This window comes from Pseudomonas sp. FP2254 (genome assembly GCF_030687695.1).
Lineage (GTDB): Bacteria > Pseudomonadota > Gammaproteobacteria > Pseudomonadales > Pseudomonadaceae > Aquipseudomonas > Aquipseudomonas quebecensis.
In genome coordinates, this window is the sequence record NZ_CP117444.1 from 4717672 (window position 1) to 4775342 (window position 57671).

General features: G+C 58.1%; 48 protein-coding genes, 1 other RNA gene and 1 pseudogene (2 of these 50 only partly in view). 25 read left to right on the top strand and 25 right to left on the bottom strand.

From position 1 onward, the window contains the following. The 6 genes from carB to grpE form a co-directional block, all read right to left on the bottom strand. On the bottom strand, window positions 1-2074 hold the 5' portion of the coding sequence (carB, locus tag PSH94_RS21705) for a carbamoyl-phosphate synthase large subunit (protein ID WP_010206612.1). Its footprint begins 1148 nt before the window's first position; 2074 of the gene's 3222 nt are visible here — the first part of the coding sequence; it begins with the start codon at window positions 2072-2074; its stop codon lies beyond the left edge, outside the window. A gap of 105 nt (window positions 2075-2179) precedes the next feature. After that, complete coding sequence (gene carA / locus PSH94_RS21710; protein ID WP_253509420.1) at window positions 2180-3316, bottom strand: glutamine-hydrolyzing carbamoyl-phosphate synthase small subunit; 1137 nt, start codon at window positions 3314-3316, stop codon at window positions 2180-2182. A gap of 259 nt (window positions 3317-3575) precedes the next feature. Further along, the gene (gene dapB, locus PSH94_RS21715) at window positions 3576-4382 is read right to left on the bottom strand and encodes a 4-hydroxy-tetrahydrodipicolinate reductase (RefSeq protein ID WP_181080025.1); all 807 of its coding nucleotides are present in this window, start codon (window positions 4380-4382) and stop codon (window positions 3576-3578) included. A 10-nt stretch (window positions 4383-4392) separates the two neighbouring features. Continuing rightward, a complete protein-coding gene (gene dnaJ, locus PSH94_RS21720) occupies window positions 4393-5517 on the bottom strand; it encodes a molecular chaperone DnaJ (protein WP_181080026.1) in 1125 nt (374 codons plus the stop codon). Between the two features lie 317 nt (window positions 5518-5834). Beyond that, complete coding sequence (dnaK, locus tag PSH94_RS21725; protein WP_181080027.1) at window positions 5835-7757, bottom strand: molecular chaperone DnaK; 1923 nt, start codon at window positions 7755-7757, stop codon at window positions 5835-5837. A gap of 102 nt (window positions 7758-7859) precedes the next feature. Next, window positions 7860-8420 (bottom strand): nucleotide exchange factor GrpE, encoded by a 561-nt coding sequence (gene grpE, locus PSH94_RS21730; RefSeq protein WP_181080028.1) that lies wholly within the window; start codon window positions 8418-8420, stop codon window positions 7860-7862. A 255-nt stretch (window positions 8421-8675) separates the two neighbouring features. On the opposite strand from grpE, the gene recN reads away from it, so the two are divergent. Then, on the top strand, window positions 8676-10349 hold the full coding sequence (gene recN, locus PSH94_RS21735; RefSeq protein ID WP_181080029.1) for a DNA repair protein RecN: 1674 nt from the start codon (window positions 8676-8678) through the stop codon (window positions 10347-10349). Between the two features lie 79 nt (window positions 10350-10428). On the opposite strand, the gene fur is transcribed toward recN, so the two are convergent. Next, window positions 10429-10833: a ferric iron uptake transcriptional regulator gene (gene fur / locus PSH94_RS21740; RefSeq protein WP_181080062.1), complete on the bottom strand. Its 405-nt coding sequence runs from the start codon at window positions 10831-10833 to the stop codon at window positions 10429-10431. Window positions 10834-10931: 98 nt separating this feature from the next. Between fur and PSH94_RS21745 the strand changes: the two genes are divergently transcribed. After that, window positions 10932-11459 (top strand): outer membrane protein assembly factor BamE, encoded by a 528-nt coding sequence (locus tag PSH94_RS21745; RefSeq protein ID WP_181080030.1) that lies wholly within the window; start codon window positions 10932-10934, stop codon window positions 11457-11459. Window positions 11460-11519: 60 nt separating this feature from the next. Here PSH94_RS21745 and PSH94_RS21750 read toward each other — a convergent pair whose 3' ends face one another. Then, a complete protein-coding gene (locus PSH94_RS21750) occupies window positions 11520-11822 on the bottom strand; it encodes an RnfH family protein (protein ID WP_305435742.1) in 303 nt (100 codons plus the stop codon). Continuing rightward, complete coding sequence (locus tag PSH94_RS21755) at window positions 11815-12249, bottom strand: type II toxin-antitoxin system RatA family toxin (RefSeq protein WP_181080032.1); 435 nt, start codon at window positions 12247-12249, stop codon at window positions 11815-11817. Before PSH94_RS21755 ends, PSH94_RS21750 begins: the two co-directional genes overlap by 8 nt. Window positions 12250-12417: 168 nt before the next feature. On the opposite strand from PSH94_RS21755, the gene smpB reads away from it, so the two are divergent. Next, complete coding sequence (gene smpB, locus PSH94_RS21760) at window positions 12418-12900, top strand: SsrA-binding protein SmpB (protein ID WP_024077453.1); 483 nt, start codon at window positions 12418-12420, stop codon at window positions 12898-12900. Window positions 12901-12933: 33 nt separating this feature from the next. Here the strand turns inward: smpB and PSH94_RS21765 are convergent, their stop codons facing one another. After that, window positions 12934-13701 (bottom strand): GntR family transcriptional regulator, encoded by a 768-nt coding sequence (locus PSH94_RS21765; RefSeq protein ID WP_181080033.1) that lies wholly within the window; start codon window positions 13699-13701, stop codon window positions 12934-12936. A 261-nt stretch (window positions 13702-13962) separates the two neighbouring features. Between PSH94_RS21765 and PSH94_RS21770 the strand changes: the two genes are divergently transcribed. The 5 genes from PSH94_RS21770 to PSH94_RS21790 all read left to right on the top strand — a co-directional run bounded on the left by PSH94_RS21770 (window position 13963) and on the right by PSH94_RS21790 (window position 20881). Further along, complete coding sequence (locus tag PSH94_RS21770; RefSeq protein WP_181080034.1) at window positions 13963-15657, top strand: lactate permease LctP family transporter; 1695 nt, start codon at window positions 13963-13965, stop codon at window positions 15655-15657. Window positions 15658-15727: 70 nt separating this feature from the next. Next, a complete protein-coding gene (locus tag PSH94_RS21775; RefSeq protein ID WP_305435744.1) occupies window positions 15728-18538 on the top strand; it encodes an FAD-binding and (Fe-S)-binding domain-containing protein in 2811 nt (936 codons plus the stop codon). A 136-nt stretch (window positions 18539-18674) separates the two neighbouring features. Next, window positions 18675-18953, top strand: a complete 279-nt coding sequence (locus PSH94_RS21780) for a hypothetical protein (protein WP_181080036.1) — start codon at window positions 18675-18677, stop codon at window positions 18951-18953. 94 nt (window positions 18954-19047) lie between these two features. Next, window positions 19048-19437: a transfer-messenger RNA gene (gene ssrA / locus PSH94_RS21785) on the top strand. Between the two features lie 187 nt (window positions 19438-19624). Further along, window positions 19625-20881, top strand: coding sequence for an integrase domain-containing protein (locus PSH94_RS21790; protein ID WP_158457379.1), 1257 nt, complete (start codon window positions 19625-19627; stop codon window positions 20879-20881). Between the two features lie 160 nt (window positions 20882-21041). Here PSH94_RS21790 and PSH94_RS21795 read toward each other — a convergent pair whose 3' ends face one another. Genes PSH94_RS21795 through PSH94_RS21810 form a run of 4 tightly spaced genes read right to left on the bottom strand, consistent with a single transcriptional unit; the run spans window position 21042 to window position 24018 of the window. After that, window positions 21042-21311 (bottom strand): hypothetical protein, encoded by a 270-nt coding sequence (locus PSH94_RS21795; RefSeq protein WP_305435746.1) that lies wholly within the window; start codon window positions 21309-21311, stop codon window positions 21042-21044. Next, on the bottom strand, window positions 21308-22288 hold the full coding sequence (locus PSH94_RS21800) for an integrase domain-containing protein (protein WP_305437748.1): 981 nt from the start codon (window positions 22286-22288) through the stop codon (window positions 21308-21310). Before PSH94_RS21800 ends, PSH94_RS21795 begins: the two co-directional genes overlap by 4 nt. Continuing rightward, window positions 22272-22625 carry a hypothetical protein gene (locus PSH94_RS21805; protein ID WP_158457365.1) on the bottom strand — a complete coding sequence of 118 codons (354 nt, stop codon included), beginning with the start codon at window positions 22623-22625 and terminating at the stop codon, window positions 22272-22274. Before PSH94_RS21805 ends, PSH94_RS21800 begins: the two co-directional genes overlap by 17 nt. Beyond that, entirely contained in the window at window positions 22612-24018 is a 1407-nt protein-coding gene (locus tag PSH94_RS21810) for a YfjI family protein (protein ID WP_305435749.1), read from the bottom strand. Before PSH94_RS21810 ends, PSH94_RS21805 begins: the two co-directional genes overlap by 14 nt. A 1261-nt stretch (window positions 24019-25279) precedes the next feature. Between PSH94_RS21810 and PSH94_RS21815 the strand changes: the two genes are divergently transcribed. The 6 genes from PSH94_RS21815 (at window position 25280) to PSH94_RS21840 (ending at window position 30983) form a co-directional block, all read left to right on the top strand. Continuing rightward, window positions 25280-26128, top strand: a complete 849-nt coding sequence (locus tag PSH94_RS21815; RefSeq protein ID WP_305435750.1) for a hypothetical protein — start codon at window positions 25280-25282, stop codon at window positions 26126-26128. 498 nt (window positions 26129-26626) lie between these two features. Further along, a complete protein-coding gene (locus tag PSH94_RS21820; protein WP_305435752.1) occupies window positions 26627-27784 on the top strand; it encodes a carbohydrate kinase family protein in 1158 nt (385 codons plus the stop codon). A 65-nt stretch (window positions 27785-27849) separates the two neighbouring features. After that, complete coding sequence (locus PSH94_RS21825) at window positions 27850-29232, top strand: TIR domain-containing protein (RefSeq protein ID WP_122737529.1); 1383 nt, start codon at window positions 27850-27852, stop codon at window positions 29230-29232. Next, entirely contained in the window at window positions 29229-29927 is a 699-nt protein-coding gene (locus PSH94_RS21830) for a DNA lyase (protein WP_305435754.1), read from the top strand. The genes PSH94_RS21825 and PSH94_RS21830 overlap by 4 nt, the downstream gene beginning before the upstream one ends. Further along, entirely contained in the window at window positions 29924-30526 is a 603-nt protein-coding gene (locus PSH94_RS21835) for a 7-cyano-7-deazaguanine synthase (protein WP_010427709.1), read from the top strand. Before PSH94_RS21830 ends, PSH94_RS21835 begins: the two co-directional genes overlap by 4 nt. After that, a complete protein-coding gene (locus tag PSH94_RS21840; RefSeq protein WP_305435756.1) occupies window positions 30516-30983 on the top strand; it encodes a TIR domain-containing protein in 468 nt (155 codons plus the stop codon). Before PSH94_RS21835 ends, PSH94_RS21840 begins: the two co-directional genes overlap by 11 nt. Before the next feature lie 115 nt (window positions 30984-31098). Here the strand turns inward: PSH94_RS21840 and PSH94_RS21845 are convergent, their stop codons facing one another. From PSH94_RS21845 to PSH94_RS21855, 3 genes are all read right to left on the bottom strand, one after another. Then, a complete protein-coding gene (locus PSH94_RS21845) occupies window positions 31099-31962 on the bottom strand; it encodes a DUF4231 domain-containing protein (protein ID WP_305435758.1) in 864 nt (287 codons plus the stop codon). After that, complete coding sequence (locus PSH94_RS21850; RefSeq protein WP_241150038.1) at window positions 31962-32393, bottom strand: TIR domain-containing protein; 432 nt, start codon at window positions 32391-32393, stop codon at window positions 31962-31964. The genes PSH94_RS21845 and PSH94_RS21850 overlap by 1 nt, the downstream gene beginning before the upstream one ends. A 113-nt stretch (window positions 32394-32506) precedes the next feature. Next, window positions 32507-33751 carry a tetratricopeptide repeat-containing protein gene (locus PSH94_RS21855; RefSeq protein ID WP_305435761.1) on the bottom strand — a complete coding sequence of 415 codons (1245 nt, stop codon included), beginning with the start codon at window positions 33749-33751 and terminating at the stop codon, window positions 32507-32509. A 778-nt stretch (window positions 33752-34529) separates the two neighbouring features. On the opposite strand from PSH94_RS21855, the pseudogene PSH94_RS21860 reads away from it, so the two are divergent. The 3 genes and pseudogenes from PSH94_RS21860 to PSH94_RS21870 all read left to right on the top strand — a co-directional run bounded on the left by PSH94_RS21860 (window position 34530) and on the right by PSH94_RS21870 (window position 37475). Then, a pseudogene (locus tag PSH94_RS21860) lies at window positions 34530-34795 on the top strand (DUF6124 family protein). Window positions 34796-34895: 100 nt separating this feature from the next. Then, window positions 34896-35927 (top strand): hypothetical protein, encoded by a 1032-nt coding sequence (locus PSH94_RS21865; protein ID WP_305435764.1) that lies wholly within the window; start codon window positions 34896-34898, stop codon window positions 35925-35927. A 114-nt stretch (window positions 35928-36041) separates the two neighbouring features. Next, a complete protein-coding gene (locus PSH94_RS21870) occupies window positions 36042-37475 on the top strand; it encodes a glycosyltransferase family 39 protein (RefSeq protein ID WP_305435765.1) in 1434 nt (477 codons plus the stop codon). A gap of 15 nt (window positions 37476-37490) precedes the next feature. Here PSH94_RS21870 and PSH94_RS21875 read toward each other — a convergent pair whose 3' ends face one another. Then, on the bottom strand, window positions 37491-37979 hold the full coding sequence (locus PSH94_RS21875; RefSeq protein WP_181080042.1) for a TIGR00645 family protein: 489 nt from the start codon (window positions 37977-37979) through the stop codon (window positions 37491-37493). A gap of 164 nt (window positions 37980-38143) precedes the next feature. Here PSH94_RS21875 and PSH94_RS21880 point away from each other — a divergent pair, with 164 nt between their 5' ends. Then, window positions 38144-39967 carry a hypothetical protein gene (locus PSH94_RS21880; RefSeq protein ID WP_305435767.1) on the top strand — a complete coding sequence of 608 codons (1824 nt, stop codon included), beginning with the start codon at window positions 38144-38146 and terminating at the stop codon, window positions 39965-39967. Window positions 39968-39973: 6 nt separating this feature from the next. On the opposite strand, the gene PSH94_RS21885 is transcribed toward PSH94_RS21880, so the two are convergent. Both PSH94_RS21885 and PSH94_RS21890 read right to left on the bottom strand, forming a co-directional pair. Next, complete coding sequence (locus tag PSH94_RS21885; protein WP_181080063.1) at window positions 39974-40291, bottom strand: hypothetical protein; 318 nt, start codon at window positions 40289-40291, stop codon at window positions 39974-39976. Between the two features lie 374 nt (window positions 40292-40665). After that, window positions 40666-43107: a Lon protease family protein gene (locus PSH94_RS21890; protein WP_305435769.1), complete on the bottom strand. Its 2442-nt coding sequence runs from the start codon at window positions 43105-43107 to the stop codon at window positions 40666-40668. Between the two features lie 266 nt (window positions 43108-43373). Between PSH94_RS21890 and PSH94_RS21895 the strand changes: the two genes are divergently transcribed. The 5 genes from PSH94_RS21895 to PSH94_RS21915 all read left to right on the top strand — a co-directional run bounded on the left by PSH94_RS21895 (window position 43374) and on the right by PSH94_RS21915 (window position 47567). Further along, window positions 43374-43862 (top strand): DUF3015 domain-containing protein, encoded by a 489-nt coding sequence (locus PSH94_RS21895; RefSeq protein ID WP_016973832.1) that lies wholly within the window; start codon window positions 43374-43376, stop codon window positions 43860-43862. Between the two features lie 91 nt (window positions 43863-43953). Then, window positions 43954-45807, top strand: a complete 1854-nt coding sequence (locus PSH94_RS21900; protein WP_253509471.1) for a DUF4105 domain-containing protein — start codon at window positions 43954-43956, stop codon at window positions 45805-45807. A gap of 394 nt (window positions 45808-46201) precedes the next feature. Beyond that, window positions 46202-46525 carry a chorismate mutase gene (locus PSH94_RS21905; RefSeq protein ID WP_305435772.1) on the top strand — a complete coding sequence of 108 codons (324 nt, stop codon included), beginning with the start codon at window positions 46202-46204 and terminating at the stop codon, window positions 46523-46525. Window positions 46526-46643: 118 nt separating this feature from the next. After that, window positions 46644-47000 carry a hypothetical protein gene (locus PSH94_RS21910; RefSeq protein ID WP_181080047.1) on the top strand — a complete coding sequence of 119 codons (357 nt, stop codon included), beginning with the start codon at window positions 46644-46646 and terminating at the stop codon, window positions 46998-47000. A 69-nt stretch (window positions 47001-47069) separates the two neighbouring features. After that, window positions 47070-47567, top strand: a complete 498-nt coding sequence (locus PSH94_RS21915; RefSeq protein WP_266246847.1) for a GreA/GreB family elongation factor — start codon at window positions 47070-47072, stop codon at window positions 47565-47567. Here the strand turns inward: PSH94_RS21915 and gdhA are convergent. From gdhA to PSH94_RS21935, 4 genes are all read right to left on the bottom strand, one after another. Next, window positions 47564-48901 (bottom strand): NADP-specific glutamate dehydrogenase, encoded by a 1338-nt coding sequence (gene gdhA / locus PSH94_RS21920; protein WP_305435774.1) that lies wholly within the window; start codon window positions 48899-48901, stop codon window positions 47564-47566. The two genes, PSH94_RS21915 and gdhA, sit on opposite strands and share 4 nt — an antisense overlap. Window positions 48902-49201: 300 nt before the next feature. Then, window positions 49202-50866 (bottom strand): energy-dependent translational throttle protein EttA, encoded by a 1665-nt coding sequence (gene ettA, locus PSH94_RS21925; protein ID WP_305435776.1) that lies wholly within the window; start codon window positions 50864-50866, stop codon window positions 49202-49204. A 318-nt stretch (window positions 50867-51184) separates the two neighbouring features. Continuing rightward, the gene (locus PSH94_RS21930; protein ID WP_181080051.1) at window positions 51185-51322 is read right to left on the bottom strand and encodes a hypothetical protein; all 138 of its coding nucleotides are present in this window, start codon (window positions 51320-51322) and stop codon (window positions 51185-51187) included. A 78-nt stretch (window positions 51323-51400) separates the two neighbouring features. Next, a complete protein-coding gene (locus PSH94_RS21935) occupies window positions 51401-51745 on the bottom strand; it encodes a hypothetical protein (protein WP_305435778.1) in 345 nt (114 codons plus the stop codon). 239 nt (window positions 51746-51984) lie between these two features. On the opposite strand from PSH94_RS21935, the gene PSH94_RS21940 reads away from it, so the two are divergent. Continuing rightward, window positions 51985-55836 carry a bifunctional diguanylate cyclase/phosphodiesterase gene (locus PSH94_RS21940; RefSeq protein ID WP_181080052.1) on the top strand — a complete coding sequence of 1284 codons (3852 nt, stop codon included), beginning with the start codon at window positions 51985-51987 and terminating at the stop codon, window positions 55834-55836. Window positions 55837-56064: 228 nt separating this feature from the next. Next, window positions 56065-57318 (top strand): serine hydroxymethyltransferase, encoded by a 1254-nt coding sequence (glyA, locus tag PSH94_RS21945; RefSeq protein ID WP_017528864.1) that lies wholly within the window; start codon window positions 56065-56067, stop codon window positions 57316-57318. Window positions 57319-57414: 96 nt separating this feature from the next. Here glyA and yjiA read toward each other — a convergent pair whose 3' ends face one another. Next, window positions 57415-57671: the 3' end of a GTPase gene (gene yjiA / locus PSH94_RS21950; protein ID WP_305435781.1), read on the bottom strand. 703 nt of this gene lie beyond the right edge of the window; the window shows 257 of its 960 coding nt (coding positions 704-960); its start codon lies beyond the right edge, outside the window; its stop codon occupies window positions 57415-57417.

Genomic DNA, 57671 nt, shown 5'->3' on the forward strand with positions numbered 1-57671 from the left:
CGTTCGGCGGCTGACGCAGGTTCAGGCGCTCAACCATTTGCTGGAAGCGCTCACGGTCTTCTGCACGGTCGATAGCGTCCGGGCTGGTGCCGATAATCGGTACACCCGCCGCTTCGAGGGCGCGCGCCAGTTTCAGCGGGGTTTGGCCGCCGTACTGAACGATCACACCTTTAGGCTTCTCGACGCGCACGATTTCCAGCACGTCTTCCAGGGTCACCGGCTCGAAATACAGGCGATCGGAGGTGTCGTAGTCGGTGGAAACGGTTTCCGGGTTGCAGTTGACCATGATGGTTTCGTACCCGTCCTCGCGCAGAGCGAGGGCGGCGTGTACGCAGCAGTAGTCAAACTCGATACCCTGGCCGATACGGTTTGGCCCGCCGCCCAGGATCATGATCTTGTCGCGACCCGACGGCGCCGCTTCGCACTCTTCCTCATAGGTGGAGTACAGGTACGCGGTGTCGGTGGAAAACTCCGCCGCGCAGGTGTCGACGCGCTTGTAGACCGGAAAGATTTCCAACTTGTGGCGATGAGTACGCAGGTTCTTCTCGGTCACACCCAGCAACTTGGCCAGACGCTGGTCGGAGAAGCCCTTGCGCTTGAGGCGGAACATCATGTCGCGGTCGATGCTGGCCAGGCCCAGGGTCTTGACCTTCTCTTCTTCCTTGATCAAGTCTTCGATCTGTACCAGGAACCACGGATCGATCATGTTCATGCCAAAGATGTCTTCGACAGTCATGCCGGCACGGAACGCGTCCGCCACGTACCAGATACGCTCGGCACCCGGCACGGTCAGTTCGCGCTTGAGCACGCTCATGCTTTCCGGATTGCTCAGGTCGAGCTTCTCGTCCAGACCGCAAACGCCGACTTCCAGGCCTCGCAAGGCTTTCTGCAGAGATTCCTGGAACGTCCGGCCGATGGCCATCACTTCACCCACCGACTTCATCTGGGTGGTCAGGCGCGCATCCGCCTTGGCGAACTTCTCAAAGGCAAAGCGCGGCAGCTTGGTCACGACGTAGTCGATGGAAGGCTCGAAGGACGCCGGGGTTTTGCCGCCGGTGATGTCGTTCGACAGTTCATCCAGGGTGTAGCCCACCGCCAGCTTGGCCGCGACCTTGGCGATAGGGAAGCCGGTGGCCTTCGACGCCAGTGCCGAGGAACGGGATACACGCGGGTTCATTTCGATCACGACCATACGGCCGGTGTTCGGGCAGATACCGAACTGAACGTTGGAACCGCCGGTTTCCACACCGATCTCACGCAATACCGCCAGGGAGGCGTTACGCAGGATCTGGTATTCCTTGTCGGTCAGGGTCTGCGCCGGAGCAACGGTGATCGAATCACCAGTGTGCACACCCATCGGATCGAAGTTTTCGATGGAGCAGACGATGATGCAGTTGTCCTTTTTATCGCGGACAACCTCCATCTCGTATTCTTTCCAGCCAATCAGAGACTCGTCGATCAGCAGCTCTTTGGTCGGCGACAGGTCGAGCCCACGGGCGCAGATCTCTTCGAACTCTTCACGGTTGTAGGCAATGCCACCACCGGTGCCGCCCATGGTGAAGGACGGACGGATGATGCAGGGGAAGCCCAGGGTCTCGAGGACCGCGTTGGCTTCTTCCATGCTGTGGGCAATACCGGAGCGCGGGCATGCCAGGCCGATGGACTTCATGGCCTTGTCGAAGCGCGAACGGTCTTCGGCCTTGTCGATGGTGTCGGCATTGGCGCCGATCATTTCTACGCCGAACTTCTCCAGAACGCCTTCGCGCTCCAGGTCCAGAGCACAGTTCAGCGCGGTCTGGCCGCCCATGGTTGGCAGCAGCGCGTCCGGACGCTCTTTCTCGATGATCTTGGCAACGGTCTGCCATTTGATCGGCTCGATGTAGGTCGCGTCGGCCATCGCCGGATCGGTCATGATGGTGGCCGGGTTGGAGTTCACCAGGATGACGCGGTAACCCTCCTCACGCAGGGCTTTACACGCCTGGGCGCCGGAGTAGTCGAATTCGCAGGCCTGGCCGATCACGATCGGGCCAGCGCCGAGAATCAGGATGCTTTTTATGTCTGTACGTTTTGGCATGGGTTTGTCACTCAAATCCGCAGGTCAGTCGGCAAGCCGTCTTGAACAATCTTTAGAGAGCCTGCGGGGGCCACCGGTTTTCGGGGCCACCCGCAAGCCGCTCAGTCAGCGTCGCTTGGCCATCTCATTGATGAAACGGTCGAACAGCGGTGCTACGTCGTTCGGGCCCGGGCTGGCTTCAGGGTGGCCCTGGAAGCTGAACGCGCTCTTGTCGGTGCGCTCGATGCCTTGCAGGGAACCGTCAAACAGCGACTTGTGAATCGCACGGACGTTGCCCGGCAAGGTCGCTTCATCCACCGCAAAACCGTGGTTCTGGCTGGTGATCATTACCACGCCGGTGTCCAGGTCCTGCACGGGGTGGTTGGCGCCGTGGTGGCCGTGGCCCATTTTCAGGGTTTTGGCACCGGAGGCCAGAGCCAGCAGCTGGTGGCCCAGGCAGATACCGAATACCGGGATCTCGGTTTCCAGCACGTCCTTGATCGCCTGGATGGCGTAGTCGCAAGGCTCAGGATCACCTGGGCCGTTGGACAGGAACACACCGTCCGGCTGCAGAGCCAGCACATCGCTGGCAGGCGTTTGTGCAGGTACAACCGTCACCCGGCAGCCGCGCTCGACCAGCATGCGCAGGATGTTGTACTTGATGCCGTAGTCGTAGGCCACTACGTGGTAAGGCAGCTCGGCGGCGTCGATGGTTTCGTGGCTGTCGGTCTTCAGGTCCCAGACGGTGGAGCGCCACTCGTACTTGTCCTTGGTGCTGACGACCTTCGCCAGGTCCATGCCTTTGAGGCCGGGAAAGCCTTGCGCGGCCGCAATCGCCGCCTCTTCAGAAATATTCTCACCGGCCATGATGCAGCCGTTCTGCGAGCCTTTTTCACGCAGGATGCGTGTCAGGCGACGCGTGTCGATACCGGCGATAGCCACCACATTGTTGGCTTTCAAGTAATCGGACAGCGACATCGTGTTACGCCAGTTGCTCGCGACCAGCGGCAGATCACGAATCACCAGGCCCGCGGACCAGACACGATCAGACTCGACATCTTCCGGGGTAGTACCGGTATTGCCGATGTGTGGATAAGTCAGGGTAACGATCTGTTGGGCGTAGGAAGGATCGGTAAGGATTTCCTGATAGCCGGTCATGGCAGTGTTAAACACTACCTCTCCAACGGTTTGACCGTCGGCTCCAATGGCTTCGCCGCGAAAAATGCTGCCATCAGCAAGGGCGAGTATGGCTGGCTTAGTCAAGAAGACCTCCCGTAAATAAAGCCTGAAGGGGCGATCGCAGGTTGTAAAAAAGCGGAGTGACGTATGGACACGTCACCCCGCTTGTTCACTGAATTATTCTGCGCGCTTTTAGTGGACACACTAAAGCTGTAGCTTACAGAAAAAGGCTTTTTGGGTCCACCGCTAAAGAGCCTTAAAGGCAGGGGAATGCGACAGGACGTCGCCTAGCGGTTAAAAACGGGGGCTCAGGATAATCCTGGGCACCCGTTTTAGCTACTGATTAGTGCAGGTCCAGCACGTCACGCATGTCGTACAAGCCAGGCTCGCGCCCCTCCAGCCAAAGCGCAGCGCGTACGGCGCCCTTGGCGAATGTCATGCGACTGGAAGCCTTGTGCGTGATCTCAAGGCGCTCGCCCTCAGTGGCGAATAACACCGTATGGTCACCCACCACATCGCCACCACGCACGGTCGCAAAGCCAATGGTGTCGCGCGCCCGAGCACCGGTATGGCCCTCACGACCGTAAACCGCGACCTTCGACAGGTCACGACCCAACGCATCGGCAATGGCTTCCCCCATGCGCAGCGCCGTACCAGAAGGCGCATCGATCTTGTGGCGATGGTGGGTCTCGATAATCTCGATATCCGCTTCATCGCCCAGCACTCGCGCGGCCATGTCCAACAGTTTGAGCGACAGGTTCACGCCAACGCTGAAGTTGGCGGCAAACACCACGGGAATATCCTTGCCCGCCTCCACCAGCAACTGCTTCTGCTCGGCAGTCAGCCCCGTGGTACCAATCACCATGGCCTTGCCCGACTTGCGGCAGAACGCCAGGTTCTTGAGCATCACTTCAGGCAACGTGAAGTCGATCAACACATCGAACTCATCAGCCACTTGCTCCAGGCTGCCCGACAGCGAAACGCCGATACGCCCCAAGGAGGCCAGCTCTCCCGCATCCGCACCGATCAACGTGCTGCCAGGGCGAACGATCGCCGCCGTCAGCCCGGAGGCCGGTGAACGCAACTGCACCGCTTCGACCAAAGTCTTGCCCATGCGCCCGGCAGCGCCCATTACGGCTATACGTCGCATATTCACTTCCTTACAGGTCGCCGAAGAAGCGCTTCACGCCTTCGAAGAAACCGGTGGTTTTCGGCGAATGGGTGTCATCGCCCTCCAGGGAGCTGCGGAATTCCTCGAGCAACTCGCGCTGGCGGCGGCCCAGGTTGACCGGTGTTTCTACCGCCACGCGACACATCAAGTCACCCGCCCCACCACCGCGCACCGGCGCCACGCCCTTGCCACGAATGCGGAACTGCTTGCCGGTCTGCGTGCCTTCAGGAATCTTCAGCTTGACGCGACCATCAAGGGTCGGAATCTCAAGCTCGCCACCCAATGCCGCATCCACAAAGCTGATTGGAACCTCACAGAACAGATGCTTGCCGTCACGCTGGAAGATCGCGTGCTCGCGCACACTGATCACCACGTACAAGTCGCCAGTAGGCCCACCCTGCGCGCCTGCCTCACCTTCGCCCGACAGACGAATGCGATCACCGGTATCCACACCGGCCGGCACTTTGACCGACAAGGTCTTGTACTCTTCGACGCGGCCTTCGCCGTGGCAGGCGTCGCACGGATCGGAAATGATCTTGCCCTGTCCATGGCAACGCGGGCACGTCTGCTGCACCGAGAAGAACCCTTGCTGCATCCGAACCTGGCCAATACCGCCACACGTAGGGCAGGTGATGGGCGAAGACCCCTTCTTGGCACCGGAGCCGTCGCACGGCTTGCAGTTGACCAGCGTAGGCACGCGAATGTTGACGCTGGTGCCGCGCACGGCCTCTTCCAGATTCAACTCAAGCGTGTAACGCAGATCACTGCCACGCTGGGCACCGCCACGCTGACCACCACGACCACCACCAAAGAAGTCGCTGAACACGTCACCGAAAATATCAGAGAAATTCTGACCACCAAAACCGGCACCACCGCCACCCATGCTCGGGTCGACGCCGGCATGACCGTACTGGTCGTAGGCCGCGCGCTTATTGGGATCACACAAGCATTCGTAGGCCTCATTGGCCTCTTTGAACATGTCTTCGGATTCTTTGTTATCCGGATTACGGTCCGGGTGGTGCTTCATCGCCAGGCGGCGGTAAGCCTTTTTCAGCTCAGCCTCGCTGGCCCCACGCTCCACACCCAAAACTTCGTAATAGTCACGCTTTGCCATAAGTCTTTGCACTCTTAAGGACGTCCAGCCAGACCCTCCTGAGCCTTGCCAAACTCGTTGAGCCCCAATACAGGCCCGGACCCAACTCACGTCAATTCAACGATCCTGGTCATTACTGCTTTTAGCCAGGGACCCGGCCAAAAACCCGGTGTTCAATACTCGGAAAGCAGGAGCATCCCCGATCACACCGCCAGCATCCGACTGATGTCGCATGCTGTAAAAATTCGCATACCCCAGACACGCCAACGCGGGAGCAAGCTCCCGCGCGGCGACATCCTACCAGTCACCGCTTGAAAGCGGTCAACCGGGCGACCAAGTTACTTCTTCTGGTCTTCTTTGACTTCTTCGAACTCAGCATCGACAACGTCGTCATGCTTGGCTTCCGGTTCTGCCTGTTGTGCAGCACCGTCCGCCGGCTGAGCCTGCTCTGCGTACATCTTCTGAGCCACTGGCGCAGAGACTTTCGACAACTCTTCAATCTTGGCTTCAATGGCGGCCTTGTCGTCGCCTTTGACGGCGGCTTCCAGGGCAACCACGGCAGCCTCGATTGCAGCTTTCTCTTCAGCCGTAACCTTCTCACCAGCGTCCACGACCATTTTGCGGGTCGAGTGAACCAAAGCATCGCCCTGGTTACGAGCGCCAGCCAGTTCAGCGAACTTGGCATCCGCATCAGCGTTGGCTTCAGCATCACGAATCATCTGTTGAATTTCTTCATCAGACAGACCGGAGTTGGCCTTAATGGTGATCTTCTGCTCTTTGCCGGTCGCTTTGTCCTTCGCACCTACGTGCAGGATGCCGTTGGCGTCGATGTCGAAAGTCACTTCGATTTGTGGCACACCACGTGGCGCTGGTGGAATATCGGCCAGGTCGAACTTGCCCAGGGATTTGTTCTGGGAAGCCTGCTTACGCTCACCTTGCAGCACGTGAATAGTCACAGCGCCCTGGTTATCATCGGCAGTCGAGAACACCTGGGATTTCTTGGTAGGAATCGTGGTGTTTTTCTCGATCAGCGCGGTCATCACGCCACCCATGGTTTCGATACCCAGGGTCAGCGGGCTGACGTCCAGCAGCAGCACATCTTTTACATCGCCGGCCAATACCGCGCCCTGGATGGCAGCACCCATGGCAACTGCTTCGTCCGGGTTCACATCTTTACGCGCTTCTTTACCGAAGAATTCAGTAACTTTCTGCTGAACCAGCGGCATACGGGTCTGGCCGCCCACCAGGATCACGTCGTTGATGGAACCAACGTCGATACCGGCGTCTTTCAGTGCAATGCGGCAAGGCTCGATGGTGCGCTGAACCAGGTCTTCAACCAGTGCTTCCAACTTGGCGCGAGAAATCTTCACGTTCAAGTGCTTAGGACCGGTGGCATCTGCAGTGATGTACGGCAGGTTGACGTCAGTCGACATGCTCGACGAAAGCTCGATCTTGGCTTTCTCGGCCGCTTCCTTCAGACGCTGCATGGCCAGCGGGTCACCCTTGAGGTTCATGCTGGTTTCTTTCTTGAATTCGTCAACGAGATAGTCAATCAGACGAATATCAAAGTCCTCGCCACCCAGGAAGGTGTCGCCGTTGGTAGCCAATACTTCGAACTGGTGTTCGCCGTCGACTTCAGCAATCTCGATCACCGAAACGTCGAAAGTACCACCGCCCAAGTCATAAACGATCACAGTGTGATCGCCCTTGGCCTTGTCCATACCGTAGGCCAGGGCCGCAGCAGTCGGTTCGTTGATGATACGTTTTACATCCAGGCCCGCGATGCGGCCGGCGTCTTTGGTTGCCTGGCGCTGGCTGTCGTTGAAGTAAGCCGGAACGGTGATCACCGCTTCGGTGACCGCTTCACCCAGGTAGTCTTCGGCAGTCTTCTTCATCTTTTTCAAGACTTCAGCCGAGATCTGCGGCGCGGACATTTTGTTGCCGTTCACTTCAACCCAGGCGTCACCGTTATCAGCCTTGGCGATTTTGTAAGGCACCATTTTGATGTCTTTCTGTACGACTTCTTCGTCGAATTTACGACCGATCAGACGCTTTACTGCGTACAGCGTGTTATGGGGGTTAGTCACTGCCTGACGCTTGGCCGACTGACCCACAAGGATCTCGCCGTCGTTGGCGTAAGCGATGATCGAAGGCGTAGTACGTGCGCCTTCTGCGTTCTCAATGACTTTGGCTTTGCCGTTTTCCATGACCGAGACGCACGAGTTGGTGGTCCCCAGGTCGATACCGATAATTTTGCCCATGATTTACTCTCCCGAAACTTGAATTTGGTTGCCGCAGCAGTTGTGGCTAACTGCGGTAGCACTTAATCGCTTGACTTATAAATGGGGGCCTTGCGGCGAATTTCAAGCCTGCTCATCAATAGAAGGTGCAGCGGGTGCTGGCGCCTTGCTAACCACCACCATTGCCGGGCGCAGCAAACGACCGTTGAGCAGATAACCTTTCTGGAACACCTTCAGCACACTGTTAGGTTCCAGGTCATGGCTTTCCTGCATGGCCATTGCCTGGTGGTGCTCAGCATTGAAGGGCTCGCCGCCCTGCGGATCGATGGCTTCGAGCTGATAACGCTTGAGCGTGTCCTGGAACATTTTCAGGGTCAGCTCAATGCCTTCACGCATCGCACGAATGTTTTCATCATCCGGATTGGACAGCTCGAGGCCGCGCTCCAGGCTGTCCATAATCGGCAGCAGGTCACTGGCAAATTTTTCCAGTGCGAATTTATGCGCTTTTTCTACATCCTGCTCGGCACGGCGGCGGACGTTCTGCAGATCGGCGGCAACACGCAACGACTGATCCTGCGCAGCAGCCAATTGCTCTTCGAGCACTTGCACACGAGTTGCCAGTTCATCACCGACAGCCGAATTGGCGTCTGGAGTTTGCGTATCCTGCGTCTGTTCGTCAGCCATAGATTATCTCCTTTCAAAATCATGCGCGAACACAACTCGCGCTTCTGTTCCGGTATATGGGGCCACAATTTTCAGGTTCAAGGGCTCAGGCGATACCAAAAATCTCTCACCCGGACACGGATGATTCCTGCCCACACATTCCCGTTTGCGCTAAAAAATGTCGAAATTCAAGCAAATCGAGCTAAGCATCAGGATTGTCAGGGCTGAACAAAACACTGTATAAATAACCAGACCTAAAGTCTGGGAGCGGTCATCATGCTCGTGCACCTGTCCGTACATAACTACGCCATCGTTGAACACCTGGATCTCGAACTGGATCGCGGGATGAGCGTAATCACAGGCGAAACCGGCGCCGGCAAGTCGATCATGCTCGACGCGCTGGGGCTGACCCTGGGCGATCGCGCCGACAGCGGCGTAGTACGCCCCGGCGCGGACAAGGCCGATATTCTCGCCACGTTCGACCTGGCCGACATTCCCGAAGCTGAAGCCTGGCTGGCTGAGCGCGACCTCAACCATGAAGGGCCGTGCATCCTGCGCAGGGTCATCACCGCCGAAGGGCGTTCGCGCGGCTATATCAACGGTACCCCCTGCCCGCTTGGCGACCTGAAAGCCCTGGGCGAGCTTTTGATCGATATCCACAGCCAGCACGAGCACCAGTCACTCCTGAAAACCGATACACATCGTCGCCTGCTCGACGAATACGCCGGCGCCACCGACCTTGCCAGGCAAGTGCAACTCGCCGCACAACGCTGGCGCCAGACGCGCCAGGAACTCGAGCAGCTCTCCAACTCCGGAGACGAACAACGTGCGCGCCATCAGTTGCTCAGCTACCAGCTTGAAGAATTGGAGAGCTTGGGCCTTGGTGAAACGGAGCTGGAGCAACTGGAACAGGAACACAAGAACCTCACCAATGCCGAAACCCTTTTGGGTATCTGCCGCCAGGTAGTGGAGCAATGCAGCGAGAGCGATTCCGGCAATGTGCTCAACGCACTCACCGCCAGCCTCAATCGCCTGTCCAGTGTGAACAGCGCTTCCAGCTCCCTGAGCGAAGCCACCACGTTACTTACCAGTGCACAAATCCAGGTGGAAGAAGCGGTGGGCGAGCTGAACCGTTTCCTGGATCACTTCGATGCCGATCCGGCGCGCCTGCAAGAGATTGAGGAACGCCTGGACACCATCTACACACTGGCGCGCAAGCATCGAATCCAGCCCACCGAAGTGGCAGCGATGCAGCAAAAACTGCTGGATGAAATCGAAACGCTGAACGCGAACGATGAATCCATTGAGCGCCTGGGTGACGAACTTGCCTCTTATGCTCGCCACTACCAGGAGAAGGCTCAAGAACTGAGCGAGCTGCGCCATAAAGCCGCGACCAGCCTTGCCGGCGCGGTCGAGCAGGAGATTCAGCGCCTCGGCATGCCGGGCGGGCGTTTCACGATCGAACTGCGCACCAACGCCAGCAATGAGCTGCAACCCCACGGCCTTGAACAGGTAGAACTGTTGGTCAGTGCCAACCCTGGGCAACCGCTCAAGGCGCTGGCAAAAGTTGCCTCAGGCGGTGAACTGTCACGCATCAGCCTGGCCATTCAGGTGATTACCGCACAGACCTCCCGCGTACCGACGCTGGTATTCGATGAGGTGGACGTGGGTATTGGTGGGCCGACGGCAGAAATTGTCGGGCAACTGTTGCGTCGCCTGGGGGATCGAGGCCAGGTCCTTACCGTCACCCACTTGCCACAGGTGGCCGCCCAAGGACACCAGCATTTGTTTGTACACAAGGTGCGAGGCAGCGACGCAACACGCACAGCAGTGTCCAAACTGAACAAATCGGAACGCGTAGAAGAGGTTGCGCGCATGCTGGGCGGCATCGACCTGACGAAAGAATCGCTGGCACATGCGAAGAAGATGGTGGTTGCTACCAAGGCCTGATCTTATCCCTATATAGAAAGCACGAAGGCGACCCTGAGGTCGCCTTCGATCGTTTCGCAGAGCGCGTCTGCGTAGCTTTTTACTTTTTCTTACGGATGTACAACACGAGATTGTGATCCACCAAATCGAAGCCATGCTCCTCAGCGATTTTGTGCTGAAGCTCTTCGATTTCCGTGCTGGTGAACTCGATAACCTCGTTGGTATCCAGGTCAACCATGTGGTCGTGATGACCGCCGTCAGCCAGTTCAAATACTGCGTGACCGCCGTCGAAATTATGACGAACCACCAGCCCCGCGGCTTCAAACTGGGTGAGCACACGATAAACCGTGGCCAGGCCAACGTCCTCATTGGACTCCATCAGCGCCTTGTAAACATCCTCGGCACTCATGTGGCGCTGCTCAGCAGAATCGAGCATTTGTAGAATCTTGACGCGTGGCAGAGTCACTTTGAGACCGGCTTTGCGTAGTTCGCTATTTTCAACCATGGTTAGCTTTCTCGCGGATGCTGCTTCGCAGCTTCTCTTAATACGGGTATGATCGGCGTTTACGTTGTCCCAGCCAAGATAGTGGAAGTCGCCCACCGATGCAAAACACCAAGCTCTTGCTAACCAGTTTCACCTTTGTGGGACTGCTCGCACTCGCCGGTTGTTCATTCCCCGGGGTTTACAAAATCGACATCCAGCAGGGCAATGTCGTCACGCAGGACATGATAGACCAGTTACGCCCCGGAATGACCCGACGGCAGGTAAGGTTTATCATGGGTAACCCCCTGCTGACCGACACTTTCCATGCCGATCGCTGGGATTATCTCTACAGCATTCAGCCTGGTGGCGGTGAGCGCCAGCAGGAGCGCGTCAGCGTCATTTTCAATGGCAATGACCAGCTTGTCAGCCTGTCCGGTGACTTCATGCCCGGCGTAAGCCGCGATGAAGCCTTGCTGGGTAAAGACAACGCCACGAACGTGACGGCTCCCGCTCAGGAAGGCGAAAAGCCGAAGTCCGAGGTTCCAGCCAAACCTGGCTCCTTGCTGGACAAGATCCAAAAAGACGTCGACGGCGTGGAAACCGTGCCAGTCCCGACGCCTCAGCCTCTGGACACCAGCCCGCAGTAACTGTGCGGCCATTAAAAAGCCCGGCGTGCCGGGCTTTTTTGTACCTGTCGGGCGGAAATCCTAAGGGTTTCGCTGCCTGGCAAGCGCTGCCTTGGCTGCGCGCAACCTACGAATCTCCTTAGGGTCAGCCAGCAACGGGCGGTAGACCTCAATGCGATCACCTGCGTGCACAGCGCGAAGATCGGCGTCAGCAACCACCTTGCCGAATATCCCCAGCACGCATGTTTCAGCGTCAACATCAGGGAACTGCTCCAGGATCCTGGAAAGCCGAACCGCCTCGCGCACGCTGGTGCCCACCGGCACCGTCACCGCGAGCAAGGCCTGGCGATCCTCAGCAGCATGCACCACTTCGATTTCAACCATGCAGCTGCTTGGCCCGCTGACAGAAAGCATCCACTAACGTATTGGCCGCCTGATTGAACAAGGGCCCCAGCGTCGCACGCACGATAGGCCCTGCGTATTCGAAAGACAGGTCAAGACTGATTTTGCAGGCCTTGTCCGTTAGCGCCTTGAACACCCACACACCATGCAACTGCGTAAAGGGCCCTTCCTGCAGATTCATCTCAATGGACTTGCCCGGCACCAATACATTGCGCGTGACAAAATGCTGACTCAGGCCGCCCTTGGCGACACCAACACTGGCAACCATGTGCTCGGCACTGCTCTCCAGCACTTCGGCAGTTGAGCACCACGGCAGGAATTCCGGATAACGCGCCACGTCGTTGACCAGATCATAGAGCGCCTGTGCCGGATAGGGCAGCAGCGCCGAACGTTGAATATGCGTCGTCATGTGTGCGTTATTTCCACAGCTGAGCGGCAAACATCGCGAAAGAACAGCCCGATTCGCGAGAGAAAAAAACCAAAGAACTGGCCGCATTGTCCGGGATTCATCCAACACGCTCAAGCACGCAGGTTGACCGTAGCCGACACGCTCGCAACTGCCTATAATGCCGCCCCTATGGCTAAACAAAAGAAACACCCCACAGGGACCATCGCGCAAAATAAAAAAGCGCGACACGATTACTTCATCGAACATCGTTTCGAGGCTGGTCTGGTCCTGGCCGGCTGGGAAGTAAAAAGTCTGCGTGCCAGCAAATTGCAGCTGGTCGACAGTTATGTGCTGCTCAAGGATGGCGAGGCTTGGCTGTTAGGCAGCCATATTACCCCGCTGACCACCGCGAGCACCCATGTGATCGCCGACCCGGTGCGCACCCGCAAGCTGCTGCTTAACGCTCGCGAGCTGGACAAGCTTGCCGCAGCCGTTCAGCAGAAAGGCTACGCCTGCGTCTGCCTGTCCTGGTATTGGAGCAAACACCTGGTCAAGTGCGAGATCGCACTGGGCAAGGGCAAAAAGGAATACGACAAGCGCGATACCGAGCGCGAACGCGATTCCAACCGCGAGCTGCACCGCGCGGTTCGCAACAAGGGCAAGGAAGAATAACCTTGTATCGAGTGGCCTCGGCAATCGCCGCGGCTACATCCCCTTGCGTCGCTCCGCACGCGCCACGCGCTGAACCTCCTGACGCACTTCCTCCAACACTTCCTGCACATACAGCAGGTGACGTGTCGAAACCTCCCGCGCCTGCTCGGCCCGCCCCTCGATAATCGCCAAGTACAAATCCCGATGCTGATTGATCAGCATGTCACGGGTTTCGGTACGCTGTTGATACATGCCGCCGATGTTGGTCACCACGTTGCGCTTGAGCAGATCGAACAAACCACGAATCGTATGCAGCAACACCGCATTATGACTGGCTTCGGCGATCGCCAGATGAAACCGCGCATCCGCCGCCCCCTCCTCCGCCCGACTCACCTCATCGACGCGGGTGTAGCAATCCTGCAGCGTTTCAAATGCAGCGGTGAGACGCTCACGGTCGACCTCAGTGGCGCGCAATGCCGCGTAGTAAGCACAGGAAGCCTCCAGGGTCTGACGAAACTCCAGCAAATCACGCTGCGCCTCAGGATTGTTTTCCAGCAAGTGCAAAAGCGGATCGCTGAAGGTCGAGCCCAGAGACTCCGCGACATAATTACCGCCGCCCTGACGACTTACCAGCAACCCTTTGGCCACCAGCTTCTGGATAGCCTCGCGTAACGACGGGCGCGACACGCCGAACTGCTCGGCCAACGCGCGCTCAGCCGGCAAGCGCTCACCCGATTTCAGCGTGCCTTCAAGGATCATGCCTTCAAGCTGCTCGACAATATCGTCAGACAAACGGCGCTGACGCACCTGATCAAACGCCATAACTCACTCTCCACCATCCCGGCCCTTCGCCGGGCCCTCTATTCTGGCCTATCGCCGCCTTTGCGGCACCTATCAGAAGGCCTTGGTTTCTGCCGATCAGAAGCGCGCCCGCGCTCGCCTACGACCAAAGTTTCGCAAGCGGCAAATTGACACATCCCCTGAAGGCTTTTAACCTAGCCCACAGCGATTGTAAATTGGTATTACCAATTATCCAAGTCGACTAAAAAGTGCCTGACCAACAACAATTAGGGGCCACCCCATATGCAAACCTGGCAACAGCTTTACAGCCCACTCGGCAGCCTCGGCCTGTCCGCCCTGGCCGCCGTCATCCCGATCGTATTCTTCTTCCTGGCTCTGGCAGTGTTCCGCCTCAAAGGGCACGTGGCCGGTAGCATTACCCTGGCACTGTCGATCCTGGTGGCAATCTTTGCCTTCCAGATGCCCGTCGATATGGCACTGGCCGCTGCCGGTTACGGGTTTGCCTATGGCCTATGGCCCATCGCGTGGATCATTGTCGCGGCCGTGTTCCTCTACAAGCTTACGGTCAAGAGCGGCCAGTTCGAGATCATTCGCAGCTCCGTTCTGTCGATTACCGACGACCAACGCCTGCAAGTGCTGCTGATCGGCTTCTGCTTTGGCGCCTTCCTGGAAGGCGCGGCCGGTTTCGGCGCCCCGGTGGCCATTACCGCTGCACTGCTGGTCGGCCTGGGTTTCAACCCGCTGTACGCCGCCGGCCTGTGCCTGATTGCCAACACCGCCCCCGTCGCATTCGGCGCGCTGGGCATCCCGATCATCGTGGCAGGCCAAGTGACCGGTATCGACGCTTTCAAGATCGGCGCCATGACCGGCCGTCAACTGCCTTTGCTGTCGCTGTTCGTGCCGTTCTGGCTGGTGTTTATGATGGACGGCCTGCGCGGCGTGCGCGAAACCTGGCCGGCAGCCCTGGTAGCCGGTTTGAGCTTTGCGGTCACCCAATACTTCACCTCGAACTTCATTGGCCCGGAACTGCCGGACATCACCTCGGCGCTCGCCAGCCTGATCGCCCTGACCCTGTTCCTGAAAGTCTGGCAGCCCAAGCGCACCGCAGGCGCGCAAATTGCCGGCGCCACGTCGAGCGCGGCGGTAACCGCCAGCGTCGGCGGGTTCGGCCAGCCACGCAGCACCGTCGCATCGCCTTACACCCTCGGGCAGATTTTCAAAGCGTGGTCGCCCTTCCTGATCCTCACTGTGCTGGTAACGATCTGGACCCTTAAACCATTCAAGGCCATGTTCGCCGCAGGCGGCTCGATGTACAGCTGGGTGTTCAACTTCGCGATCCCACACCTGGATCAACTGGTGATCAAGGTCGCTCCCATTGTGACCAACCCCACGGCGATCCCGGCGGTGTTCAAACTGGATCCGATTTCAGCCACCGGCACCGCGATTTTCTTCTCGGCACTGATTTCGATGCTGGTATTGAAGATCAACGTAAAAACTGGTCTTACCACTTTGAAAGACACGTTTTACGAACTGCGCTGGCCGATCCTGTCGATTGGCATGGTGCTGGCGTTTGCCTTCGTCACCAACTATTCCGGCATGTCGTCGACCATGGCGCTGGTGTTGGCGGGCACCGGGGCGGCTTTCCCGTTCTTCTCGCCTTTCCTCGGCTGGCTGGGGGTTTTTCTGACAGGCTCCGATACTTCGTCCAACGCACTGTTCAGCTCGCTGCAGGCCACCACCGCGCACCAGATCGGTGTTAACGACACGCTGTTGGTTGCGGCCAACACCAGCGGTGGCGTCACCGGCAAGATGATCTCGCCGCAGTCGATCGCCGTGGCCTGCGCCGCCACCGGCCTGGTCGGCAAGGAATCCGATCTGTTCCGCTTTACCCTCAAGCACAGCCTGTTCTTTGCCACCATCGTCGGTCTGATCACCTTGGCTCAGGCTTATTGGTTCACCGGTATGCTGGTGCACTGAAGACTACACATAACAGGGTAAGAATCGACGCCGGACAATCACGCCGGCGTCAGCTACTTCTGGAGGACTGATGAGTCTGCCTACCGCTTTCCTGACTGATGTCGCACGGCTGATTCCGAAGAGTCGACGCTTCGACGACCCGCTTTCTACCCTCGCATTCGGCACAGACGCCAGTTTTTATCGATTGATCCCACAACTGGTGATCCGCGTAGAGTCTGAAGACGAAGTCGTGACGTTGCTGCAATGGGCCCAACGCGACCAAGTACCCGTCACCTTTCGTGCCGCCGGCACCAGTTTGTCCGGGCAAGCGATCAGCGACTCGGTACTGATCGTGCTGGGCGATAACTGGAACGGTCGCGAAATTCGTGGCCAAGGCACGCAGATCCGCCTGCAACCCGGCGTGATCGGCGCCCAGGCCAACGCCTGGCTGGCGCCGTTCGGGCGCAAGATCGGTCCGGACCCGGCCTCCATCAACGCCTGCAAGATCGGCGGCATTGTCGCCAACAACGCCAGCGGCATGTGCTGCGGCACGGCGCAAAACACCTACCACACCCTGGCCGGCATCCGTCTTGTACTGGCCGACGGCAGCCGCCTCGACACGGAAGACCCTGCCAGCGTCAGCGCCTTTCGCACGCAGCATGGCGCACTGCTGGACCGCCTGGCGACACTGGGACGCGAGACGCGGGCAAATACCGAGTTGGCCGCCAAAATTCGCCACAAATACCGTCTGAAAAACACCACAGGCCTGTCACTTAACGCCTTGGTGGACTTTGACGACCCGCTGGAGATTCTCAGCCACTTGCTGGTGGGCTCCGAGGGCACCCTGGGGTTTATCAGCGCGGTCACCTACGACACTGTGGTCGATCATCCGAACAAGGCGTCGGCACTGATTGTTTTTCCGGATGTGGAAACTTGCTGCAACGCCGTCACCGTGCTGAAAACCCAGCCGGTATCGGCCGTAGAACTGCTGGATCGACGCAGCATGCGCTCGGTGCAGAACAAACCCGGCATGCCTGCATTCGTACAGCACCTTTCAGAAAATGCCTGCGCACTGTTGATCGAATCCCGCGCGGCAACGTCCTCATTGCTGCAGGAACAGCTCGTCCTGATCATGGCCTCCCTGGCCCGCTTCCCGGTGGAAAAACAGGTCGACTTCACCGAAGACCCCGTGGAAAACGCACGTTTGTGGGCGATTCGTAAAGACACCTTCCCCGCCGTCGGTGCTGTGCGCAAGACCGGTACCACCGTGATCATCGAAGACGTGACGTTCCCGGTCGAGCAACTGGCCGTAGGCGTAAACCGCCTGATCGCGCTGTTTGACAAACATCATTACGACGAAGCGATCCTTTTCGGACACGCGCTGGAAGGCAATCTGCACTTCGTGTTCACCCAAGGCTTCAACAGCAGTGAGGAAGTCACCCGCTATCAAGCCTTCATGGATGACGTCGCCCAGCTGGTTGCGGTGGAATTCGGCGGTTCGCTCAAGGCCGAACACGGTACCGGGCGCAACATGGCGCCGTTCGTCGAGTTGGAATGGGGCCGCGACGCCTACCAATTGATGTGGCAACTCAAGCGCCTGCTTGATCCCAGCGGCATTCTCAATCCGGATGTGGTGCTCAGCGACGACCCACAGATCCATCTCAAGCACCTCAAGCCGCTGCCCGCCGCCGATGAGCTGGTGGATAAATGCATCGAGTGCGGGTTCTGCGAGCCGGTGTGCCCATCCAAAGGGCTGACCCTGAGCCCGCGCCAGCGCATTGTGATCTGGCGCGACATCCAGGCAAAAAAACGCGCCGGGGTCGATACCACCGAACTGGAGGCGGCCTACCACTACCAGGGCATCGAGACCTGCGCCGCCACCGGCCTCTGCGCTCAACGCTGTCCTGTGGGAATCAATACCGGCGATCTGGTGAAAAAACTGCGCGCAAGGGACGCCGACCGTACGAAAACCGCCGAATGGCTCGCCACCCATTTCGCCACTGCGTTGCAAGGCGCGCGCTTTACCCTGCATGTCGCCAATGGCGCCCGCATGCTGCTGGGGGCACCGCGCCTGGCCAAACTGTCCGGCGCAGCAACACGTCTGTCCAAAGGGCAAATCCCTCAGTGGACCCCGGCCATGCCGCAGCCGGAAAAAGCCATTCGTTTCAGCCCACCGGTCACTGACGAACGACCTCGCGTGGTCTACCTGGCAGCCTGCGTGTCACGGACAATGGGCCCGGCAGCCGGTGACAAGGAGCAGATGTCGCTGTACGACAAAACCCGTGGCCTGCTGGAAAAAGCCGGTTACCAAGTGGTTATCCCAGAAAATCAGGACAACCTGTGCTGCGGTCAGCCGTTCGCTTCCAAAGGTTATGCCGAACAGGCCGAGCACAAGCGTCAGGAACTGATCGGCGCCCTGCTCCACGCCAGTCGCGGCGGGCTGGACCCCATCTACTGCGACACCAGCCCCTGCACCCTGCGCCTGGTACAGGATCTGGGCGAAACCCGCCTGGACCTCTATGACCCGGTGCGGTTTATCCGCACGCACCTCATCGACCGTCTCGATTTCACACCACAGGAAGCGCCCATCGCGGTGCACGTCACCTGCAGCACCCAGCATCTGGGCGAAAGCCAGGCGCTGATCGAACTGGCCCGACGTTGCGCCAGTACCGTGATCGTCCCGGAGGGCATTCACTGCTGCGGCTTTGCCGGTGACAAGGGCTTCACCACGCCGGAACTCAATGCCCATTCGCTGCGGTCGCTCAAGGATGCGGTGCAATTTTGCAGCGAAGGCATTTCCACCAGCCGCACCTGCGAGATCGGCCTGAGCCAGCACGGCGGCATTGATTACCACGGGCTGGTCTACTTGGTGGACCGGGTAACCCAGGCCCGCGTCCATTAAACCCTGCAAAAAAACAGAACCCCTGCGCGCCGGCGTAGTCATCTGAACAGGCCTCGACAAACGAGGCCTTCACTGATGTCGCTGGCAGCCGTCGAACGCCAGCAGCGTCCAGCTTTTTTTCGCAAGGAGATACCCAATGAAGCGTTCCGCTCTTGCTGGCTTGTTCATTACCGCTGCGATGCTGGCCCCTTCCGCTTTCGCTGCCGGTGACAAAGACCTGTGCCAGATCAACCTGGATAAAATCAACAACGGCAAGGCACTGCTCGCCACCGACACCAGCGGCAAAAGCGGTGAAATCGACACGGCGGTGGCTCAAGCCAAAGCAGCCCATGCGGCCGGTGATGACAAGAAGTGCATCGAGATCACCTCCAAGGCGCTTCAGGACCTGCAAAATAGCGAGAAAGGCGGTCAGTGAACGAATGTGCCAACCTTCGGGTTGGCCTTCCGTGACCGTTTGGCGTACACTGCACAGGCTTGTCACTCACTATGAAACAACGAGTTACAAGCACGGGGCCGTTTAGGATTCGACGCCGGTTGCGAAACTTTAGGTGCATGCCGAGTTGGTAACAGAACTCGTAAATCCACTGTTGCAACTTCTTATAGTTGCCAATGACGACCAATACGGTGCTGCTCTCGCTGCTTAATTGCAGCTGACATGCACTCCTGGTGCCTTCGGGCCCAGCAATCATCAGGGGATGTCTGTAAACCCAAAATGATTGTCATATAGAACAGAATCGCCGTGCAGTACGTTGTGGACGAAGCGGCTAAAACTTACACAACTCGCCCAAAGCACCCTGCCCGTCGGGTCGCCAAGGGTTAACTTAATAGACACGGCTACGCATGTAGTACCGACAGCGGAGTACTGGCGGACGGGGGTTCAAATCCCCCCGGCTCCACCACTTCATCATCTAAAGACGTCCACGGACGTCTTTTTTTGTGCCTGAAATCCAGCAAAATCAAGGGTTTAAGCGCTACTGGGCGCTGGAAAGGTTTTTTGAGTTCCAGCCGTTTGGGTATTCCAAATGGTATTCCAAGCCATCCGGTGCTATTTTTTGGAATACCAAAACGGTGTCAGAGGTAGCTCTCATGCCTGCTCCAGCCCTTCGCCTTTCCGACCGCCAGCTCAAGGCAGTCAAGGCAAAAGACAAGGATTACGTCCTCAGCGATGGTGACGGCCTCCAGCTCCGAGTCAGGAGCAATGGCTCGATGCTGTGGAACTTCAACTACCGCGAGCCGGTAACCAAAAACCGTATCAATATGGGGCTGGGCACATACCCAGAGCTCTCGCTAGCGAACGCCAGGAAGAAAGTGGTGGAAGCACGCGAGCTGCTTGCACAAGGCATTGATCCCAAGGTGCAACGCAATGCACAGGACGAAGCCAAACGAGCGGAGACGGAACACACGTTTGAAAACGTGGCCACCGCCTGGTTCGAGCTGAAGAAGGACTCCGTCACGCCGGCGTACGCCGAAGACATCTGGCGCTCGCTCACGCTACATGTGTTTCCAGACCTGAAAACAACGCCGCTCTCAAAAATCAGCGCACCGATGGTCATCGAACTGCTTCGCCCAATAGAAGCTAAAGGCAGTCTCGAGACAGTGAAGCGACTGAGCCAACGGCTCAATGAGATCATGACCTACGGGGTCAATTCAGGACTGATCTTTGCGAACCCCCTCAGCGGCATTCGCGCAGTGTTCAAGAAACCCAAGAAACAGAACATGGCTTCACTCCACCCTGATGAGCTACCCGAGCTCATGCTGGAAATCGCCAACGCAGCCATCAAAAGAACGACCCGCTGCCTGATCGAATGGCAGTTGCACACCATGACCCGTCCAGCCGAAGCGGCAACCACACGATGGGCGGACATCGACTTCGACAGGCGTATTTGGACCATCCCCCCGGAGCGCATGAAAAAGCGTCGTCCACATACCATCCCGTTGTCTGAACAGGCACTCGCACTGCTGGAGGCACTCAAGTCCCACAGCGGACACAGAGAGTACGTGTTCCCGGCAGACCGAAATCCCCGCACCCACGCCAACAGCCAGACTGCCAACATGGCGTTGAAACGTATGGGCTTCCAAGACCGGCTGGTCAGCCACGGCATGCGCTCCATGGCCAGCACCATCCTGAATGAGCATGGTTGGGATCCGGAACTAATTGAGGTCGCACTGGCGCATGTCGACAAGGACGAAGTTCGTAGCGCCTACAACCGGGCGGACTACATCGAACGCCGGCGTCCGATGATGGCCTGGTGGAGTGAACATATCCAAAAAGCGGCCACTGGCAGCCTTTCGGCATCTGCCATCAATCAAGGCAGGGACCGCAACGTCGTACCGATTCGCTGAGCATCCAAAGTACGCGACGCCGGTACAATCCATGTCGTGCAGTAGGCGACAGGATTGACGACTGTGGATAAACCTCTCGCATGGCTGCGCTTTCAGCCAAGCCCCTGAGTATGGGAAGGCTCCGCATTCCCATACTCAGGGGCTCACGCTTAAAGGTCCATCAGGCAACCACGACTTTTGCCTTTCTACGGCGGACCAACCCTGCTGTTAACTCGTAGTAGTAGATGGTAGCTGGGGCTGAGCATCGCAAATAGTACTCCAGAAACCATCTCACGTGCTTTTCTCTCCAGGACCAGGGAGTCGCGCAACCCCAACGTTCACGAATCACCTCGTGCATCCTTTCTGCTTGCCTGATGTGCCGCTGCCGCGTGGCATGTGCACCTCTGAGCACGGGGCGCAGAAACAACGCTATGTCGAACTCGGACGTCATCGCCGACCTCCGATGTAAGCACTCACCACATCGATGCGGTTATGTCCCAATTCATGGCTGATCTGCTGTCGTGCACGCTGATCAAGCTCTCGATCTTCTCGATGACCACGACCGCCATTGACAGGTGTATCGAAGCCAGTCAGTTGCTCATAGCGCTCACAGGCGTAAGCCGCCCGCAGCTCATGAAAGCCTTTCAATCCATGCTCATGGAGGAGGTGGCGTGCCGGTCGCACGACTTTTTGTATGAAGTCTTTGTAGCGTTCAGCGGGCGCCAACAAATTCCGACTGCCACTGGGTGACGCCTCGCAGGCTATATCCAGGGCGTTGCGAACTTGATCCGTGACCATAATCCAGCGCGGCGCCGATGCCCCTGATCGACCACCTTTGGTGCCATCTTGGATATTGATCTTTCCCAGTCGCTGAGCCTCTCGTTGCAGGCGCGGCAGGTCGGCCAAGATCGCTTCACGCAGGCGCATACCGGTCTCCCGTGCAAGGAGCACAATGGCACTCACCCTCTCCAGCTGACGATCTGCCAGCGCTTGCGCAATCAGCCTGACCTGCACACGGTCTTGGCCTTGCGGTGCCTCACTACGAACGCTTGAGCGCTGCAAGCCCAGCGCCTTGCTCGGACTGGGGATTTTGACGTACTGATCACCGCGCAGCGCAGCCATCGTTCGGTTCACACTGGACAGACGGTTCTGCGCGGTGGCGATGCCGACCTTGCCCTGATCAACCTGCTCGCGCATATGGAGGGCGTACCGCATGAGGATCTCACGGTCGATCTGTTGCGCGTCGTTGAGTCCCGGTCCCTCCTCGGATCGACACCATTGCACGAATGCCTGCCAGCGATCGCTATGGGCTTTGACGGTAGCAAAATGGCCGTCGCCAAAAAGATCTTTCAGTGCTTGCGGTCCGGCATAGCTAAGCTGACGACCGAAGCCAAAATTACGCCCCGCTCGCTTACCGACCCGAGCCATTTTTCTGCTCCTGATCGACTGCAGCGAGATCATGCAAAAGGGCTCTCCAGTTCGCACTCACGATGGCGAACTGGGCCCAATCAGTCGGGCGAAAACACAGCGTGTTGTCGGTGACGTAGAGATGCGCGCCCTCCTCTTTCAACCACTGAATGATGGCTGTCGTCGAGGTGATAGTTTTACGTGTGGTGGCGACACCGGCGACAGCGGCGACACCCCTTGTCCTGCCTGGTTTTGGGCGTGGCGACAAAGTGGCGACACTAGCGGCGACAAACCGCGTTTTTGGCTCTTTTTGGCGCTGAGCCAGATGGTTACGCAACGCTTCATCAAGATTGAACATGGCGCACCTCGAAGGTGTGGCCGTCAGTGATGAGCCACTGATGATCAATCAACTCGACCAACAGCTTGGCGGCATGACGACTGCTCTTACGGGCAAAGCGGGGACCATTGCGATTCAGGTCTCTAATACTGAAGCGCTTCCAATCCTTGACCTGCAGCCAGCGCAGCAGCCGGTCCGCCTCTTCCTTTACCCGGCACACCGGTTCCTGTTCGGTCAGGCGCTGGATCTCGGTGAGGTAGTAGCCAACTAAGGTTGAGGCCCGTTGGATATGGTCGACCTCCACGACACTGCTCTCCTCCACCACGGCCAAAATGCCGGCGACGCGCAGCAGGTTGTCGGCGGCCTTCGAGCCGCTGGGCCGCACACTAGCCAGTTCCCCAAACTCACCCAACTGGGCTTCTATGGCGTCATGCAGATCAATCCAGCGACGGCGGGCCAGCGGACTGAGGTTCAGCGGTGTTAGAAGCAAGGCCCCGTCAGGGGAAAGCGACCAAGGCTGATGAAACAAGGCCGAAAGGCGGCGGTGATATCGCTTTAGGGCAGCGTCTTTGGACAAGTCGACAGCCTGGTAGCTGCGTTGTCCGGCCAGGCTGGTGGGCCAGGTCGTCAGGCAGCGACCGAGAATGCCTTGCCCCTGCAGCAACGGATCACTGAGTAACTGCATGGCCAAGTACGGTTGCAGCATCAGGTGCAGGCTCAAGCGCCGGTCAAAGGCTCGCAGGCTTTCACCAGCCATGGAGCGCGCTCGATCAATTGGGCTACCGTCCCAGAGTGACGACAGGGTCGTGACCGCTTTCAAACGATTATCCCGACTCATGGTGCTACTGCCGAGGAACTGTCCTCCTTCGTCACAGAACAGGCCCATGCTGGGTAGGTCATGGCAGAGCCCTTTGATCAGCGCCTCGATAGTTGGATCCGTGGTGATCAGCCGAGGGGCCGAGGGCTCCGCTTCGAGCAGTACGCCGTTTGTGGGGTCGGGATCGGCAGGACTGATACGCTGCGCCTGTCGTTGTGCGAAACGGTACCGAGCAAGTTGTTCGCGGTAGCGCTGCCACTGTTCACGCTCCCATTGTCGTGCTGGCAGCAATGCAAATCGGTCCGCCGCGGTCTTGCGATCACCGGACGCGGCCACCGTGATCAGGTACAGCGACAGGGGATAATTCCTCCCGTCGAGCTGTAAGCCCGCATGACCTTGAGTGGCCAGCGCCGAGGCAGCCAAGACCGATTGTGCAGCCAGTGCCTGGGGCACGCCGACGACCTCGGCCATGCGCTCGACTGCTGGCCCGAGAATTCCACCCAACGCCTGGACCGGGTAAGGCTCGACCACGGGGGTCGACTCGATTAACGGTCGAGGGGATCGTGGTAGTTCAAGCTTCGGATCTAACTGCTGCATGGGCCCTCTCCTCGGTAATTGCTGGCTGTCCTCACGTACTCCCGCCACGGCTGTTGAGTGTTATCAGGGATCAAGGCCCCTGCGGCCTGTGAGGTGCTCACTGACGCGGAACGTACGGCTCCTTACGGCCGGGAGCGAGGGCATGAACCCATGAATCTTGCCTCCTTGGCGCATCCGAAGATGCGGGCGGGCGGAGGCTGTGCCGACTGACGAGTTCGGCACCTGGAGATCATGGGTGGGGGAAGGCAAAGACATGGACACCTGGGGCATGCCTGACTGTCAGTCAGGTGCAGTCTTTCCAAAGGCTGCGGCACCGGTGCCTGTGTCGTTACGGATGGCGACGAATCGGATTTGTCAGGCCGATTGTCACGAGGAGAGTTGCGGCAATGCCCTGTACAACGTGACTTGCAGCAGTAGTACGAGCGCCCGTCTCTTTCCGGAAGAAAGAGACGGGCGCGGTATGGCGCAGCGAAGTGCGTCGAGAGGTGAGGTTGCTGCAACGCAGCGAGGTAGGTCCATCGTCTGCCGCAATGGACAGATAAGTCGAGTAGGCATCCACCACTCTTGGGGAGTGATCGTGCGAGCCGCCGGACGCTAATCGCACTTCGGGAGAACCACCACGCAAGTGGCGTAGCCTTGAAGGTTCTGGCTACCTGGGCTGCCGCTGTCAACGACAGCGATCCGTGCGCCAATTTTTATACCCACTCGGAAAGGTGGTCAAGCATCCCGGCCAAAGCGCCCACAAAGCGGCGACTGTCGCCACTTTTGTCGCCACGCGTCAGGGCCCGTCCGACGTGGGCTGTCGCCGGTGTCGCCGGTGTCGCCATCTCTCTAGCCATAGCACCACGACAAGCTCCACTCTGACGCTATGGGATTGCACGACACTCGATAGAGATCACGGCCAATTACTGAGGGATAAACAAAGTCGTGGCGCTAATCAAAAATTTGAGATGGGAGGGTGGAACGAGGTGGCTTCGAGAAATAGCGGGTGAACCCTCCGATCGGCGCGATCAAAGATCGCTGGATCGGAGCGTTTGGCGGGAAAAACAAATCTCAAACGTGAAATACAATCTAAGGCATCAAAACTGGTTGATTGGGAGGCTACAACCTCATTGACGCTCGCCGAATCTAATGGCCGCCTACCGCCTCAGCTGTGACCCATAGACTCTTTCCTACAGGTTCCGGCCACGCTGATAGAATCGGTCAGGCTATAGCTCACCGGTCATCGCTCGCCGCCAACACGCCAATAAAAGGATTTGAGATGTATAACTTCATCATGCGATACGGCCCTTGGACAGAAGGCCTTAACTCAATGAGATCCGAGCGGCTTTTTGAGTACACCGACGAGGTCATTCGAAACGCATTCACTACCGCTGCAGGACCAGACTTTTCAGCACTTCAAAATCAACCGGCATTGTTCGTTCAAGAAGATCAAGGACATGAGCCGCAATTTGCACATGTAGGCAGAGTTCTAAACCCGAGAATAGTTGGCAAAGATGTTGAATTCGAGGTCGTCTTTGAGCGAGGCACGCCGCCAATCCCACAAGCTGAAATTCATCGTCTGTCGCGCAACCTACATATCTCAACATCCGGGCGCGGACTGACAGAGTTCAATCGGGGTCATTGGGCATTAAAGGATGTAGACCTCTACCGGGTCATCCACACGGAACTGAGACAAGCAACCAGAGCTCCGACGGTCTTCAGGCTTCCAGCTCATCCCCAAGTAGATCCGCACCTGGTTTCGGTGATGATGCCTTTTGCTTCGGCATACACAACAGTATTCCATGCAATCCAAGGCGCCTGTCTGGGAGTCGGACTGGCATGCACCCGCGCCGATAACATTTGGGAAAATCCAGCGGTTATCGATGACGTGGCGAATCTCATTGATAGGTCATGTGTTGTAATTTTCGACTGTTCTGAAAAAAATGCTAACGTTTTCTATGAGCTTGGATTAGCACACGCTTGGGGCAAAGAAGTGATAATTCTGACCAACGATCCTGCGGATATCCCCTTCGATTTACGTCACATCCGATTCATCCGATATAGCAACGATCAACTCACGTTGCTGAGTACTGCACTTTCTGTTCGTCTGCGAGAGCTCACGCAGTAGCTACAGAAGGTTACAGATATTCACTCTCAGAGTAGGGCAGATTGACAGTCTGCCCGGCCATTTCTTGCACCGGAGTCATGCCAACACCTTTAACGACGCCTGGCACAACGCTAGTCGATCCGCCGCACCATGGGCACAGTCGGGCCGGGGCCGCCCAGATCGCCTCGCTGGTAGTCTCCAGATTTAATGCCCCGCTCCACAGCAAGAGCTGATGAAGTCGATAGCAGACCTAGACCATATTTGTCAGTTTGTAGTGACAGGTCGGACTATTCCGTCGCTTTTTTCCGAACCCACTCGAAAGCGCAAGCCTTCAACCCTCGATCAGCGGGCAGATGTTGAGTTAAGACAGGATTGATGGCATTTTGTCTTCGCGCCGATAATATCAACGTCCAAATGCCGACAGTATGTGTTTACGGGGAAATTCAGCGCCCAGACGAATTGGCAAGTGGATGGCGCGACTGCTGAAGTCCTTTCAGCACGCAGGCTAGGGGCAAAGGAATGCAAATTGCTGGTGGTCTTTACCGTGAGCTCTGCGACATGCCATTTTGGGACGCAACTTTCGGCTCCGGAGCCCGCGCGGCTGCCGCCGTCGCAGCCCATTGTTCAGATGTCGAACTGCACACGTATGCCTCACCGTCTGACCAACTGGCTCTCGCCGCTCTGCGTAATCAAGGCATACGTTTGAGCATCACCTCACGACCGTCGCCGATCGCCTTTGCCTATTTTCATCCGCTCTCTGTGCCTTACATACAACCCGCCCGCCCCCACATTGAGCGTCAACCTTCAGTCAACGTTTCAGGTGAAGCAGTGCTGCGTTTCGGCTTCCTTGAGGGGGACGCTGTCGTGAAAGCCAACCGTGCTGTCTACGACCCTCAGACATGGCGTAATCCCCAGACTTTTGCAGCCAATGGATCGACGGCCAACGAACTTGCAGTCGTGTTGAATGAGCTGGAGTTGCAGCACGCGACCGGAGTTGCCGAACAGGATAAAGCAGCCGCTGAGCTCATGAAGAAGCAAGGCGCTGCGATCGTGGTAGTTAAAGGTGGCACTCGCGGGGCAATAGTTTATGAGCGCTCGGGGCACTCCTCCCACATCCCGGCATATCGCTCTTCCAGGGTATTTAAGATAGGAACGGGTGACGTATTCAGCGCTATGTTCGCACTCCATTGGGCCCAAGAAGGCATTGAGGCTGCAAAAGCAGCTGACCTAGCCTCTCGCTCAGTCTCTCTATATTGCGAAACCCGAAACTTTGGGTTCGACCGAGCCCTGATGTCGCGACTGCTGCCAGTTTCCGGGTCGGCGGGTGGTTCAGTTTCCCTTGAGGGAGCGACTGAAACGCTAGGGCAACGTTTTGTAATGGAGGAAGCCCGATTCGCATTACGCGAGCTGGGGATGGACGTGCGTTGCCCCGAGCTTGAGTTCGGATCGAACAATACGAGCGCTAGCGCAATACTGGTTATTGATGATGGCTTGTCACTCGAATCTCTGGCTCGCATACAGGTTGCCAAGGCCACCGCCGTACCTCTCGTGACACTGCATGAACGTGCCGACACACCGACCTCCATAGCCGATAGCGACTGGATTACTGACGACTTCACTACGGCAATGTACTTGACTGCTTGGGCAGCTAAATCAAAAAAAATAGAAAAGCAGTAACGAACTTGAGGCATCACCCTCTGGGTCATGCAATGGAATGTAATTAGCCGAGACCTGATCGCCCCATGTCCGATGTATACATTATTTATGCACGAGAAAATCGTGAAACAGCCCAGAAGGTGTACGACCTTCTCGCCCGTCGTTGGAAGGTGTGGTGGGACGACCACATCGTCGGTGACTACAATCGCGCCATAAAAATAAACCTCGCGAAAACGAAGTGCATCGTCGCGCTTTATTCGGTTTATGCCGACAAGCCGGCTGTGACAGAGGAGCTGAGATTAGGGGAAAAGTACAATAAAATCATTATCCCCTTGGAGCTGGACGACAGTGACGCCCCCTACCCATACGGCCACTATAGCAGCATCGATTTTCGTCAGTGGAACGGTGAGGCTGAACATCCTGGCATGAAGCTTCTGCATACGAAAATTGGAACCGTCGTCGAAGGACGCGAGCAGGAGCGAATCCAGGTCTTAGCGGGTGGAAAGCTGCCAATTCCCAACATATTTATGTCTGTGTCCTCGCACGAAACCCAGTTTGATCCGGTTGATGCGCTGAAAGTGCTTAAAGCACATAGCACCTCCTCGATTCTCGTTTCAGCCTATGATCTCGTGAACTCGGCCAACCGCGTCCAGATGATCAGCCACATCAAATCCTACCGTGACAATGGAGGACTTGTGCTAATCGATTCGGGGAATTATGAGGCTCAGCGCTTGGAGGACGAGCATTGGAAGCCAAAAGACTTCCACAAGGCGTTGAAGGACACTCCGCATGACTGGGCCTTCAGTTTTGATGAAATGAACCCTAGCAGCGATCCACGAGAGGCGATTGAGCAAATCATCTCTGCTGTAAAACGGGATTCAAAATTCACTCCTTCTCCTGTATTTCCCATCATCCATGTAGATCAGGGCGAGGAAGGCTTAGCGAGGCTTCCCGAAATCGTCAGAGAAGTGTCCAAACAACTTCGCCCCCTGGTCATCGCACTTCCAGAGAGAGAGCTGGGCGCGGGTCTGGCAATGCGAGCTAAAACGATGAAAATGCTCCGAAAGGAGCTAGATTGCCTACCCTACTACCAACCGATCCATTTGTTGGGAACAGGGAACCCGTGGAGCATCGCAGTACTGGTGGCCGCCGGCGCCGATACATTCGACGGCCTCGAGTGGTGCCGATTTGCGGTGGATCCCGTCCAAGGCCGTCTGCACCACTTTCAGCATTTCGATTTCTTTCAAGATAAAGCTACCCGCACGCAATTCCTCGATCTGGTGGACGCTACACCTGAGATTGAATATGCGGGACGGGTCGCCCTTTATAATCTGGAGTATTATAAAGAGTTTGGCCGCGACATGCGTGACTTCATCTCGACAAACGACGCACGACTGTTTGCACTGGGCGTTATGAACGCCTTCACCTCAGAAGACCTGAAAAAGCTGTTCCCGGAGATTTTTACATGACCACCTATTCCCCTGAAGCGCTGTCGAGGGCCGTCTCTGCGGTCTGCCCAGACATTCGCTCGCGTATTGAGGTGGGCGTAGTCTCCAATGAACGCCACCTTTGGTGGGAGCTCTCATGCTGCATCCTGAGCAGTCAAGTCCCCTATTCCCTAGCGATGGCTGCCGCAGATGCAATCGATCAGCAAGGGCTGCTTCGTGACGGTGATCAGGACGTTGATCGCTTAAGCCTTTGTCTGTACGAACTCCTTCGTGAGCCGCTGGACGTCGATGGTATGAAGCGCAACTACCGATTTCCCAAGGCAAGAGCCGAACAGCTAGCAGCCACCCGAGCAGCTGTTAGCAACGCAGGAGGTTCGCTCAAGTCATTGATCAGTGGTGATGCCAATGATGCTCGTACCTGGCTGGTTGCTCATGCCAACGGTGTCGGGCCGAAACAGGCCAGTATGTTCCTGCGCAACTGCGGGGTGACCTACGACTTGGCGATACTGGATCGTCACGTGCTCAATTACATGTCTGCCCAAGGGATTTACTCGGGCGCACAGACATCAATATCTGGCTTGAATCAATACGGTAAGCACGAAAAAAAGCTTCGGGATCACGCGCGACAGCTGGATTGCTCCGTGGGCCTACTAGACTGGGCAATTTGGATCGTCATGCGAGTCGCAAATAGAAAGCAGGAGGCTGTTTTAGTATGAGCATCGTCACTCTCGTTTCCGGCGGGCTGGACTCCACACTGGTTGCAAAACTTGCGCAGGAGGAAGGGCTCCAAATTTTCCCTCTATTTGTCGATTATGGTCAGCGTGCACGCGATCGAGAACTGGCAGCTTGCCGGGTCGCGATGAAGACGCTGGGCCTTCCAGAGCCTGAAATTGCGAGTTTGGGCGGTTTTGGCAAATTGATACGTTCAGGCCTGACCGATACCTCATTACACATCATTGATGATGCATTCACGCCAGGGCGCAACATGCTTTTTCTGCTGACCGCTGCCGCTTATGCACATCAGAAAAACGCTGACGCTATTTCGATTGGGCTGTTGCACGAAAGCACCAGCTTGTTCCCTGATCAGACCTCTGGCTTTCTTGCCGAAGCGGAACGCATGATATCGCTATGCATGGGTAGAACAATAAAAGTGCTTGCACCGCTATCTGTTTTTACCAAACCAGATGTGGTGGCTTTGGCTGCAGAAAAGGGAATTTCAGGTACCTATTCTTGCCACATAGGTGACGAGGTACCTTGCGGAAATTGCATTTCTTGCAACGAGTTTAAATTCGAGGTGACCAGCGATGGGCGGTAGCAGCTCTGGAGGATGGAGTCGGCTGGGTGATGTGAGATCACTGGAGCAGAAGGCTAAAGAGGCGCTTCAAGAAGGTAAACGGAACGTGTTCATCAGCTTCGCTACAGAAGACATGAATGAGGTCAATTTGCTCAGGGCTCAAGCAAAAAATGAAAATAATGACCTTGAGTTCAATGACCACTCCGTTCGTGAGGCCTACAACAGTGAACAGGCGGAGTACATCAAACGCAAGATTGCGGAGCGGATCAACCGAGCGTCAGTGACGGTCGTTTTCATCTCGGACTCTACTGCCCAAAGCCAATGGGTGAAATGGGAAGTCGAAAAAAGCCTTGAATTAGGGAAGAAGGTTGTCGCTGTGCATTCAGGACAGCATTTAGGAGCTCCCCCACCGAAATGGGTATCGGATTACGGTATTAAAACAGTACCCTGGTCTAACCTGGCAGCAGAGCTAAAATAGCATCAGGCCAGCGAAACAAGGCATCGTCTTGTACAGACGAGCCTTGACCCGCTCACCAGATAAAGACCGTTGCCTTAAGCGGTAACCACCTTCCGCCCGGTCCCGGTAACTCGCTTCAGTTATCTTTACGCGCTACCCACTGCGTATGCTCGCGCGAAAACGCATTTTCTGCATCTCCAACGAATGACGATAAGGCACCATCAGACACTAAGTCATCGGCTTGCTCGCGAACGATGCCAATCTCATTGGCGGTAAGCGCGTAGGATGCGGAAAGCTCCGAGAAGCGCTTCGCCTGCATCCAAGTTAACAAGCTAGCCGCGATGGCGATCAATATGTCCGTTGGGAAATACTGATATTGCACGTTGGCAATCTTAATCAATGCACACAGCAGAGCGATTGCATTTATCAGCACTAATATTGCGAAAAATCTTGAAGATGCTCGCTTATTGAAAGTCGCTTTTTTCTCATACCAAGCCAACTGATCGTTGATCCGATGCTGGATATAGGTATTTCGCCGTTCATCGAAGGAGCCAGACCTCAACTGCACCATCATGTCAGAAATTTGTTTTTCCTTGAGATGAGTGATGAGCTTATCTGATATAGCCTTATTTTGTTTCACGACCTGTTTGAGCTTTTCGAGCAGCAGCTTCTTAGAGACGTCATCCGCCTCGTGAAAAGGCTCCGCCCGGGAGACATAGCGCCAGACTAGTGTCTTGATGGACTCGGCTACAGCGCGACCGGAGTACCACAGACGCTCCGGTCTGACCAAAGCAAGGTATACGGAGCTTGCCATAGCCCCTGCTAGGAGTACCGCCTGAACAACGGCTGAGATCCAATGTGGGTAATTGACCACTGATACCGCCGCGGCCAACACCAAGGACAGCAAATTGAAAACCAAAGCAGTGAAAAAGTGGGCCTGGGCATTGCCGGAAAGGGTGTCAGCCGCCTGATAAATACCCGGAAAATCTGATTCTTTCATCACTGGGCCTCATAACCAAGTTTTGTATACAGCGGGTCTCCATAGGACCAATCACCGTGATCCTGCTTCGTAAAGTTTTCCAGCGCGTGGGCGAGGATTCTGGCCCTGCAAGGTACGAAGACAGCCCCAATGTTTCGCATCACCGTAGGGCAAGAGTTGGGATTCATCTTGCGACTTCCGTCGAGATTAACGCCGATAATTCGGCACTCCTTCTCTAGGGCAACTTCGATTTCCCACTGAACATATTTAAATTTGTAACGAGTATCATCACCTATTAAAAGCGCAAATGTACCCGCCATATCTATACGCTCTCGGCATTTGCGCTTGATATAAGCTTCATCTTCAGATCTGACTGCAACTTCAAGCTGGCAGTCCGCAAAATTAAAATCAATGTGCTTATTTTTCTTCCATGCACACATAATATTGTACATATGAAGATCCGTACTGCTAAAGCTGACAAACGTCCTTGGCAACCCCATATTCCCCTTTCCCTTCTAAAAACGACTCAAAATTTCAGGCAACACCTGCAAGCAAAAGGCTATTTCTATACGCGAGTCAGTGTAGATAGTCTTTCAGGCTGGATCGCCATCAGCTCCTCTTTCCCCATGTAATAGGTGTCCAACTCCCATTGAGCAGCGGCCGCCCCTATAAACTTCTGCTCGTACGTCATCCCAGTTGCAGGTTCTTCGCAAGCAAAGTAGCAGTTTGCTAATGTTGCATATACCCAGCGCTTATCCGGCCTGTCAAAAAAATCAGGGGATGCTTCAACAGCTGACAGTGACTTTGTGATCGATCGACGAATCTTTTGAGCACTCATAAAGTCGTAGACTTTTTCTGTATGCTCGGCATGCTCTTGTGCTCGATACTCGAAGCACAGGGCAAAGTTCTCACCATTGTAATAGTCGCGCCTGACCTCAAAGCCCCTGCCGTAGAGTCGTATGGCGAGATCCAGCGCGGCCCTATCATTTTGAGATAACCAGAGTCGCTTATAGATGGCGCCGGCTATACCCAAGGTTTCCGGATCATTCGAGAGCTCAGGTTTAAGAGGCCCTAGCACAGCCAATCCAGCATGCAGCGCCGAAATCTCGTCTGGTAATTTTGATTTGTAGGTGCTTAGTGCAAGCTTTTGCAGGATGTCGGGCTCCTCAGGTTTCATTTCCCGCGCAGCCCTAAACTCTACGGCAGCGGCAACGTGATCGCTTTGCCGCATGAATTTTTCACCGGCATGCATATGATGCGATAACTTCTTCTGCGCCGCTTCCGCCTCATCAATCATCTCCTCGTACTGATCATCCGACATCCGCGGAGAAACGAGTTTAGGAAGGAAGGTGTAGACAGGACTATCGACAGCCCCCTTCATGGCGGCCTCAATAAGGTCTTCCAAGGCCTTCTTCGCCCTGATTACCTCGCGCCCCATAATGTCTTCACCAAAATGAGCGTATCGAAGAGTGCTGACATGGTTGAGATCAAAATGAAGCTTACCCTGGTCTTCATTCATGATGATCGTTGAGTTAGGGCGCAGGGCATGCCGAACACCAAGCTCATAAACTGCATTCACGTTTCCGGTAGAAATATCAGCAATAACGAGGTCTGCTCGCAGGAGCATCTCGTACATTTGGACGTCGATGATTCCCGACTGCGTGATTTCATCTGCTCTCACGCAACGCAGCCCTTTACTGATAACGGCAGGCTGAATGATAGTCTCGTAGGTGGCATTCAGATCCAGTGTGCGGCCACTTTCGTAATCCGTTTTCTTGCCAAATCCCATCACGACGAAGCAAACCTGCATTTGTGCAATTCCTTTTAACAACACAACGATCAAGGCGTGATGGATACAGAGTTGAGGGGACCTGGTTGGATTCCCACTCCTGGATCTATCCAGCGACATTCGAGGCAGGCCATATGATATCACGACCACAAGTGGTCCCAAGAATCTTCATAAACTCCTAGCTAGGGCTTTTCCAACGGTATGTTACTTGAGCGTCTCACAGCAGGCTTACTGGACAAGCACTGGTTATTTAGACGCCCGAGGGGCAGCGGTAGGTCGACTCTGATGAGCTTTGGGCAATGTACACTTCTGAATGTGTATTCCAATTAGTATTCCAAAAAAGAAACCAAACAATAAATAATTAATAAAATCAATTGGATACAACACCAGTTCAGATTACCCCGGCCCACCAACTCAAAACATCGACAAAACCCGCCCCGTGCGGGTTTTGTCGTTTTTACTCTCCGGAAACACCCACCTGGTCACTCCTCAGAAATTTCCTTCAACATGCAGCGCTCGTGATGAACTGGTGCAACAACTCCTACGCAGATAGCCTCCTTGCGTCGCTGCAAAATCAGCGACCGGGTTTAGCAGCTCGTTTAACATCAAGGCCTGCAAAGCCACCTACCGTTCGAGCGATGCTTCCAGCATCGACTGGTACGAATTATGGCGGCTGTGCGTGGGGCACCTCCGGGTGCGCCGGGTTCCTTGATTCCTGGTCTGCTAACCCGCGCACAGTCGCCACCCTTTTCGTTTAGCAGCGATTTCTGGCGACTCCATCAATCAAGGAGTTTGAACCATGAAAAAAATCACCCCCAACCCCCCAACCCCCCAACCCCCAACATCTTCACCATCGCCCCAAACATCCCCCCGGAAGCATTACTGGTCCAAGCCTGCGAAACCCTGGCCGCATTGAACGTCATGACCACCGACCTGGCGTTCGAGCTGGAAGGTGCGCAGCGTCAGAAGTTGTTGGCCAGTCAACAGTTGATCGTGCTGGGTGAGTTATTAATCGATCGCTTGCTGGACACCCTGTCATTCCCTCATGCGCAGGCACTGCCGTAGTGAGCGCAACGGGCGGGCCGCAAGGCTTGCCCGGCTGGTATCCGGGTACGGTCCCGATTAACCTGTCGGCCTTTATCAGACATCCGGAAGTCAGATACCCGTGCTCAAGCCTCTCGCTGTGTTCGCCCTCGCCTGTATGCCATTGCTCACCTGCGCTGCCGACCTGGCGGGCGTCTGGAAGGGGACGCTGGGCAAGTCCGCCATCACGGCCTGCTTCAACGGCGCCGGCGGGGAGCATGGCAGTTATTACTACCAGCGCATCCTCACGCCCATCCAACTGACCCAGGCAAGTGCCAATGCGCCGTGGGTGGAAGAAGGCAATACCGGGTTGTGGACGCTGGGCGGCTTGCAGGGCAATACGCTGGCAGGCGCGTGGAGCAAAACGAAGGGCGGCACACCGCTGCCGATTACCCTGCAACGCGTGGGCACGCCAGGCGACGGTTGTGGCAGCGATGCGTATAACGCTGCATTGGAAGCGGCGCCGCTGCCGGTCAAGGTGGAGAAGAAAGCCTTCGGCGAGCACCGTTATCAGCTCAAGACGCAAGGCGCGCGCGTCACGCTGCAACTCGAAGGCGAAGGCCCGGCGGTGCAGAAGATCAATCGGCAACTCGCCGCGCTGGCCGTTAACGACGATGACCAGGCTGACTTCCTGCGCGAGCGGCGTGAGTATCTGGGGCGAAACGGTTCGGCCTATACCAGTGAAATCGTGGTTGAGCCGACCTATTGGTCGTCGCAGTGGATAACGGTCAGGTTCTATCGCTGGGCCGCCGGTACAGGCGCCAGGGGCATCAGTTGGGGGTTGCATTCGTTTAATCTGCAGACCGGCGAAGGCGTCGACCCGTGGACATGGCTGGGAGCGCGCCAGCAATGGCATGACGCCTATTCCGGCGAGGTGACGCTGCCCGCCACGTTCAGCCATTGGCTGGTCAAGCAAACCAGTACCGACGAGGGCTGTCCGGCGATCACCGACTATTCCCGGTTCGACCTGAGCTTTAACACCCAGGGCCTGCAACTTTCGACACCGGCCAACGGCGACGGCTGCGACAACGAGCTGTCGTTTACCTGGGAGCAATTGGCACCGGTCCTGACGCCTCAAGGCAAAGCCGCGCTGCCCAGCTTGCAGGCACCCTGAACACCTATAGAGAAATCCGACGGTCGTTCACGAAATGTTCAGAAACCCCGACCGATACTAGCCGGATGCCAAGGCCGTTCCCCCGAACGGCCCACTGCCCGGTACCCACACCCCATGACGCGTCCCGCCCCTCTGCTGCTCCTGCTCGCTGGTCTGTTGTTTTTCTTTGCCCTGGGTAACCACGAACTGCAAGGCTCAACCGAAGCCCGCGTCGCCGGGATCGCCATGGCCATGCACTTGGACAATGATTGGGTGGTGCCGCAGCTGTTTCGCGAGCCCTTCCTGGAAAAGCCGCCCCTGAGCCTTTGGTTGGACGCCGGGGCGATTCGACTGTTCGGCGCCAGCCCCTGGGCGGTACGCCTGGCCTCGGCGTTTGCCGGATTGTTCAGCGTGATGCTGCTGTACGCGATGCTGCGCAGATTCGGGCGCCCGCAGACCTTGGCCTTCAGCGCGGCGTTGATCCTGGCGACCATGGCCAGTTATTGGAGCAACGTGCGCGGCGTGGGCGAGGACTCACTGCTCACCCTCGGTGTGACCACTGCCCTGCTGGCGTTCTACCAGGCGGTGCGACCCGACCGTCAGGGTTCGGCAACCGGCGCCTGGGCGCTGTTCACCGCCGGGATGGTGATCGCCACCTTGAGCAAAGGCGTGCTGGGCCTAGCGATGCCCGGCGTGGTGATTTTCGTCTACCTGGCCAGCAGCACCCTGCTGGACAAACGCCTGCGCCTTGGGGATTGGCTTAAACCGGCGGCGTTTACCCTGTTGGCCCTGATTCCTCTGCTGATCTGGCTGATGTTCCTGTTCCAGCGCGGCGGCCTGCAGGCGGTGGGCGAGGTTCTGTGGACCAACAGCGTGGGGCGCTTCAGCGGCGAATTCGTCGAGGCCGGGCATTACGAGCCGTTCTATTACTACCTGCTGAAACTGCCCGAAGCATTTTTACCGTGGAACATCCTGGTGTACCTGGGGCTATGGCATTTGCGCAAAAGCCTGGCGCGTAATCGCTACCACTTGTTTTTCAGTGTCTGGCTGGTGGCACAGTTCACCTTGCTGACATTGGCCTCAAGCAAACGCACGGTGTACCTGATGGCCCTGACGCCCGCCGCCGCGGTCCTGGCCGCTGAGTATGCGCGGGTGCTGCTGGCGTGGCTCCAGGCGCACAAGCCGGCGTTGTACAAGCACCATAAGCGCGTGATCGGCAGCGTGTTCGCCGTGGCGGTGGCCTGCTATCTGACGGCAGCGTTCTGGTTTGCGCCCAAGGCCGACGTGCGCCATTCGTTCGTGCCCTTGATCAGTCAGATCCAGGCGCTGCAGGCCGAAGGCAGGGATGTGGTGTTGTTTCAACCCAACGAACGCATCGCCGGAGCCGGCGTGTTCTACATGCAGGGCTATTTGAAGATCCTGCAAACCGAAGCGCAACTGCACAGCTACCTCGCCGCCAGGCCCGGCAACGTTGCGCTGCTGGACCATACCGACCGGCTGAGCACACAGGTCAAGGTGATCAAGGAGATGGCCGTCAACCGCCAGCCCTACTACTTCATCGAACAGTAAGGCCGGCGCGTGGTATCAATGCTTGGTGAGTTTGTCCAGATAACCCATGGCAAAAGCCGAGACCACGAAGGTCATGTGGATGATCACGTACCACATCAGGTGCTGGGGATCGACGTTCTTGGCGTCCATGAAGATGCGCAGCAAGTGGATGGAGGAAATCGCCACGATGGACGCCGCCACTTTCATCTTCAGCGACGAAGAGTCCATGGTGCCCAGCCAGTTAAGCTTTTCCTTGTTGTCATCGATATCCAGCTGCGAGACGAAGTTCTCGTAGCCGGAGATCATCACCATCACCAGCAGGCCGCCGACCAGGGCCATGTCGATCAATGACAGCAGCAGCAGGATCACTTCGGCTTCCAACATGCTGAAGATGTTGGGAATGACGTGGATGATTTCCTGGAAGAATTTCAACGCCAGGATCAATAACCCCAGGGACAATCCCAGGTAGATCGGCGCCAGCAACCAGCGCGAGGCGTACATCGCATTTTCGATAAAGCGTTCCATTGGATCTCACACAGCGTGGTTAGAAATGGCGGCGAGTATACCAGCCGCCACCAAAGCGCTGTAACCGCGAGAAAACTGACCTGAGCGGCTTCTGTAAGAGAATTTTTCTGCTAGTGTCGAGCCCATCAACTCGGCTCGATGACGTCGGACAGGAAGACTCTCAGATGATGGATGTGCGAACCCCTTTGGCCGGTATCGGCTTATGTGCGGCGCTGCTGCTGGCGGGCGGTTGCTCGCCTGGTGATGAAAAAAAACAAGCCACGCTCGAAGAGAAGACCGCGCAGTTCGAACAATCCCTCGACCGCATCCAGGACCCCAAGCTGCGCGACGCCATCGCCGACCTCGGCGGTTCCCTGCTGTTGCTCGAGCGCGCGCAGATCAAGCTCGCCAGCAAGCCCATCGAGCCCGAGTACGGCGAAGACAGCCTGGCTCTGCTCAAGCATTACCCCACGCCCCAGGCACTGGTGGACACTTACATCAATGGCCTGTTCGTGCTGCGCAAGACCTCTCACTCCGATTACCTGACGGATCTGCAGCCGGTCTTTCCGTTCAACTTCAACCAGCCCGATCAATTCCCGTTTCCCCACAGCCTGGAATGGCAGTCCGTGACGCTCAGCAACCATAAGGTCATCCCGTTCCAACCGGAGTGGTCGGAAACCGACCCGGGCATCCAGCTGAGTCCCAGCAGTTCCAACCTGACCAACCCCGATGATCTGACGGTGACCTACCCGTTCATCGACGGCATCGAGACCGAAAACAAAAGCCAGCCGCAGCCGGTCAGCCTCAAGGGCACAGTGGAAGTCATCGCGCCGGGCAATGTGCTGACGTTCGACCTGGCGAAAAAGGACGTGGGCCACCCGCGCACCGAGGGCGCGATCAGCGTTAACCTGCTGCGCCTGGAGAAGAACTACGCCGAAATCGAACTGACCAACCGTGCGCCCCTCGCCCCCCAAGTGGGCGATGAATCCCCCAACCCGCTGCTTGTGCAGGCGCGCGACAGCACCGGGCAGTTTCTCACCCGTGCGGGCGCCATCAATGAGAGTGCAGCCCAGGTGGCGTTCTATCAGAAACAACTGGCCGAGATGCAGAAGCAGAACGCCTGGTCCGATGCATTCGAGCAACAGCTCAACGACGAGCGAAAAGCCTTCGAGCACCAGCAGAGCACCCATTACGCCAAGGTTTATTTCAATGGCCTGGTCGACACCCTGCAGGTCAACGTGCTGGACTTTTCCCAGGCGTCGATCACACGCAAGGACCTGGACCTGCCCGTGCAGCGCTTCGACAGAAACAGCCTGGAAAAAACCGTGCAGGCCCTGCCCATGCCGGTCACGGTGTATGAGGACGGCGCCGCGGCCTGGCTCAAAGACGCCACGCTGACCGAAGAGCAACTCAAAAACAGCGTCACGATCAGCCAGTCCGTCGAAGACGCCAGCGCCGCGACCATCGTGTTCGACCATCCCTTCACCTTCAACGATGATCTGGTGGGCGCCGAGCGCAACAGCGGGGAGTCGCCGGTGACCTTCTTTACCGCCGATGACAAGGGCGAGCGCGGCGAGCCCATCGAATTGCCGACCGAGGCGTATGAGCTGAACCCGGCGCGCGGCACCCTCACCTACGATCTCACACTGTTTCCGGAAACCCCGGCCTTTGTGGTGGGCTCGATTCCGCTGTTCCTGGCGACCATCGAAAAGAACCAGATTGACGCAACGACCCTGCCCAAGGGCCTGTCGCTCAAGGACAACGCGCTGATCGTCGATCAGAAAGCCTTTCCGGCCGACAGTTGGCGCTTCTACGCCAAGGACGCCAGCGGCAATTACCTCAAGGAAATCCTGGGCGTCAGCCACCGCGCCGCGGAATACGGCACGGCGCTGTTTGATGTGCATTATTTTTACGGCCGGCCGACCGTTCTGGAAAGCTATCAGCGCACCGACCTGAGCACCGTGCAATACGGGTTCGAGGTCAAACTGGACAAGCCCGAAAACAAATAAGCCTGGCTACAGCGCGAGCTGTTCGTGGCTGCGGTTAAGCGATCGCAGATGAGCCTGCAGGTGCAGGCACCAGATCGGCGGGTCCTCGGCATGCTTGTAGCCTTGCCCTGTCAGATTTTCGACGATCGAGTCGAGCAGTTTGGCGGCTTCCACGGGACCGCGAAAAGGTCCCTGGGATTTGACGGCTGAAGGTTGCTCACCGCTCATTCCGGCGGCGAATAAGACCGTCCACAGGCCGTCATCCCCCGCGAGAGGGCGAATGACGCATTCGATACGGGTAGCCAGGCCGAAGTACTGGCGGGTAAGACAGAGGTTGCGCGGCATGGCGGCGACCCTCGGTAGATCGGTGTTCAACCCCGGCGCGTGGGCGAGGCTGTCTCTATCCAGCGACTCCTGCAGATATCCCTAATCCTCAGAATAGAAGAAAACCACGACAAACCAAGGCCGTAGAGACCAACGGTGCAAGCCCCTCCGGGCGCCAGTCAAATTATTGTCATTTCTGCCAACCTTGCGTTGGCCGAACAGGCCCGCGCGAGGCCAGCTCGCTCACCACAAGGACGAGGAGTGGCGTCAGCATTTCAGCGTCATTTACTTTTAGAAGAAGAGCCGATCACTCCGGCTCTGTGACAACACACCAACCCATGTGGTGAGCGGTCTTGCCCCGCGCGAGGCCAGTTCGCTCACCGCCTATGGGCCGGTTATGAAGCGGGCTTGGCTTCGGCCAGTGCCTGCTGTGCCAATTCCTTCTCGGCTTCTTTGAGATCGTCCTCGCTGATCATCTCGGCGATCGCGCGCAACCGCTCGACCACACGGGCGTTGACGGTGCCTTCCGGGAATTGCCCTTCGGCATCCGGCTCACCGGCATCCTCGCCCACCAGCAGGCTCAAGGCTTCGTCGGCCTGGCGCACTGCGTAGATGTGGAACTGCCCGGCGCGTACGGCCTGCAGCACTTTCTCATCAAGCATCAGCGTGGCGACGTTGGCCTGGGGGATGATTGCCCCCTGCTCGCCGGTCAGCCCGCGGGCCTCGCAGAGACGGAAAAACCCTTCGATCTTCTCGTTGACCCCGCCGACCGCCTGCACTTCACCAAACTGGTTGATGGAACCGGTAATGGCAAAACACTGCTTGAGTGGGGTTTTCGACAGGGCCGAAATCAACGTACACGCCTCACCCAGGGATGCACTGTCACCGTCCACGTAGCCGTAGGACTGTTCCAAAGCGATGCTGGCCGAAATCGCCAGCGGAAATTCCTGGGCATAGCGGCTGCCCAGGTAACCCGTGAGGATCATCACGCCCTTGGAGTGGATCGGCTGGCCGAGGTTGACCTCGCGCTCGATGTCGACAATCCCGCTGCCGCCCGGGTACACCGTGGCGGAAATCCGCGCCGGCACGCCGAACGCCGAGTCGCCCACTTCCAGCACCGTCAGCCCGTTGCACTTGCCGACCGCCGCACCGGCGGTGTCGATCAGGATTACCCCGGCGAGCATATCGTCGAGAATCCGCGCCGATACCCGCCCGGTGCGCGTGGCCTTGGCCTTGAGCGCGCGTTCGATATGGCCGGCGTCAGTCATCTTGTCGCCCGCCAGATGGCGAATGAAATCCGCCTCGCTGACCAGTTGGAAGAGATCACCAATGCGCGCCGACAAGCGCCCCTGATGCTCCGCCAGCCGCGCGCTGTAAGTAGCCAGGCGCGCCACGGCGTCCGACGTCAGCGGCGCCATGCCTTCTTCCGAGGTGCGGGTTTTGAGCAACTGCGCGAACTGCTCCAGGCTTTCGTCCACCATCGGGATGTCTTCGTCGAAGTCCACCAGCACCCGGAACATTTCCTGGAAGTCCGGATCGGCGTCCTGCAAGGCGTAGTACAACTGACGCGAACCGATGATGATGACCTTGACCTGCAGCGGGATCATCTGCGGGTTGAGGGTCACAGTTGCGAGGCGACCCAGTTCGCCCAGGGGCGATTCCATTTTCAGCTTGCGCGACTGCAGGGAACGCTTGAGCGCGTCCCACACGAACGGCTCGCTGAGCATTTTTTCCGCTTCAAGGATCAGGAATCCGCCATTGGCACGGTGCAACGCCCCGGCGCGCAGTTGCCGATAGGTGGTGTAGAGCGCGCCCTGGTCGGTGCTGTATTCGATACGGCCGAACAGATTGTCGTAGGTCGGGTGCGGTTCGAACACCACCGGCGCGCCGCCGTTGACCGGATGGCCCACCACCAGGCTCGGGCAATATTGCTCTTCCAGTAGCTTGCGGGCCTGGGCGTCGGTCTTGGCATCATCCACCAGTTGCTCGACCACGGTCTTGAGCAGGTACACCTGCATGGCTTGCAGGTAACCGCAGACGGCCGCGTTTTCCGCGTATTTTTCCGACAACGGCGCCAGCAAGGGCTGCAGGGCCAGGGTGATGGTTTCTTCGTTGAATTGGCGCAGCTGGTTATTCGACTCGCGCTTCCATTGCGGCAGGCTGGCCAGTTCTTCGTTGAGGCGCTCTTCCAGCTCGGAAATATCGGTATGAAAGCGCTCGCGCTCGGCCTCGGGCAGCTGCGAGAACTCGGCCTCGTCCAGCGCCTTGCCATCGAGCATGGGAGTGAAGGCGATGTTGGAGCTGTCGCGGTACAGCGCCACGTCCTTTTCCAGCGCCAGGCGTTCGATGACATCCAGCGCCTTGTCGTAGCGCTGGTTGAAGGCGCGGTCGATGGCGCTCTTGCGCTGCTGGTAGGTGGGGTGTTCGAACACCGCGGGGAATGTGGCCACCAGGTTGTCGATCAGCGCATTGATATCGGTGATGAACGCTGCGGCGCCACCGGCGGGCAACTCAAGGGCGCGCGGCTCGCGCGGCTCATCGAAATTATTGACGTAGACCCAGTCCGACGGGGTCTGCAGGCGCTTGCCCTCGGCCTTCAGGTAGCGTTTGACGAACGAAAAGCGACCGGTACCCGGCTCGCCCATGACAAATACGTTGTAACCGGGGCGTGGCATGGCCACACCGAACTGCAAGGCTTCAACCGCGCGTTCCTGGCCAAGCACACCGCGAAAGGGCTCCAAATCATTGGTGGTCGAGAAGCTGAACTGTTCAGCGGAGAAAGGACGAGTCAGCGCATCAGGCGCTAGACGCAGGCTGGCAGCAACAGGATCAGGCATCGGGCTTCCTTACATCAGGCGGGGCAGATAACGGCATTCTGGCTCCCCCTTGCGCGCTCTGGCAAGGCAGGTCTCTGGGAAAGCTTAGACGCGGGACGCGACCGGCAAATATTTCATCAAATCGCCAACGGTTTTATAAAAACACACGGAACCCTTCGAACGTGCCTAAACTCCAAACTGCGCGGGTTGGACTAATAACCGATCCCTGGGGCGCTATGAAGTGCCTGAACCCTTGTCCATTGGTTGCACACAAAGAGAACAAAGCTATGAAACGGATCCTTCTCGGTACTCTCTTCACCGTCGTCTCCCTCAATGCAATGGCAGAAGCGCCAGGTGGCCCGAACTGCGGTTGGGGCAACATGTTGTTCGAAGGCCAGCGCGGTACTCCGGCTCACTTCCTGGCTTCCACCACCAACGGCACCTCCGGTAATGCCACCTTCGGCATGACCTCGGGTACCAACGGTTGCAGCACCAATAGCGCGCTGACCTACGGCGGCAAGTCCTGGATTGCCATGAATGGCATGATGAACGAGCTGTCCGAAGACATGGCCAAGGGTAATGGCGAAGCACTGACCACCTACGCCGTGGTACTGGGCGTTGCCCCTGAAGATCGCGAGCACTTCGCTGCCGTGACCCACGAGCACTTCCAGCAGATCTTCAGCAAGGCTGACGTGACCGCTGACGACGTGCACAACAACACCCTCGCTGTACTGAAAAGCGATGCCCGTCTGGCGAAATACGCGACCCAGGCTTAAGCTCGACCGGCCCGCGCCTCTCCAGGCGCGGGTTTTATTTTTGGGCCCGCCTCCCCTTTGGGTCTTTCTATTTCCGACTTAAGTTGCCTCTATGCTCAAACGAATTGCCTGCCTGGCACTCTTCGCCTGCGCCCCGCTGTATGCGGCCCCGCACCTTGATGATCAGCGTTTGCAGCAATTGGCCAACGATCCGTTCTGGCTTTCCCTGGGCCATTACGAAGCCGGCAAGCTCAAAGGCTGGCGCAGTTATGTCAGCGATAAGAAATTCTTCCTCGCGGCCGATGGCGCTCACCATCCGGACGCGGAACTCAAGGCTACCGTCGACGCACTCTATGCGCCCGCCAACCTGGGTGAAAAACACGCCCAATGCGTTTACCCCGCACGTACCCGCTGGCTCAAGGATCAGTTGCACCTGACCGACCTGCCCGCCGTGGACTGCGCCGAATTCAAGCAATGGTTCAAGGACGTCGCGCCCCACAGCGCGGTGATGATCTTCCCGGCGGCCTACCTCAACAGCCCATCGTCGATGTTCGGCCACACCTTGCTGCGCATCGACCAGGCCGACGTGCAGAGCAACAACACCGCGCTGCTCAGCTACGCGATCAACTTCGGCGCGTATATCGAGGGCTCGGACAACAGCATCCTCTACGCCTGGAAAGGCCTGATGGGTGGCTACCCCGGCCTGTTCGCGCTGGTGCCCTACCAGGAAAAACTCTCCGAGTACCGTAGCCTGGAGAACCGTGACTTGTGGGAATACCGCCTCAACCTTACCCAGGTCGAGACCGAGCGCATGGTCGAGCATGTGTGGGAACTCAAGCAGATCCAGTTCGATTACTTCTTCTTCGACGAAAACTGCTCCTATCGCCTGCTGGAGCTGCTGCAAGTCGCCCGCCCCGGCCTGCGTTTGACCGAACAGTTCCCGCTGACCGCCATCCCCACCGATACCGTCAAAGCGGTGAAAGAGGCCGGTCTGGTGGAAAAAATCGACTATCGCCCGTCCCGCGAGCGCGAATTGCTTGAACGCGCCAAACCCCTGGACGGCGACGAGCAGCAATGGGTGCTCAAGATCAGCGACGACCAGAAACAATTGCAGCAAGCGGCCTTCAAAGCCCTGCCCCGCGAGCGCCAGGCCCTGATTATCGACGCTGCCTACCGCCTGGGCCGCTACCGCGCCAACGGCCTGGAGCGCGACACCGCCCGCTCCCAGCGCAGCTTCGAACTGCTGCGCGCGATCAACCAGAACCCCGCGCCCGACCTCAAGATCCAGCCGCCCGGCCTGCCGGAAGACGGCCATGAATCACGTACCTGGCAAGCCGGCATCGGCACCCGTGGCGACAAGGCCTTCGGCGAATACGGCCTGCGCATGGCTTACCACGACCTCAACGACAACGCCGAAGGCTTCCCCCTAGGCGCGCAGATCGAAATCCTGCAAATGAAACTGCGCCAGTACGAAGGCAATCACTGGCAACTGCAACAACTGGACCTGGCCACCATCCGCTCCTTGACTCCACGCAACGCGTTACTGCAACCCTGGTCGTGGCAAGTCACCGGTGGCCTGGAGCGCGTACCGGGCAAACACGACGACGAAACCCTGGTCGCCCACGTCAATGGCGGCGCCGGCAGCACCTGGCAACTGCGCGACGACATGCTCGGCTTTGCCCTTGGCACCGTGCGGGTGGAGCATAACAACGACTTCAGCGAAGCCATCTCCCCCGCTGCGGGCTTCAACACCGGCGTGCTGTGGAAAAACCCGCTGGGCAACCTGAGCCTGGAAGCCAAGGGTGACTTCTTCACCAATGGCGAAGTACGGCGCAGCCTCAGCCTCAACCAGCAATGGGAACTGTCGCGCAACCTGGGCCTGCGCCTGAGCGCCCAGCGCGAATACAGCCATTTATCTTCGCCGGTCAATGAAGTGATGCTGGAAGTGAAGTGGTATCACTACTGACCAACGCCTGCCGGAAAACGAACATGTGGTAGGGGGTATGCCCCCGATGGCGGCGGTTCAGTCCAGTATCGAGTGGCTGACACACCTCTATCGGGGCATGGGTCTCTACACAACTTTTCCGATCCTGAAAAAACTCCCTGTGGCGAGCGGGCTTGTCCCGCGTTGGGCTGCGTAGCAGCCCCGGTAAAGAAGAACGCGGTGTATCAGACACTCTGTAGAGGCTGGTTTTGGGACTGCTACGCAGCCCAACGCGGGACAAGCCCGCTCGCCACAACAGCTCTATCTGCCGGGCGTTTAGCGTTAAGCCAAAGCTGTGTAGATACCTATGCCATCAGGGGGCAAGTCCCCTCCCACATTTGCTAGCATTGCCTGCACAATCAGGAGTTCACTCGACATGGCCGTCATCTGTACCACCCTTGAAGAAGTGCGAACCAACATCGACCACCTCGACCAGCAAATCGTCACCCTGCTGGCCGAGCGCGGCCGGTACGTCTCCCAGGCTGCCCACTTCAAGAAAGATGCCGATGGCGTCAAGGCACCGCAACGGGTCGAACAAGTGATCGCTAAAGTGCGCAATCTGGCGCAGGCGGCGGGAGCCAATCCGCAAGTCACCGAGCAGGTGTACCGCGCCATGATTGCAGCGTTTATCCAACAGGAACTGGCTGACCATGCGGCGCTGACCACTCAACGGGCGGCCTGCCCCCCTGAAGTCAGCTGAGCACAGGTTTGGCGTCAACCGTAAAGCCCAACACATTTCTCACACCCGCTTCACATCCGTCCGACGAATCCCCTTCTAGACTTTCCCTATCAGCCGTAAAACGGCCAGGGAGTACGCCATGTGGCGCTATGCGGTCATGTTGTATGCGGTACTGGGGTTGGCGGGTTGTCAGACCACCCATCAGGAATTATTGGCCAAGGGTTATCCGCCGGCGTTCGCCGATGGCTTTGACGATGGCTGCAGCAGCGGTCGCCAGGCGGCTGGGGTGATCAGCGGGGAGTTTCGCAAGAACGTGCCGCGCTATCTGAAGCAGCGCGAATATGCCGAAGGCTGGGAGGACGGTTTTCGCCAGTGCAAGGCGATGCGGGAGAACGAAGAACTGCGCGATTACAAAGAGCGCCATTGGGATGAGCGCGAACGTGAGTGGCAGCAGGAGAAGGATCGCGATGCGGCTCGGGCCTATCGCGCCCAATAGGTCGCTTTCAGACATCCAGCGAAACTAAAGCGCGGCGAACATGGCCCAAGCTCCATAGAGGAGATCATGATGAGCCGTGCTTTTGTTAATGAAGATAACGCCGCCGCCCAGGCCGATCAGCCGGTGGAGCGTCAAGTCAGTGAGCAACCCAACCGCCTGACCGCGCAAGGTCTGGCGCAGTTGCACGCCAAAGTCGCTCAGTTGCAGCAGGAACATGGCGCTGAATCAGCCAAGGGCGAGCAGGCCGATAAACAGCGCCAGGCCGACCTTGAGCGGGATTTGCGCTATTTCAACCAGCGGGTGCAAAGCGCCCAGGTAGTGGCGCCTGCCACGTCCACCGACCAGGTACAGATCGGCAGTTGGGTCACCTTCGCCAACGAGCACGACGAACAGCAGCGCATCCAACTGGTGGGTGAAGACCAGGCCGACGCCAACGCCGGTTTGATCAACTGGGGTTCACCCCTCGGCCGCGCATTACTCGGTGCACGCATCGGTGACGAGGTGTTGTGGAAGCGCCCCGTCGGCGATCAGTTGATCGAAGTGCTGCACATCGACGCCGAGGTTTAGACGATGCCTTGGGCCAGCATCGCGTCGGCGACTTTCACGAAGCCGGCGATGTTCGCGCCTTTGACGTAGTTAACCCGGCCGTGTTCTTCGCCATAGTGCACGCACGCGTGGTGGATCGACTGCATGATCGCGTGCAGCTTGCTGTCCACTTCCCCGGCGGTCCATAGCAGGCGCATGGCGTTCTGCGACATTTCCAGGCCGCTCACCGCCACACCGCCGGCATTGGATGCTTTGCCGGGTGCGAACAGAACCCCTGCCTCGATAAAGATATCCACAGCCTCCAGCGTGGTCGGCATATTGGCGCCTTCAGCCACGCAGATGCAGCCATTGCCCAACAACGTGCGGGCCGCGTCGGCGTCCAGCTCGTTCTGGGTGGCGCAGGGCAAGGCGATGTCGCAGGCCAGCGCCCACGGCGTTTGCCCTTTGCGGAACTCCAGGCCAAAGCGCTCGGCCAGTTCGCTGATACGGCCACGTTGCACGTTTTTCAGTTCCAGCAGCGCCGACCATTGTTCTTCGGTCAGGCCACTCTCGGCGTACAGGGTGCCTTCGGAGTCAGACAAGGAAATCACCTTGCCGCCCAGGTCCATGACCTTACGCGCCGCGTATTGCGCCACATTGCCGGACCCGGATACCGCGACGCGCTTGCCTTCCACGCGCAGGCCGTCGCGCTTGAGCATCTCTTCGGCAAAGTACACACAGCCAAAACCGGTGGCTTCCGGGCGGATCAGGCTACCGCCGTAGGCCATACCCTTGCCGGTGAACACCGAGGTGAACTGATTGCTCAGCCGTTTGTACTGGCCGAACAGGAAGCCGATCTCACGGGCACCCACGCCGATATCACCGGCCGGCACGTCGACATCCGCACCGATATGCCGGTACAGCTCGCTCATGAACGCCTGGCAGAACCGCATCACTTCTGCGTCGCTCTTGCCCTTGGGATCGAAGTCCGAACCACCCTTGCCGCCGCCCATGGGCAGCGAGGTCAGGGAATTCTTGAAGGTCTGCTCAAAGGCGAGGAATTTCAAAACCCCCAGGTTGACCGACGGATGGAAGCGCAGGCCGCCTTTGTACGGGCCGATCGCGCTGTTCATCTGGATGCGGAATCCGCGATTGACCTGGACCTTGCCTTGGTCATCCACCCACGAAACCCTGAACGTAATCGCACGCTCGGGCTCGCACATGCGCTCCAGAATGCCCGAGGTCAGATAGTGCGGATTGGCTTCAAGAAACGGCCACAGGCTGCGCAGGACTTCTTCTACTGCCTGGTGAAATTCCGGCTGGTCGGGGTCACGTTTCTTAAGGCGAGCGAGGAAGGATTCGACGGATTCGATCATGAAGAGTCTCGGCAAATTGATTGTTTTTAAAATGAGATTGGGCCGGACTTTAACAATTCATGTCGCACCGCGACAGGGCAAAATGTCGCCTTTGTGAATTTAAATGGTGCAATGGATATAAATAAATCAGGGAAATGGGCGTTTTATGCACTTAAAGAGGGATTGCCAAGCTGGGGTGTGCACTGTCAGAGGAAGCGCTATCGGGGGCGAGCCCCCTCCCACAGTTGAATGATGTGGGGCAGGGAAAATGTGCAAAAAAAACGGTGCCCGAGGGCACCGCTTTTTTCAACCCGGCCCGAATCAGGCCAGTTTTTTGTGGCGTACGCGGTGCGGCTGGGCAGCAGCATCGCCCAGGCGCTTCTTGCGATCGGCTTCGTACTCGGTGTAGTTGCCTTCGAAGAACACCGCTTGGGAGTCATCTTCGTATGCCAGGATGTGCGTCGCGACGCGGTCAAGGAACCACCGGTCGTGAGAGATCACAATGGCGGCGCCAGGGAAGTCCAGCAGGGCTTCTTCCAGGGAACGCAGGGTTTCGACGTCGAGGTCGTTGGACGGTTCGTCGAGCAGCAGCACGTTGCCGCCCTCTTTCAAGGTCAGGGCCAGGTGCAAGCGGCCGCGCTCACCACCGGACAGGTCCTTGACGAACTTCTGCTGGTCGCCGCCCTTGAAGTTGAAACGGCCGACATAGGTGCGCGACGGGATTTCATAGTTACCGATGCGGATCTGGTCGGAACCGTCGGAAATCTGCTGGAACACGGTCTTGCTGCCGTCCAGGTCCTCACGGCTCTGGTCAACACAGGCCAGCTGCACGGTTTCACCGATTTCAATGCTGCCCGAATCCGGAGTTTCCTTGCCCATCAGCATGCGGAACAGCGTGGATTTACCCGCACCGTTACCACCAATTACGCCGACGATCGCGCCTTTTGGCATGGAGAACGACAGGTTGTCGATCAACACGCGGTCGCCGTAGCCCTTAGTTACGTTCTTGAATTCGATGACCTTGTCACCCAGGCGCGGACCGGCCGGGATGTAGATCTCGTTGGTTTCGCTGCGCTTCTGGAATTCCTGCGACTGCATTTCTTCAAAGCGTTGCAGACGCGCCTTGGATTTGGACTGACGGGCCTTGGCGCCTTTGCGCACCCACTCCAGTTCTTCCTTCATGGCTTTTTCGTGAGCCGATTGCTGCTTGGACTCGGCGGCCAGACGGTCGGACTTGGCTTCCAGCCAACCGGAGTAGTTACCCTCGTAAGGGATACCGGCGCCACGGTCGAGCTCGAGGATCCAGCCGGCCACGTTGTCGAGGAAGTAACGGTCGTGCGTGATCGCAACCACGGTGCCCGGGAAATCGTGAAGGAAATGTTCCAGCCAGGCGACGGAATCGGCGTCCAAGTGGTTGGTCGGTTCGTCGAGCAACAACATGTCGGGGGCCGACAGCAGCAGGCGGCACAGGGCCACACGACGCTTTTCACCACCGGAGAGGTGCTCGACCTTGGCGTCCCACGCCGGCAGGCGCAGCGCATCGGCGGCAACTTCCAGCTGGCGCTCCAGATTGTGCCCGTCGCCGGCCTGCAGGATGGCCTCAAGCTTGGCCTGTTCGGCGGCGAGCTTGTCGAAGTCGGCATCCGGTTCGGCGTAGGCGGCGTACACCTCGTCCAGACGCGCCTGGGCGTCTTTGATCACGCTGACGGCCTCTTCGACCACTTCGCGCACGGTCTTGGTCGGATCCAGAATCGGCTCCTGCGGCAGGTAACCGATGTTCAGCTCCGGCATCGGGCGCGCTTCGCCTTCGAATTCGGTGTCGACGCCGGCCATGATTTTCAGCAGGGTGGATTTACCCGAACCGTTGAGGCCCAGCACGCCGATCTTGGCGCCGGGGAAGAAGGACAACGAAATGTTTTTCAGGATTTCCCGCTTCGGTGGGACGATTTTGCCCAGCCGATGCATGGTGAAGACGTATTGAGCCAAAATGGAGCCCTCTGATGAACTGTGTAAACAAAGGCCGGTATTCTACGTCAAGATGAACCTGTGCACAGATGCAGAACGCCGACCGGTGTCACACAGCCGGCATCAGAACAACCTGATGGCCAGCACGTTCAGGTCCAGCGTACTGTGCAAAAGCATCACCAGCAGGATCGCCGAGGTGCACAGCGCCTGGCCCAGTACCCCGCGATGGATCTGCCGCGCTGCCGGTGGGCCGAACGGCCTCCTCGGCCAGTCGGTCGCACAGCGAAACGATCAGCGCGGAGGCTTCAATCAGTTTAAGGGTGGTGGGAAATCCTTGGATTAATCGAAGCCCAGGTACAGCACGATAAGGTCGACCTGGCTGTGCACCATGCCGGCGTGCAGGGTCTGCGGCGCAATCCATACGGCCATGCCAGGCTTGAGCAACCAGCGCTGGTCCTCCGTGTGGCCGTGGAGCATGCCTTTTTTACCAACACGAATTGACCGACGGGGTGCCTGTGGGGCTCGCCCTCGTCGTCAATCCTGCTCAACTGCCTTTCAATCACCAGCGCTGAATAGTGTGTTCCATCGTAATGCATGCCTACCCCAGTCAGTCTTCTCGGAATCCACCCGCGCCAGACGCTTGCCGCACACCGTCGCGCCGGCTACCCAGCCCAGGGCGGCGAGCATGATCAGGGCGCCGCTCGACAACGCACCACTGGCCAGGTTGCGACGTGCCACCAGCCAGTCGGAAGCGGGCGTCATATCGGCCCCGTAACGGCGCTGATAAATGTCGCGGATATAAGCTACTGTTTCTGGTGCACCCTGCTCGCTTCTTCTAATTATTTCGAACCGTGCATGATCATTTTCATCTTGGCTTGAAGTGTGCAGAAAACTATTCATGACGTATCCCTGTGAACGGCATTTGCCGCTCACAAAGCTACGTAACCCCTACTTGATCGAACATGCTCAGGCAGGACAACAAGTCGATTGAAACGGACGACTGACGCGGCCGCTCGCGGCCACGTTCAGTCGGGCGGGACTGGCACTTTGCCACAAGTCAAGGCATGCTAGCCGCCCTCCGGGCGTCCGGCTTATAGTGCACGTCGCGCGCCAGTCCAGCCAAACCGCAGGATTACAGCTTGTCCAAAGTCACGCCGCCAACTCCTTTGCGCGCCGCTCATCTAGCGCCAGGAGCGCCCCTGCACGGTCCTCTCAAAGGCGCATTGGCGACGCTCGTCCTGCTGCTGCTCGCTTTATTGTTCTGGCAACTGCTGGATCAACTGCAGCAAAACCAGAAAAACCAACAGCAATACACCATCGACTACAGCGCCGACCTGGCCGAACAAATCAGCCTGAACATGGCCCTGAGCGCCAAGATCGCGCTCAACCTGCTGCCGATGGTCGAGGCGCCCCGCGACAGCGAACAGCAACAGGCCTTGATGCGCACACTGCAGCGTTCCCTGCCGGAATTGCGCAGCGTCGCCCTGCTGGCTCCCAGCGGCGCGATGATCAGCGACAGTGCCACGGACAGCCAGGACAGCGCCTGGCTCGACGAACTGGTGGAGCGCAGCCACGGCCAGGCGTATTACCTGAGCAACAACGACGACGGTTCCCTCATCTATTTGCTGCTCCACCAGCCCAGCGGCGGCTCGCGGGTCTACTGGGCGCTACGCCTGGCGCCCGAGTACCTGGCCAACCTGACTCCCCAGGACAACCAGGGCCAGCGCCCGACGTGGGCCATCGAGAATCGCCTCAACCACCGCGTGATCAGCCGCGACACCGGCATGCCGGCCCAATGGGCCGGTGCCCTGACCCCGGACGAATTGAACAAAACCGTACTGATCACTCCCCTGAGCAAAAGCGACTGGCAACTGCGCGGCCTGTTCGACCGCACCGCCGTGCTCGAAGAACTGCTGCCGGCGTTTATCGGTAAATGCCTGTTGGGGCTGGCGTTCTCGCTGATCCCGGTGATTGTCCTGCTGAACATGCGCCGCCGTCAGCGCCAGGTGCATGAGGGCCGGCGCCGTTATCAGGATATTTTCGAAGGCACCGGCGTGGCCCTGTGCGTGCTGGACCTGTCGGGGCTCAATGCCTTTTTCGATAAGGCTCGCCTGCAGACCCGCGAGCAACTGCAGGCCTGGCGACTGGCCGACCCGGCGCAGTGCCGGCTAGTGCTCAGCGAACTGCGCATCACTGAAATCAACCAGGTGGCGGTGCGCCTGCTGAACGTGGGCTCGTGCGAAGAGGCCTGGCAGCGCCTGATCAGCGATTGCCCGGACAACGCTACCTCTATCGGCTATCAGGTGCTTGAGGCGGTCCTGACTCAGCAGGACCAGTTGGAGCTGGAAATCCAGCTCAAGGACGTGGCCGGCAACGAACAGTACCTGTGGCTGGTCATGCGCTTGCCGGAGCAGCAGGACGATTTCAAGGCGGTGATCCTCAGCATCAGCGATATCACCAGCCGCAAGCTGATCGAGCTGTCGCTGGTGGAGCGCGAAAGCTTCTGGTCGGACGTGGTCCGTACGGTGCCCGACCACCTGTATGTGCAGGACGTGATCAGCCAACGCATGATTTTCAGCAACCATCATCTGGGCCACACGCTCGGCTATAACCGCGCCGAACTGCAGCAAATGGGCGAGTACTTCTGGGAGATCCTGCTCCACCCCGAAGATGCCGAGCACTACCACGAGCTGCGCCAGCAGCAACGCCAGGCGGGCTACGCGACCCAGCTGCACTGTCAGTTGCGCTTTCGCCATCGCAACAACCAGTGGCGACGCTTCGATATCCGTGAACAGGCCCTGGCCCGGGACAAGAGCTCGCAAGTCACGCGCATCATCGGCGTGGCCAAGGACATTACCGACCAGATCGAAGCCAGCGAATCGCTGCGCGACAGCGAGCAGCGCTACCGCATGCTCGCCGAAAGCATCAGCGACGTGATCTGCTCCACCGACAGCCAGCTGGCGCTCAACTACATCAGCCCATCGGTCAATGCGGTGCTGGGCTATGACGTGGACTGGGTGTTCAAGAACGGTTGGCAATCGATCATCGCCAACCCGCAGCAATTGGCCGGCATCTACAGCCTGGTGGAACAGGTCAGTCGCGCGCTGGGCGACCAGGCGGCCCTGAGCAAACTGCGCGATCAGGTGCAGACCCAGCTGTTTCTGTTCGACTGCCTGCGCGCCGATGGCCGCAAAGTGCCGATCGAACTGCGCGTGGTGCTGGTATGGGACGAGCACGGCACCTTCGAGGGCATCCTCGGCGTGGGCCGCGACATCAGCCAGCAACGCCGCGCGGAAAAAGACCTGCGCATGGCGGCCACGGTATTCGAGCACTCCACATCGGCGATCCTGATCACCGACCCGGCCGGCTATATCGTGCAGGCCAACGAAGCGTTCAGCCGCGTCAGTGGCTATGAAGTGGCGGATGTGCTGGACCAGTTGCCGAACATGCTGACCGTCGACGAGCAGCAGGAAGCCCACCTGCGCTACGTTCTCAAGCAATTGCACCAGCACAGCACCTGGGAAGGCGAGGTGTGGCTCAAGCGCCGCAACGGCGAGCATTACCCGGCCTGGGTCGGCATTACCGCAGTGTTCGACGACGAAGGCGACCTGGCCAGCTATGTGTGTTTCTTCAGCGACATCAGCGAGCGCAAGGCCAGCGAGCAGCGCATCCACCGCCTGGCCTATTACGACGCCCTGACTCACCTGCCCAACCGCACATTGTTCCAGGACCGCCTGCACACCGCATTGCAGGCGGCCGAACGGCAGAAGTCGTGGGTGGTGCTGATGTTCCTCGACCTCGACCGCTTCAAACCGATCAACGACTCCCTGGGCCACGCCGCCGGCGACCGCATGCTCAAGGAAATGGCAACCCGCCTGCTCGGCTGCGTGGCCGAAGACGACACCGTAGCGCGCATGGGCGGCGACGAATTCACCTTGTTGCTGCAACCGCGGGTCAATCGTGAACTGGCGCTCAACCGCGCCATTCATGTGGCCGAGCAAATCCTTGCGAGCCTGGTGAAGCCGTTCGTGCTGGAAGGCCGCGAGTTCTTTGTGACCGCCAGTATCGGTATCGCCCTGAGCCCGCAGGATGGCAATGAGCTGAGCCAACTGATGAAAAACGCCGACACGGCGATGTATCACGCCAAGGAGCGCGGCAAGAACAACTTCCAGTTCTACCAGGCCGACATGAACGCCAGCGCCCTGGAACGCCTGGAACTGGAAAGCGACCTGCGCCACGCCCTCGACCAGAACGAATTCGTGCTCTATTACCAACCGCAGTTCAGCGGCGATGGTAAACGCCTGACCGGCGCCGAAGCCCTGCTGCGCTGGCGCCACCCACGGCGCGGGCTGGTGCCCCCAGGCGATTTCATCCCGGTACTGGAAGAGCTGGGCCTGGTGGTGGACGTAGGCGACTGGGTCATCAGCGAGGCCTGCCGCCAGCTCAAGACCTGGCATCAGAACAAAGTGCGCGTGCCGAAAGTCTCGGTGAACATCTCCGCGCGGCAGTTTTCCGACGGCCAGTTGGGCACGCGCATCGCCAACATTCTGAAGGACACCGGCCTGCCGCCGGCGTGTCTGGAACTGGAGCTGACGGAAAGTATCCTGATGCGTGAAGTCAACGAAGCCATGCACATCCTCGACAGCCTGAAAAACCTGGGCTTGAGCATTGCGGTGGACGACTTCGGCACCGGTTACTCGTCGCTCAACTACCTCAAGCAATTCCCCATCGATGTGCTGAAGATCGACCGCACCTTCGTCGACGGCCTGCCGTCCGGCGAACAGGACGCGCAGATCGCCCGCGCGATTATCGCCATGGCCCACAGCCTGAACCTGGCGGTGATCGCCGAGGGCGTGGAAACCCATGAGCAACTGGACTTCCTGCGCGAACATGGTTGCGACGAGGTCCAGGGCTACCTGTTCGGGCGGCCGATGCCGGCGAATCGGTTCGAGGCGCAGTTCAGCAATGATGCCCTCTTCATGTTCGATTGAAGGGTGTGGTGCGGCCACTGGCCTCATCGGGGGCAAGCCCCCTCCCAGATTTGAATGTATTCACAAATCGAAGGTGGGAGGGGGCTTGCCCCCGATGAGGCCGGCACAGCCACCACCCATCCCGAGGTGAATCCCGCTTGTCCGCGACATGACGTCCTTTCATATGCCATCTAAAACCCATTGGGTTAGAATGCCCTCCTTTTCTGCCCCCGATCCTTGAGGACCGCCATGTTCAGCCGTGATTTGACTATTGCCAAGTACGACGCCGATCTCTTCGCCGCCATGGAGCAAGAAGCCGTGCGCCAGGAAGAGCACATTGAGCTGATCGCTTCGGAAAACTACACCAGCCCTGCGGTGATGGAGGCTCAAGGCTCTGTACTCACCAACAAGTACGCCGAAGGCTACCCGGGCAAGCGCTACTACGGTGGTTGCGAGTACGTCGACGTGGTTGAACAACTGGCCATCGACCGTGCCAAGGAACTGTTCGGCGCCGATTACGCCAACGTCCAGCCGCACGCCGGTTCCCAGGCCAACAGCGCCGTGTATCTGGCCCTGCTGCAAGGCGGCGACACCATTCTGGGCATGAGCCTGGCCCACGGCGGTCACCTGACCCACGGCGCCAGCGTGTCCTCCTCCGGCAAGCTGTACAACGCCGTTCAATACGGTATCGATGCCAATGGCCTGATCGACTACGACGAAGTCGAGCGCCTGGCCGTTGAGCACAAGCCGAAAATGATCGTGGCCGGTTTCTCTGCCTACTCGCAGATCCTGGACTTCCCGCGTTTTCGCGCCATCGCCGACAAAGTCGGTGCCTACCTGTTCGTCGACATGGCCCACGTGGCCGGTCTGGTCGCCGCCGGCGTCTACCCGAACCCGGTGCCATTCGCTGACGTGGTCACCACCACCACCCATAAAACCCTGCGCGGTCCACGTGGCGGCCTGATCCTGGCGCGCGCCAACGCCGAGATCGAGAAGAAGCTGAACTCCGCCGTATTCCCTGGTGCCCAGGGTGGCCCGCTGGAGCACGTGATCGCCGCTAAAGCGATCTGCTTCAAGGAAGCCCTGCAGCCTGAGTTCAAGACCTACCAGCAACAAGTGGTGAAGAACGCCAAGGCCATGGCCGGCGTGTTCATCGAGCGCGGCTTTGACGTGGTGTCCGGCGGCACTGAAAACCACCTGTTCCTGCTGTCGCTGATCAAGCAGGACATCTCCGGTAAAGATGCGGACGCTGCCCTGGGCAAAGCCTTCATCACCGTGAACAAAAACTCGGTACCGAACGACCCACGCTCGCCGTTCGTCACTTCCGGCCTGCGTTTCGGCACCCCGGCTGTGACCACTCGCGGCTTCAAGGAAGCAGAGTGCAAGGAACTCGCCGGCTGGATCTGCGACATCCTGGCTGACCTGAACAACGAAGCCGTGATCGACGCGGTACGTGAGAAGGTCAAGGCCATCTGCAAGAAGCTGCCGGTATACGGCGCTTGATTGCAGTTGCTTGAATAAGAAGCCCGGCTCTAGAGCCGGGCTTTTTTATGCCAGATTTCAATGTGAAATGCGCTCAAGCCCCCTGCCACATGGTCTTCAGGGTTGGTAGACCTTGGCAAAGCCTTCGCGGATCTTGTCTTCCGGCAATTCATCGGCAATAAACACGATCACACTCTCCCGAGCCTCGCCCTCGCCCCACTGCGTGTCCCAGTCGAAACCATAGAGCTTCAGCACACCCTGGAACACCATGCGCCGCTCCTCCCCGGCAATATTCAGCACGCCTTTGTAGCGCAGCAATTGCTTGCCGTGGTCTTCCAGCAGTTCGTTCATAAATTCACTGAGGCGGTCGATGT

What these genes read in the sequence shown, in the direction of transcription:
- PSH94_RS21875 (WP_181080042.1), bottom strand. Translation starts at nt 37,979, where the DNA reads ATGGAACGCTTTATCGAAAATGCGATGTACGCCTCGCGCTGGTTGCTG.
- PSH94_RS21820 (WP_305435752.1), top strand. Translation starts at nt 26,627, where the DNA reads ATGCAAATTGCTGGTGGTCTTTACCGTGAGCTCTGCGACATGCCATTT.
- fur (WP_181080062.1), bottom strand. Translation starts at nt 10,833, where the DNA reads ATGGTTGAAAATAGCGAACTACGCAAAGCCGGTCTCAAAGTGACTCTG.
- PSH94_RS21770 (WP_181080034.1), top strand. Translation starts at nt 13,963, where the DNA reads ATGCAAACCTGGCAACAGCTTTACAGCCCACTCGGCAGCCTCGGCCTG.
- PSH94_RS21755 (WP_181080032.1), bottom strand. Translation starts at nt 12,249, where the DNA reads ATGACGACGCATATTCAACGTTCGGCGCTGCTGCCCTATCCGGCACAG.
- PSH94_RS21850 (WP_241150038.1), bottom strand. Translation starts at nt 32,393, where the DNA reads ATGTACAATATTATGTGTGCATGGAAGAAAAATAAGCACATTGATTTT.
- gdhA (WP_305435774.1), bottom strand. Translation starts at nt 48,901, where the DNA reads ATGATCGAATCCGTCGAATCCTTCCTCGCTCGCCTTAAGAAACGTGAC.
- PSH94_RS21900 (WP_253509471.1), top strand. Translation starts at nt 43,954, where the DNA reads ATGCTCAAACGAATTGCCTGCCTGGCACTCTTCGCCTGCGCCCCGCTG.
- PSH94_RS21885 (WP_181080063.1), bottom strand. Translation starts at nt 40,291, where the DNA reads ATGCCGCGCAACCTCTGTCTTACCCGCCAGTACTTCGGCCTGGCTACC.
- PSH94_RS21840 (WP_305435756.1), top strand. Translation starts at nt 30,516, where the DNA reads ATGGGCGGTAGCAGCTCTGGAGGATGGAGTCGGCTGGGTGATGTGAGA.
- PSH94_RS21910 (WP_181080047.1), top strand. Translation starts at nt 46,644, where the DNA reads ATGTGGCGCTATGCGGTCATGTTGTATGCGGTACTGGGGTTGGCGGGT.
- PSH94_RS21890 (WP_305435769.1), bottom strand. Translation starts at nt 43,107, where the DNA reads ATGCCTGATCCTGTTGCTGCCAGCCTGCGTCTAGCGCCTGATGCGCTG.
- PSH94_RS21935 (WP_305435778.1), bottom strand. Translation starts at nt 51,745, where the DNA reads ATGAATAGTTTTCTGCACACTTCAAGCCAAGATGAAAATGATCATGCA.
- PSH94_RS21765 (WP_181080033.1), bottom strand. Translation starts at nt 13,701, where the DNA reads ATGGCGTTTGATCAGGTGCGTCAGCGCCGTTTGTCTGACGATATTGTC.
- dapB (WP_181080025.1), bottom strand. Translation starts at nt 4,382, where the DNA reads ATGCGACGTATAGCCGTAATGGGCGCTGCCGGGCGCATGGGCAAGACT.
- smpB (WP_024077453.1), top strand. Translation starts at nt 12,418, where the DNA reads ATGGCTAAACAAAAGAAACACCCCACAGGGACCATCGCGCAAAATAAA.
- PSH94_RS21930 (WP_181080051.1), bottom strand. Translation starts at nt 51,322, where the DNA reads ATGCTCCACGGCCACACGGAGGACCAGCGCTGGTTGCTCAAGCCTGGC.
- PSH94_RS21825 (WP_122737529.1), top strand. Translation starts at nt 27,850, where the DNA reads ATGTCCGATGTATACATTATTTATGCACGAGAAAATCGTGAAACAGCC.
- PSH94_RS21835 (WP_010427709.1), top strand. Translation starts at nt 29,924, where the DNA reads ATGAGCATCGTCACTCTCGTTTCCGGCGGGCTGGACTCCACACTGGTT.
- dnaJ (WP_181080026.1), bottom strand. Translation starts at nt 5,517, where the DNA reads ATGGCAAAGCGTGACTATTACGAAGTTTTGGGTGTGGAGCGTGGGGCC.
- PSH94_RS21905 (WP_305435772.1), top strand. Translation starts at nt 46,202, where the DNA reads ATGGCCGTCATCTGTACCACCCTTGAAGAAGTGCGAACCAACATCGAC.
- PSH94_RS21750 (WP_305435742.1), bottom strand. Translation starts at nt 11,822, where the DNA reads ATGGTTGAAATCGAAGTGGTGCATGCTGCTGAGGATCGCCAGGCCTTG.
- PSH94_RS21845 (WP_305435758.1), bottom strand. Translation starts at nt 31,962, where the DNA reads ATGAAAGAATCAGATTTTCCGGGTATTTATCAGGCGGCTGACACCCTT.
- PSH94_RS21870 (WP_305435765.1), top strand. Translation starts at nt 36,042, where the DNA reads ATGACGCGTCCCGCCCCTCTGCTGCTCCTGCTCGCTGGTCTGTTGTTT.
- PSH94_RS21815 (WP_305435750.1), top strand. Translation starts at nt 25,280, where the DNA reads ATGTATAACTTCATCATGCGATACGGCCCTTGGACAGAAGGCCTTAAC.
- dnaK (WP_181080027.1), bottom strand. Translation starts at nt 7,757, where the DNA reads ATGGGCAAAATTATCGGTATCGACCTGGGGACCACCAACTCGTGCGTC.
- glyA (WP_017528864.1), top strand. Translation starts at nt 56,065, where the DNA reads ATGTTCAGCCGTGATTTGACTATTGCCAAGTACGACGCCGATCTCTTC.
- grpE (WP_181080028.1), bottom strand. Translation starts at nt 8,420, where the DNA reads ATGGCTGACGAACAGACGCAGGATACGCAAACTCCAGACGCCAATTCG.
- PSH94_RS21830 (WP_305435754.1), top strand. Translation starts at nt 29,229, where the DNA reads ATGACCACCTATTCCCCTGAAGCGCTGTCGAGGGCCGTCTCTGCGGTC.
- PSH94_RS21800 (WP_305437748.1), bottom strand. Translation starts at nt 22,288, where the DNA reads ATGGCTCGGGTCGGTAAGCGAGCGGGGCGTAATTTTGGCTTCGGTCGT.
- PSH94_RS21805 (WP_158457365.1), bottom strand. Translation starts at nt 22,625, where the DNA reads ATGTTCAATCTTGATGAAGCGTTGCGTAACCATCTGGCTCAGCGCCAA.
- PSH94_RS21915 (WP_266246847.1), top strand. Translation starts at nt 47,070, where the DNA reads ATGAGCCGTGCTTTTGTTAATGAAGATAACGCCGCCGCCCAGGCCGAT.
- PSH94_RS21775 (WP_305435744.1), top strand. Translation starts at nt 15,728, where the DNA reads ATGAGTCTGCCTACCGCTTTCCTGACTGATGTCGCACGGCTGATTCCG.
- PSH94_RS21880 (WP_305435767.1), top strand. Translation starts at nt 38,144, where the DNA reads ATGATGGATGTGCGAACCCCTTTGGCCGGTATCGGCTTATGTGCGGCG.
- PSH94_RS21810 (WP_305435749.1), bottom strand. Translation starts at nt 24,018, where the DNA reads ATGCAGCAGTTAGATCCGAAGCTTGAACTACCACGATCCCCTCGACCG.
- PSH94_RS21745 (WP_181080030.1), top strand. Translation starts at nt 10,932, where the DNA reads ATGCAAAACACCAAGCTCTTGCTAACCAGTTTCACCTTTGTGGGACTG.
- PSH94_RS21895 (WP_016973832.1), top strand. Translation starts at nt 43,374, where the DNA reads ATGAAACGGATCCTTCTCGGTACTCTCTTCACCGTCGTCTCCCTCAAT.
- recN (WP_181080029.1), top strand. Translation starts at nt 8,676, where the DNA reads ATGCTCGTGCACCTGTCCGTACATAACTACGCCATCGTTGAACACCTG.
- PSH94_RS21855 (WP_305435761.1), bottom strand. Translation starts at nt 33,751, where the DNA reads ATGCAGGTTTGCTTCGTCGTGATGGGATTTGGCAAGAAAACGGATTAC.
- PSH94_RS21795 (WP_305435746.1), bottom strand. Translation starts at nt 21,311, where the DNA reads ATGACGTCCGAGTTCGACATAGCGTTGTTTCTGCGCCCCGTGCTCAGA.
- PSH94_RS21780 (WP_181080036.1), top strand. Translation starts at nt 18,675, where the DNA reads ATGAAGCGTTCCGCTCTTGCTGGCTTGTTCATTACCGCTGCGATGCTG.
- PSH94_RS21790 (WP_158457379.1), top strand. Translation starts at nt 19,625, where the DNA reads ATGCCTGCTCCAGCCCTTCGCCTTTCCGACCGCCAGCTCAAGGCAGTC.